The organism is Streptomyces sp. NPDC055140 (assembly GCF_053607285.1).
The window spans coordinates 111,722-166,663 of the sequence record NZ_JBSGTG010000009.1; the positions used below are offsets into that span (position 1 = coordinate 111,722).

Below are 54,942 nucleotides of genomic sequence, written 5' to 3' on the forward strand. Positions count from 1 at the left end.
CAGGGTGCTCCACTCGGCCCTCGGCCTCGGCCAGAAGCCGCCGACGCGACGCGCGTGAGCGCATCCCGTACATACGACCGGCGAAGGTGGCTACCAACGACATGAAGTCGTCCAGCAGCTCCTCCATCCCCTCAGCCGCACCCTTGGCATGCAACACCTCGACGGTGACGTGGTGATGGGCCAGAACCTGTGTCAACCAGCCCGTACCGAAACGGGCCAGCCGGTCGCCGTGCGTGACCCGCACATGGGTGAACTCACCCGCCGCGGCCCGCTTCAACAGCCGGTCAAGCCCCGGCCGCGACTCCCGCAGTCCCGAGGCCCGGTCTTTGAAGACCGCGACCACCACCCCTGAAGCCGAGACCCGCAGCTCGGCCTCCTGCGCGGCCAGCGAGGACTCCTGCCCGCTGGTGCCCGAGACCCGCACGTAAAGCGCCTCGCGCCGCCCAGGCGCATCCGGGGCGCCAGTCAGGGAATCCAACGCCGCACTGGAGAACCGCCGTTCACGACCCACCCACACCACCGGAACCTTGCCCTCGTTCGCCCACAACCGCAGCGTGCCCGGATGTACACCCACCCTCCGCGCAGCCACCGCCAACCGAAGAAGTTCCATGGCGAGAAACCTACGACCCCGCTCCCACCCACCTCCCCAAAACGGTACGAACATCACACCATCGCGGGAAGCGGAGCGGAATGACCTACAGATCCATACGCACTTTGGTAAGTAGCATCCATGAAGCTCCCTAAGCGAAACCCCCAACAGTTGAAGACCCTGCCGCTGAGGCGGGCCGGTGCGAGGAGCTGCGCTTGGTGACGGCGGACTCCGCGGATGCCCGCCCCGCGATCTGCGAGGCTCTGGTCCGGCGTCCGGTCGACAGGTAGGGGACACGTGCTGATTGAATCGGCGGGATCGGGTGAGGGGGAGCCGATGACGGCGAGTGTCGCCGATGAGCAGGAGCGGCTGCTGCGTGGGCCGAGGGGCGACCTCGAGCGGGCTCGGCGGGATCCGGAGACGTGGCATGCCCTGGCCTTCGCCGCGGACCGCACCCGCGACGGTCGCGTGATCGACCGTAACTACGCCGCCCGCTCCGGAGTGCTGTGGGCGCTCCAATACGACCACCGGCCCCAGGACCTGCCGCTCCTGCGCTTCCTCCTCCAGCAGCAGATCACCTTCTACCAGGAAGCCGTCCCCTGGGGTCTGGCGCCCGACCTGCTGCTCGCGGGGTTTCTGGTCGCCGAACAGCGGCAGGTGGAGGATCTGTGGCTGCACTGGACCGCCAAGAACATCAGCTTCGACACGGGCCTCGGCTACCGCATCCACCACCTGCTGACCGGTGGTGTCGCGGCGGCCGTCGAGGCGGTACGGGTCGGTGAACACCCCGATCGTGACCGCATCCTCGGCGATATCGCGCCGGACTCGGAATCGGGTCCAACCCGCTACACCGACAAGGCAGTTGACGAGTGGCTCGACGAGCAACGCGCCCGGTTCCCGGCCACCCCGGCCGACGAGAGCCTCAAGGGCTGGGCCCACCATGCCGCGCGCCTCGGGGAGCGCGAGGCGTCACGCCTCTTCATGACGGAGTGGGCCGCGGACGAGCCACGTACCGGGGACGTGCTGAACACCCTGCAGTTCCACCTCGCCCAACTCGGCTGTCTCGCCGAAGCAGTTGAGGTGCAGCGCGAGGCCGTCGGGATCAGTGACGCGTCATGGCCGGGGGAGAGGGCCGGCGAGCTGCTCACCCTTGCCCGGCTGCAACGGCGGGCCGACGACGCCCCGGGCGCATGGGGCACGCTCGAAGAGGCCGCCGGCCACCTTCCGCCCGACAAGCAGGGGATGCGGCAGGGGCTGTGGCGGCTCTTCGTCAAGGAGTGCTTCCTCCTTGTTCCGCTCGCGCCCGATGACGGCACAGCTCGACGGTGGCTCGCGGTCGGCGAACAGCACTTGGAGGGGATTCCGCGGCTGTGGATGGACGGAGTCCTCGACGCGGCGCGGGCGGCCGCCGAACAGGCCGGCGATCCGCAGGACCTCCACCGCTACCGCGTGCTGGGGCAGGCTGCGGATGCGGAGTACGAGAGGGAGACGGGCCGGCCCGCGCGGCGGACGTAACCCCTGGACCCCCTGGCCCAACACCCCCGGACCTGCGCTAAAAAGACGACAACGACTCATCAAGATTCCAGGGGCGAACGTGGCGGACCAGGGCATACCCGACGCATCTCTGGACGGTTACGTCCGCATCCTCGCCGCGGCCGCCGCCACCGGACGGCGTCCGACGCGCGACGAACTCGATTCCCGCCGCGCCGTCGGCGAGCGCGCCGCCGAGACGGGCCACGGTCTGCGCGCCCTGGTCGGCGCACACCTGGACGCGACGCGCTCGCACTGGCCGGCCACTGCAGTGTCGCCCGACAGCGTGCTCGCCGCCGTCGCGCAGGCTGTCGACGCGTTCGCCGAGGGGTACGAAAGGGCGCAGCGTCTCGCCGTACGCCAGGAGGAGGCCGCACGCCGGGAATTCATCGACGACCTGCTGTACGGGCGCAGTGACCTAGGCCTGCTCGCCCAGCGCGCCGAACACTTCGGGTTGCGCCTGTCGTTCGAGCACGCGGTCGCCGTCGCGCAGGGAACCGTCGCGTACGACGAAGGAGACGCGGTTCTCCGAGAGGTGGAGCGCGCGCTCATCGGCCGCTTCGGGGACCGCAGCATTCTGCTGACCACCAAGGACGGCCGTCTCGTCTGTGTCGCCCCGGGCGACCAGGACGAGGTCCTCGCGTTCTTCGCCAAGCAGGCCTACGCCGCCACCGACGGGTGCCAGGTGGCGATCGGGCGCCCGCAGCCGGGCGCCGGTGGCGTCGTCCAGTCGTACGAGGAGGCGCTCAACGCCCTGAACCTCGCCGAACGTCTGGAACTCGACGCGTCCGTCCTGCGGGCCGCCGACCTCCTCGTCTACCCGGTCCTGACCCGCGACCGCCAGGCGATGGCCGACCTCGTGCACAGCGTGCTGGGCCCGATGCGTGACGCCCGCGGGGGAGCGCAGCCCCTCCTCGACACACTCACCGCCTACTTCGACGCGGGCTGCGTCGGCGCCGAGGCGGCGCGCCGGCTGTCGCTGAGCGTGCGCGCCCTCACGTACCGGCTGGAACGTATCCACCACCTGACCGGCGCCGACCCGTCCGACCCGGTCCACCGCTACACGCTGCAGACCGCGGTGATCGGAGCGCGCCTCCTCGACTGGCCCTCCGTCGCCCTCTGAACCGGCCTTCGCGGGTTACGCGTCGACGGACGCCCGCAGCCGCGCCCTCGCCCGCGACAGGCGCGAGCGGACTGTGCCCGGTGCCACGCCCAGAATCTCGGCGGCGGCTTCGGAGTTGAGCTCCGACCAGCCGCACAGCAGGACGACATCGCGCTCGGCACGGTTCAGCCCGTCCAGCGCCGTGCGGGCGGCGGCGACCTGCTCGGCGTCCGCGATGCGGTCGACCACCTGGTCCGCGAAGTCCGGCAGGTGCTCGCAGGCGGGCATCCTGGCCAGGGCCGCACGGTGACGGCGGGCCGAGCGGGACTGGTTGCGCAGGACGTTGAGGCCGACGCCCAGGACGAAGGGCCGCAGCGGGGCGTCCTCGCGGCGCACCGTCTGCCGGATCCGCCATATCTCCAGGAAGGTGAGCGAGACGACGTCCTCGGCCTGCGCCCAGTCGCCCGTCGCCCGCAGGGCCATGCGGTGCACCTCGGGAGAGGTGTCGTCGAAGAGCTCCGCGAAAGCGTCGGCGTCGCCCGCCCTGATCCGGGCGCGCAGTGAGTCCTCCATGACCGCATGTCTCCGTTTCGCGGCAGCTGTTGCGTGAGCCACGCCATGGTGCCGGGCGCCGGCGCAACACCGAACCACGCGGAGGCGCCCTGATCGTGAACACCTGGTTGAGCGCTCAATAACGCTCGAAAAGAAGGGTGCGTGGCCGCAACACGAGGGGCCGACCGGACAGTCCCAGACGTGACCAGGACTCCATACGCCGGAAACCGCGCAAGAACGTACACCGGACAGACAGCGACCGATCCCGCCGCGCAGTCGACGGGGACGGTGGAGCAGAAGCCCGCGCCCGGTTCCGGGCGCACCTCACCCCCGCCCGGCGCGACATCCTCCGGCCCTGCGCAGCGCCCGGACATCCAAGGGCTCCGGGCCCTCGCCGTCACCCTGGTGGTCCTGGGCCACGCCGGGGTCACACGCTTCAGCGGCGGCTACGTCGGGGTCGACGTCTTCTTCGTGATCTCGGGCTTCCTCATCACGTCCTCGCTCCTGCGCGAACTGTCCTCCTCCGACCGCATATCGATCCGTGCGTTCTACGCCCGCAGGGCGCTGCGCCTGCTCCCCGCCTCGGCCCTCGTGGTCCTGGTGACCCTCGCCGGATCGTGGCTGTTCCTGTCGAAGATCCGCTTCGCCGAGTACATGAGCGACGCGTTCGCCAGCGCCCTGTACGCCGTCAACTTCCGCCTCGCGGCCACAGGCACCGACTACCTCGCGGAAGGCAGCCCTCCGTCCCCGTTCCAGCACTTCTGGTCGCTGGCCGTCGAGGAGCAGTTCTACCTGCTGTGGCCGCTGCTCCTGCTCCTGGGCCGGCGGCTGTCCCGGCGGCGCCGCGCACTCCTGGCGATACCCCTGGTGGCGCTGTGCGCGGTGTCGTTCGGGCTGAGCGTCTACGGGACAGGGCGGTCCGCGCCTTGGGCGTACTTCGGGTCGCACACCCGCGCCTGGGAGCTGGGCGCCGGAGCGCTGGTCGCGCTCGCCCTGCTCCGGCCTCCGCGCCTGCCGGCCGGCGTGGCCGTGGCGATGACGTGGGCCGGTCTCGCCTGCGTGATCGCCGCCGCGCTGCGCTTCGACGCCGACACGCCCTTCCCGGGAACGGCCGCGGCGGTACCGGTCATCGGCGCCGCCCTCGTCATCGTCGGAGGCACCTCGCCCGCGTGGCCGGGAGCGCGCCGGATGCTCACCGCACGGCCGGTGACCTGGCTCGGCGGCGTGTCGTACAGCTGGTACCTGTGGCACTGGCCGTTCCTGGTCATCGGGCCGAAGGCGCTGGACAGGCCCGCCGGCACACACCTGGAGCTCGCCCTCGGTGTGGCGGCGCTGCTCCCGGCCTGGCTGACCCTGCGCCTGGTCGAGAACCCGGTGCGCTTCCACCGGGCCCTGCGCGGCCGCCCTGGCCGAGGGCTGCGGCTCGGCCTCGCCCTGAGCGCCGTCACCGCCTCCACCGCGCTGGTCGCGGCCGCCTTCCCGCCGTCGATCAGCTCCGGTGAGCCCGCCCCCGTACTCAAGGACGCGCTCACCTCCGCCCCCGACCCCGGCGCGCGCCTCACGCAGGCCCTCGACACGACCGGTATCCGCCTGCCGGACAACCTCACGCCACCACTGACGGGGATCACGGACGTTCGGTCGGCCGTGTACCGGGACGGGTGCCACCAGAACTACGCCGGCACGAGTACACCCACGTGCGTGTACGGAGACCGGTCCTCGAAACACGTCGTCGTACTCTTCGGCGACTCCCATGCGGCCCAGTGGTTCCCGGCGCTCAACGTCCTTGCCGTACAGCGTCATTGGAAGCTGATATCGATGACCAAGGCATCCTGCAAGGCGGCGACGGTCACCACGCTCAACGCCCACCGTCCCTACGCGACATGTGACCGCTGGCGCGCCGACGCGCTCGCGCGGATCGAGAAGCTCCGTCCCTCCCTCGTGCTCGTGTCCTCCTCCGACGCGGGCACCCCGGCGACGACGATGCGCGACCCGCTCGCGGGATGGACCGACGGCTACGTCCGGACGTTCCGCCGGCTCGCGCGGTCCGACGCCCGGGTCGTCGCGCTCCTCGACACGCCATGGCCTCGCGAGGACGTGCTCGACTGCGCTGCCATCCACCCCCTCCACCTGCGGGACTGCTCGGTCCGCGTGCCCGTGGCACTGCACGACGTGACCCGCAGGAACGCCACCAAGGCAGCGGCACGTTCGACCGGCGTCGCCGTGATCGACCCGCAGCCCTGGCTGTGCAGCACGCACGGCGACTGTCCCGTCGCGGTGTACGACACCTTCGTCTACCGGGACGAAAGCCATATGGCAGAGGGCTACGCCGAAGCCCTGGCACCCGTCCTGGGAAGGGCGTTGGGGGTCAGGAGCGGGAACTGAGCACCTGTCCGCCCAGGACCGTGACATCGAGGCGGGCCAGGGCTGCCATGTCGGTGAACGGGTCGCCGTCGACCACGACGAGGTCGGCGTCGTAGCCGGTCCGGACGCGTCCTTTGCGGTCACCCAGACCGCAAGCCCTCGCGGCCACCGACGTCGCGGAGGCGAGGGCGTCGGCCGCGGCCATGCCGCCCGACACCAGGTCCATGACGGCCCGGGGCAGGCCGCCGTGCGGTGTGCCCGGGCCGATGCCTCCGTCCGTCCCGGAGACGATCGTGACGCCCGCCAGATGCGCGCGGACGACCCGCCGGCGCAACGCGTCATAGCCAAGGCCCGCCTCGCGTACGCGCTCCATGAGCTGCGGCGGAGGCACGGCATCCGGCGCACGGCCGAGCGTCGGGCACACCACGATGCCCTGGGCGGCCAGGGCCGCGATGGCCTCCTCGGGCACGTGCACGCTGTCGGCGGTGAGGAACGTGCAGTGCTCGATCCCGTCGACGCCGGCGGCGATCGCGTCCCGGATCGACACCAGTGCGTGCGCGTGAGCGGTTACGGGCAGTCCCACTGCATGCGCCTGCCTGACGACGAGCGCGAGCTCCTCGGCCGTGAACCGGCCCCGGTCGACAGGGGATCCCGGAGTCGGCTTGCCGCCCCCGGCGATGATCTTCACGACGTCGGCGCCGCGCTCGGCCCGCTCCCGGACGGCGGCGCGCAGTTCGTCACTTCCGTACGCCTCACCGCCCAGGTGCCGGCAGTGCCCGCCCCGGCTCGTGACGGGCGGCCCCGACGCCACCACGGTGGGCAGGCCGGTACGGGGACGACGCGCGCGCCAGTCCACGACCGACCACGCCATGTCCCCGAGGTCGCGCACCGTCGTGACACCGGCCGCCAACTGGGTCCGCAGGGACCGCTCGATCGTGCTGAACAGGTCGTCCTGGGACAGCTCGCCGAGCCGCTCCGACGCCCACGGTTCGCCGTCGCCGACGAGATGGACGTGCGCGTCGACAAGGCCGGGGAGGAGCGTGCCCGACGGCCGGTCGAGGACCTCGACGCCCGTCGGGATCCCGAACCCGGCCGCCTCGACCCCGGCGATCCGCCCACCGTCCACGAAGACGACCCCGGCGCCCTCGACGACAGCGCGGCCGTCGAAGACCCGTGCGATGCGAAGAGCCAGCATGGCGGTCCTCCGGCGCGGGCGTGTGAGCGGCGCGTGGGGTACGCCTACGCGCCGGCCACCCAGTAGTTGTGCACCTCGGAGGACTGCGGCATCGAGCCGCCGGTGATCCCGACCTCCGCCGCGAGCGGCATGACGATGCCCGAGAACTTCTGCATGGCCTCTTCGGACTCCCACAGGTCGAAGATCTGCACACCGGAGTTCGTGGGGACGGCGACGTGGGACAGACACCCCTCGAACGGATTGCCCGGAGCCGCCCGGAGCTTGGCGTTGAGGGCGTCGTACTGGTCGGTCGTCACGCCCGTCGGTTCGGCCTGCATGAACACTGCCATGGGGGATCCTCCATCGGATGGATCAGGTCCCCCGCCGCCGTGCCGGCGGCCTGTTCCGAGGCCAGCTCACCACGCCCGACCTCCGGCGGCACGCCGCCCGATGCCATACGAGGCATGCCCCGTCGCCCGTGAGGTGAGCTGACCGGGGACCTAGTGCGGCGACGTGACCGGGAACTCCGTACCGCAGGGGCCGCCCCCCTCCGCCTCGGCCAGGAAGACCTCCCGGCCCTCCAGCGTGAACGTGCGGTAGTGGCGGGCGATGCGGAGGGCCGAACGCGGGGCGTAGTGGCACACGAAGCTGCGGCGGAACCGGTCCGTGGTCGTGTTCGGCTCGGAGCCGTGGACCAGGCTGCCGTTGAAGAAGAGGACGTCGCCCGGCTCCATGTCGACGGGCACGCGGGCCAGGCCGGCCGGCGGCGGCACGTACTCCCTCGTGAAATACGTGTCAGGGTCGGCCTCCTCGGGACAGAAGAGGTCCATGAGATGGGTGCCCGGGACGACTTCGAGTCCTCCGTTGTCGCGGTCCACGTGGTCGAGCGCCACCCATGCCGCGACACAGGTGCCCGGCTCGACCCGCAGATAGAAGTTGTCCTGGTGCAACGCCTGCCCCCGCGCGCCGGGCGGCTTGAAGTACAGCATGCTCTGTGCTGCTATCGGCTCCTCGTCGATCAGCTCGGCGACGGTCGCGGTGATCCTCGGGTCGAGCAGGTAACGCATGGCGGTGTCGTCGATCAGGTGCGGGTGCATGATGCGCGGGTACTCGCGCAGCGGATCGTGCGGGCCGTCGGGATCCTGCGCCGACGGCTGGAAGTGCCCTGATACCGCGCCTCGTTGGGGATATTCCATGAAACCGGCGGTGAGCGCGGCCACCTCTTCGCGTGACAGGAGCTGGCGGGCGATCGCGTAGCCCGAGGTCCGGAAGGCCGGGATGTCGACTGTGTTCATGCGACGACCGTAGAACCGTCCTGATGTGCCAGGCTATGCGCGTGTCCGCCACAGACCTTCGTGAAACTGCTGCGCCGCCCCCGGGTGTCCTGATCGTAGGCCGCCACGACGGGCGGCCCGACTACGCGGTCCGCAGGACGGCCGGCGCCCCGAGCTGGCTCCTGCTGTGGACGGAGTCCGGTGCCGGTCACGTCCGCCAGGGCGGCGCCGAAACGACTGCGGGCCCCGGGAGCCTGGTGCTGCTCGCGCCGGGCGTACATCACACCTACCGGACAGCGCCGGACGTCGAGCAGTGGGGGCTGTGGTGGGCCCACTTCCTGCTGCACCCCGGCTGGGAGCAGCGCCTGCGCCCGTACGACCTCGGTAGCGGCTGCCACGTGATGCCCGACGTCCATCCCGGAGCGCGTACGGGCGTCGCCGCGGCGCTGCGGCAGGCGCACGCCGACAGCCGCTGGACCGGCACGGGCGCCCCGCCCCGCCCGGTGAGCGCCACGCGCCGTAACGCCCCGGCCTCGGTGGCGACGGGACCTGATGCCGCCGCGCTGGCCCTGGGCTCCGTCGAACGCGCCCTGCTGCTCGCCACTTCCCCGTCCGGCGGCACCGGCCCGGGCGACGCGCGCGTGCGCCGCGCCCAGGCCCTGATCGACGCCGACCCGGCAGCAGCGCACACCGTCGACTCCCTTGCCGCGGCGGTGGCCCTGTCACCCTCGCGGTTCGCCCACCTCTTCGCGGAAGAGACCGGCTCCACGCCGATGCGGGCCCTGCGGGAGGCGCGGCTGCGCCATGCGGCGTGCCTGCTGACGAGTACCGAACTCACCGTGGCCCAGGTGGCCGCGGCCTCGGGCTTCGCGGGGCCCTTCCACTTCAGCCACGCCTTCCGCGGCAGGTACGGAACCCCGCCGAGGGCGTACCGGTCCGCCGCCAGGTGAGTGAGGGCGGGCCCACGGCACGGACTCGGTGTCACGCTTTGGCGGACAACATGACTCGGCGGGCCACACTGCCTGCCCGGCGATGGCAGAGTCCTGCCCATGCTGACCTTGACGACGCCGCGGCGCAGACGCCGTGCCACGCTGGTAGTCCTGCTGAGTGCCGGCGCCGTCGCGCTGACCGGCTGCGGCGAGGAGCGCGCCACGGACACGGCGGCCGGACTGCCGACCTCACCCGCACCCTCGAGCCCGCCCCCGTCGTCTTCTCCCACCATGACGTCTCCCCCCACTTCCCCGTACGTGGAGCCCGGAGTCGTCGACGGTGCCCCGCACATCGGCGACAACCACGCCTACCGCCGCACCGGCGGCATGTCGCCCGCCGGTGAGAAGGCCGCGCGGCGGGAAGCCGCCCGCATCGAGCCCGTGCTCAAGCGGCTCTGGGGGCAGAAGGAGTGGGACCCCGAGAGCGTTCGCGCGGCGCTCCTCAAGCTCGGTTACGCGGGGGAGGGGAGCGGCGATACGGGCGAGCGGGCCGGCGGGACGCTCGGCGTACGGGGGATGGACTCGCGCTACGAGACCGACCACTACGTCACGCCCGAGGGCACACAGGTCGGCCTCCGCGTCCGTGCCGACGCGTGCGTCACCGCGTTCGTGCAGGAGACGAACTACGGGGTCAAGGTCAATGGCCCGTACATGGAGACCGGCTGCTTCGAGCCGCCCTACGGCCACTGAGCGCGGGACTGCTCTCCGGCGAGTGTCTGGGTGCCGATGACGCCGAGTAGCGCGAGGCGCTCGGCGTCCTGGGTGCCGGGCTCTGCCGTGTAGATGATGATGCGCAGGCCGGTGCCCGCGACGCTGAGGATGTCGCAGTCCAGCGTCAGGGCGCCCACCTCGGGATGATCGATGGTCTTGCGCGACGCCTCCGCCTGGCCGACGGCTCCGGAATCCCACAGCTCGGCGAAGCGCTCACTGCTCGCACGCAGCTCCGCGATCAGTCGCCGCAGCCGCTGGTCCTGCGGATAGCGGCTCGCCGCCGCACGCAGGTCGGAGACCTGCGCGGTCTCGAGCGCGCGCAGGGACTCCGGCGTGTGACGGACGCGGCCGGCCGGGCCGAGGAAGTTGCGCCACACCGCGTTGCGCTCGTCGCCGTGCCGCTCACCCATCAACGCCGTGTACAGGGGATTGGCCAGCAGCAGCGTCCATGTGGCGTCGGAGACCGCGACGGGCGTCCCGGTCAGCCGGTCCAGCATCCGCTGGACGCTCGGCGTGATGAAGGCGGGCACCGTGCCCTGCCCCGGCGGTACGAGCCCGGCCAGGTGGAACAGGTGCTCGCGCTCGCTCGCGGACACGCGCAGTGCCCGGCCCAGTGCCTCGACGACCTGTTCCGAAGGGTTGGTCGCGCGGCCCTGTTCGAGGCGGGTGACGTAGTCGACGGAGATACCGGCCAGCATGGCGAGCTCCTCGCGCCGCAGCCCGGGCGCGCGCCGGCCACCGCCGACGGGCAGCCCGGCCGACTCCGGCGAGACCCGGTCGCGCCAGCGCCGCACCGTGTGCCCGAACTCCGTGGTCGCCATGACTCCACTGTGCACCGCCCGGCGCGGATCCACCTGGTACTGGGAGTCCCACCCGGTGAGCGCGAACCCGCGTAGGTCAGGCGACGACCACAACCTGTTGAGGCCTTCGAAGGTCTACTCCGGTCAAGGCGGCCGAGCCGCGCTCCATGAACTCGCCCGCGCCGAACGCCTGTGAAGGGTGCCTGGCCCGTGTTCGTCTTTCTGGCACTGCCCGCTCTGCTCGCGATCCCCGTCTGGGTCGTCGCGGTGGTCGTCAAGTTCATCTCCGTCGCCCTTCCCGGCCGTCGGGCGGACTGGTCACGAGATCTGCTGCGGTGGTGTGCTGCGATGGCTGCGGCAGCGGCAGCCGGCCTGTACGTGCTCGGGCTCGGCGCGGTGCAGCTGTCCGCGCACGAGTCGGAGAGCGGGGCCTCCTCGTCTCCGGCGCCCGCGTGCCGCGACGCCGACGTCGACGACAGCACCGTCCAGCACCTGGTCGGGCACCGGACTTCCTACGTGCCGCTGCGCTTCGACTGCGTGCTGGACGACGGAACCACGTACCCCAGCAGCAGCGGCTACGCGTGGCTGAACGGCCTCACCGCCGCGTTCGGTGCAACCGCCGGCGTGCTGGTCGTGACGGTCGGAACGTCTTTTGTGACGCGGCGTGTTGCTCTGCGGGCAGCAGCGCCAGCGGCTCCCCTTGCGGCAGGAAGCGGCCTCCGTAGCGACTTGGATCAAATCTGCCGCCGGCCACCACCTTAGTGTTAACTCCGCTTCTTTCGGGGCGAGTTGCTACGTTCCGTACGCGAGGGTCGTGGCCTCGAAGAAGCGGCACGTTCATTCTCGTCGGGTGTCACGTCCGAGTTGCCGGGTCGGCACGGGAAATGACTAGCGGCCCCCGACACGTGTCGGGGGCCCCTGTCGTCTGCGCTCGATCTACCAGAGGATTGGCAGGCGCTCGGGGATGCGCTTCATGAAGCCTGTGCGCCACACGAGTTGCTCGATCGGGACGGCGAGATCGAGGTTCGGCATCCGGTCGAGGAGGGTCTCGATCGCGATCTGTGCGTGTCGCTTCCCGAGGGCGGTAGCGGGGCAGTAGTGGCCGCCGCCACCGAAGCTCAGGTGTGCGTTCGGGTTCGGCCGGTCCAGGCGCACGGTGTGGGGGTCGTCGAACTCGGCGGGGTCGTGGTTGGCGGCCTCGACGAGCACCAGGACGAGTTCGCCCTTCTGTACGGTGACGTCTCCGAGCTGCATCGTCTCCGTGGCGATGCGCGGGAGGCCATCGGCAATGGACAGGTTGATGCGCAGCAGCTCATCCACGGCGGCCGGGATCAGCTCGGGCTCGGCGACGAGCCGGGCCTTGAGGTCGGGGTTCTGGATCAGGGAGACGATCGCCATGGTGAGGAAGCCCATGACGCTGATGACGCCGGCGCCGAACATGGTGACGCCGACGGTGGCGAGCATCTCGTCTGTGAGGTGGTTATACGCGGGATCCTCGCGCAGGGCGGCGAGTTCGCCCATGAGGCCGCCGGTTTCGGGGTCGTTGAGGCGCATCACCATGTGGGCCATGTCGCGGTCCCAGTTCATGGCCGCCGCGGGGATCTCGCGGGGACTGTTCATGAACGCGACGTCGAGGGAGCCGTACAGCGCCGCGGAGTCGGCCTGTGGGATACCGAGGATGTAGCAGTGCAGGCCGGTCGAGTACGGGATGGTGAAGTCGTACCGCAGATCGGACGGTGCCCCGGCGGACACGAGCCGGTCGACGAGGTGCGCGGCGTGCTCGCGAAGCCAGTCCTCCAACCCCGGGGCTTTGGGGTTGAGGGCCTTCAACACTGCTTTGCGCAGTCCCGCGCCGGTGATGTTGCCCATGTTGTTGACGACCTCCGGGGGGATCGTCAGCGCGTACTGACGTGGCATCCCGGGCGCGGACGTGTCCTTGAGCGAATACCGGGCGTCGTCGAGGACTTGTCTGCACAGCGGATAGGAGGAGACGAGCCATGCCTCTGCGCCGGCGATTGTGCGGACTCTCTTGACCGGCTCACTGGTGATCAGGTGTGCGATCTCGTTGGGGAGCCGTGTGCCGTTGGCGTCGAACGGGAACCGGGGCAGCGGATCGGCGTCGTGGTTGACGGGGCAGCCGGTGATCGTGGCGGTGGTCATGCGGCGTGCTCCTGGTCGTCAGCGGTGGCGGGGGTGATCACGGCGTGTCCCTGGTTGCGGGAGGCGCGCAGACCGGATCCGCGGGCGTACAGCAGGTCGGCCAGCGGGAGGGCCTGGTGGTAGAGGTTCAGGCTGGAGGGGACGCCCAGGATGGCCGGGGTGTCGAGGAAGAGAGGTACTTCGGCGCACACGTAGCGGATGCATGCCTGGCGTTGTCGTTGGGTGGCGCCGAGGCCGCCGACCTTCGTTTCGAGGAACCGGGCGGCGAGTTGGTCACACACGTCGCGGAACTCTTTGTCGTCCTTGAGCATGACGTCCAGCTCATCGCGGATCTTGCGGTAGGCGGGGATCTGTACGAGGTCCGACATGGGGCGTCCGCGCAGTCGCTGACCCGATGGGTCCAGTGATCCGACGGCGGCTGTCACCTTGGCGCGTACGCCGCGCAGGTTCTTGACGGTCTTGCGCTGCGCTTCGACGGAGCCGTAGCCGAGGGCTTCGAACTGTTCGGCGACGTGCATGTCGGTCCAGATCAGATCGACTTGACGGAAGTTGTCCAGGCCCCATGCGGCCAGATCGAGGACCTTTTGATGGGAGAAGTATCCGTTGCCCGAGGAGATGCCGATGACGGCGTGTTCGCCTTCGTCGTGGATGACGCGGCAGTGGGGTGTGTAGGGCTGTACGGCGAAGGTTTCGGTGCGAAGTGCAGTCGTCAACTTCTTTGACGTCCCTCGGAGTTGCTAGTCGCGCAGGGCCTTGTGCCCCGGGTGTGGCAACTCGATCACGACGCTAGCCGAGGGATGCGCTGGGTATCCAGGGTTACCGGCCAGTCACAGGATGAACAGAAGGTTTCGGCATCTTCCGTGCGAGTGCACCAACTCGCCGACCAACACAGGGAGTTCATAGGTTGGCGGTTCGCTCCTGTGTTCTACTTCCGTGGCGCGACATATCCAACCGTCCAGTCCTGCCTCGGGGGTACACGCGGGCAGGGCCAGAAGGGGCATGTTTTGTCTGGTATATCCAGAAGAAGACGCATAGTTTCACGCATGGCCGTCGGCGTGGCCATGCTGATGCTCGCAAGCACCGGCGCCGCAGCAAGCGCCGCCGGCACAGCGGGTGCCAGGCAGCCGGACCCGAACGCCGCACCGTCCACCCGTCCGGCCGCCGGTCCCGAAGTGCGGTCGATCGCCGCGGCCGGTTCCCGCCCGGTATCCGGAAAGAACCCCGTCGCTGCGCCGTCGACGAAGAAGGACGCGGCCGGATTTCAGCGGGTCGTCTCACAGAAGAAGGTCCAGCTCAAGAACACCGTCACCGACGCCGACGGCGACAAGTCGACGCTGACGTTCGAGGTGTGGACGGCGGACGCGGCCGGTAAGCCGGTCACGAAGGTCAAGCTGAACGACACCACGTACGGCGTCATCGTCTCCCCCTACGTCGCCTCCGGGTCGCTCGTCACGGTGGACGTTCCCCCGGGGAAGCTGTCCCTGCACCAGAACTACGTGTTCCACACCTCGGCGTTCGACGGCTCCCTGTATGAGACGTCGTGGTCACCGTGGGCGCCGTTCCGGGTAGAGCCCCCGGTCGATCTCACGCTCCCCGCGCCCGACTACACGGCACCGGATCCCTCGGCACTCGACAACCCGCCGTCCGGACTCCAGACGAAGCCGCTCGGCGCCGGCGCAACGCTGGCCGCGAAGACGAAGCCCGCTGCCGAGCAGTGCAGCGCGAAGGACGACGACGGCCGTCAGGTGTGCTTCGGCAAGCAGCTCACGAAGGACGAGGCGCCCAAGAAGGTCGCCGCGAAGATGGCAGCCGCATCCGACGAGATCGCCGGAATCCCGTGGTGCAACACGGACTTCCCATCCATCCTGTCCACCCGGCAGGCGCAGTGTGACGTGCGATCGGTGCCGGTCGTCATCCGCACCGACGGTGTCCCTGACGCCATCGCGTACTTCATGTTCGTGCGGACCCTGCAACTCGACGGGGCGAACAGTTTCACCGAGCACCTCCTGATCGAGCCCGCGCAGCAGATCCCGCTGGACTTCGCCGAGATCGACCTGAACCTCGGGAAGCACTTCTGTCAGGGGTCGTGCAAGCCGATCCAGCCGGACGCCTCGGCGTGGAAGGGCAAGAACTGGTGGGTTCCCGGTGAGATGCACTCGGCGGAGATCACCACGCCGTACACCTGGGACGCCTCGGGCGTGAACACGCAGGAGCTGTTCAAGCCGGACGTGCAGATCGACGGTGCGATCCTGCCCTCGGACGGGAAGATCCGCCCATTCATGACCGGCTACCAGTGGTCATTGGACTACCGCGGGGACACGTCCGAGCTGGACCAGATCCGCTGTGACACCAAGGACGTCGACAAGGACGTCACCCCGGGCTGCGTGTTCGTCAACTCCGCACCCACGTACGAGTTCAACGCGAAGAAGTTCCCGCAGGCGGCGGCGCACGGCTGGCTGATCCAGACGTACAACCCGACACACCCCGGCTCCGAGGCTGAGCGCAAGCCGCTGTACTACATGGGCGACAAGGACCAGAACAATCGCAGCCGTGGCCGCATCTGCCCGACCGGGTGGGCCGCGGAGAACGGTGACGCTTCCGCCCTCACCGATGTCGCGGACGAACTGAACTGCGACGAGTTCGCGTTCGCCTCGTCGTACAACAGCGGCGGCATGTCGTCGACGGAAGGCGGCCTGAACCCGGCTCTGGTGCCGGGCAAGACCACGCCGACCGGTGACGCATGCCTGGGCACCTTCGCCAAGAAGGTCGGCACGACGATGCACCTGTTCAGCCTGGACGGTACGGATCCCACGTTCAAGGAGGTGTGTGGTCGGTCCGCGATCTCCGGCAAGGAGAACCAGGAGTCCATGGGCGGCCACTTCTCCGCCTTCATGAAGGACATGCGGCTTCGCGACAAGGATGCCTATTGGCTGGATACCCGGATGACGCCCGGGATCACCTGCCACAACGGCGGCGGCACGCCGGTCATCTGCAAGCTGACCGCGCAGTAACCCCGTAGAGCAAAGGACCGGCCCCACCCCCGCTGGCCGCGGGGTGGGGCCGGTCTCGTTGTGCCGGAGATTCAGACGGCGGGCAGCGCCACGTAGGGCAGAGTGCCGGTGGTGACGGCGGCGTGGTCGATGAGCACTCCGGTATAGGCGCCGACCGCGGCAAACACGGGGCCCGCGATGTTCACCAACCGGTCTTCGTACGCGGGGATGTCTGCGTCGTCCTCGGGCCGTGGCCCCAGGACAGCCCCGGCCGCCTGGAGCGCGGCGTCGAGGGCGGATCCCTGTCCGGTGTCGGTGGTGAACTCGGCCCGGTAGGCGTTCCCGTCGCCGGGCGCGTGCACGATCATCTGCGGGGGGCTGAATTCGTTGAGGGTGATGCAGATGATTTCCTCGTCCGGGTAGGGGCGCATCGACTTCACGCCGCCCGTGTAGCCCGTGTACCAGGTCGCCCGGCCCCAGTTCTCAAGGACGTACAGCCAGTCGCCGTGTGTCCCGTACATCGCCGGGTGATGGTCGGCGGGCAGCGGTCCCCGGTCCTGGTAGGGGGTGCGGGCGGCTAGCTCGTCGAGATCCGCACCGAGGCTGATGAGGAACTCGTCGTCGCTGTCGAAACCGCGGGCCAGGGTCAGGGAGATCCCGCTCAGCATCCCTCTGCCCGGCGCAGCCTGATCGCTGTTGGTGTGCTGCCCTATCCAGCCAATCGTGTCGGTCATGCGCTGCACGCTACTCGAAAGGACCGACATCACCGGCGGGAACGGCCTACGTCTGGTGCGCAGCACGGTTCATCGGGCACCGGCAGCTCAGACAGCCCTGGAAGCCGTTCAGCGTCCCTGTGCGCGGTCAGGAGCGGTGCGCTTCCCACTTCTCGCGCCGCTGTCAGCACGTCCACCATCCACGGCTCTGTCTCGCCTTCGGTGATCTCTTCCCACACGTTGACGGCGTGGCAGGCGCAAGGGGCCGTGTTCGACATCGTGTCCCTCGACGTCACCGCCGGTGACGATGTCGCCTACGCCCACGCCCTGCTGCACTGCGGAACCCCGGACGACCTGGCCGGGCAACCGGAGAACCGCCTGCGCCTGACGCTCGGGCTGCGCAAGGAAGAGGGACGCTGGACCGCGGCGCACGAGCACCACTCGTTCCCGGACGCCTCGGCCGGCGACGGGTAGGTCATGAGCCGTGGAGCGGGGGTTGGTTCACGCGGACTCCTGCCCCCTGATCAAGGCGGCGGGGAGTTTCCCGTGCAGCACCAGTTCCTTGGGGAGGGTGAGTTGGAACTGCTCCTCGACGACGGCGAGGGACTTGGCGTGCGCCACGTCCTGGCGGTCCTCGTCCGGGACGCCCCCGGCCTGGAGGGCGGCGCTCACCAGATCGGGACGTGAACCCGTGATCTCATGCGACCACGTGTGCATATGCATGTCGAAGCCGCACATGTAGTCCCCGTCGTGGAAGTACGTGAACTCGGGCGGCGGCAGCTTCGGGTTCTGGCTATCGTGGTACAGCCGGAAGACGTGAGCACCACCCTTGGACCCGGCGAGGAGGGGACCGGTGTTCATCTCGCCGGGCCAGTAGCCGTCACTTCACGATCGCCGCGCTCGCGTCCGCGCCCACGCGCTCAACTGGCAACAGAGCCAAACCACTTGGACATGTGGCCGAGCAGATCCTGCTGATCCTCACCGACCCACGCCACGTGACCATCCGGTCGCAGCAGCACCGGGGGAACGTCCAGTTGCTCGCCGACGTCGACGACGTGGTCGACCCGGTCCGCCCAGCCCTCCACCGAGAGCCTGCCTGTCGGGTCGAGGAGCAGCCCGCGTCCGTCGTGCATCAGCTCGTAGAGGCGCCCCTGCTTCAGCTCGACGTCCCGCATCCGACGGCCGAGCAGCTCGTGGCCCTCGCCGAAGTCGTAGCTGACCCCGACCGCGGTGATGATCCCGGTCACGTACCGGTTCACCTCCTCGAAGTCCATCAGCTTCGAGAACAGCTCCCGCAGTGCCGTCGCACCTGGATCGGTCCCCAACAGGGTGATCTGCGCACGGGTGTTGTCCAGCACGCGGGCGCCCACCGGGTGCCGTTCGGTGTGGTAGCTGTCCAACAGCCCTTCCGGCGCCCAGCCGTTGACCGCGGCCGCCAGTTTCCAGCCGAGGTTGAAGGCGTCCTGGACGCCGAGGTTGAGCCCCTGCCCGCCCGTCGGCGGGTGGATGTGCGCCGCGTCGCCGGCCAGGAACACCCGGCCGACCCGGTAGCGCTCGGCCTGCCGGGTGGCGTCGCCGAACCGGGACAGCCAGCGCGGCGAGTGCACGCCGAAGTCGGTGCCGGCCGTCGCAAGCAGTTGCTGCTTGAAATCGTCGAGGGTCGGCGGGGTCGCACGGTCCTCGGCCACGTCCGCGGAGGGCACGACGATGCGGTACATCCCTTCTCCCTGGGGGATGACGCCGAACCGCAGGTGGGTCTTGCGGGTTTTCTCGACGACGGCGGTAATCGTCGCCGGATCCTCGGTCGCCCCCATTTCGCCCAACAGCGTCTCGATCGTGGCGGGCTCACCGGGGAAGTCGACGCCGAGCTGTTTGCGCACCACGCTGCGGCCCCCGTCGCACCCCACGAGGTAGCGCGAGCGCAGCTGCGTGCCGTCGGCCAACTCGACGGTCACCCCGTCGTCGTCCTGGCTCACCCCGGCCACCTCGCACCCGCGCCGGATCTCGGTTCCGAGTTCGAGCGCACGCTCGTTGAGCAGCCGCTCGGTGACCGGCTGCGAGGCGGCGACACCGAACGGGTGAGCGGTGTCCAACCGGTCCGGCCACGGCTTCATGATTCCGCCGAAGAGACCACCGGCGCTGAACTTCTCGCTCACCGCGAGGAACCGGTCCAACAGCCCGCGCTGGTCCATCACCTCCACGCTGCGCGCGTGCAGGCCCTGTCCGCGGGACTCCTTGGTCGGTTCGGTCAGCTTCTCCAGCACGACCACGTTCACGCCGTGCAGCCGCAGCTCACCTGCCAGCATCAAGCCGGTCGGTCCGCTGCCCACAACGATGACGTCGATCATGAAATCCCCTACGTGACGAGTTGAATGACGGCCGGGCGGTCCGCGAAGTCCGACGACGCGCACACGATCACGCATGACCGTACGTCGACAGAGGTGCAAGCACTTTGCGAATCCCCGATTTCCGCAGGTCCTGGCCTCGGCCGGTCATTCTGCGCCAGGACCGGGGCCTTGCCGCAAGGCCCCCTGTGCGCTATATGTTGAAGAGGGCAAGGGAGTGGACACTCTCCTTGCCCTTTGTCGTCTGCTGGGCAGTCAAGGTCGGTCAGGCCTGTACGACGACCACGGCGGCAGTCCCCGCATCCACAACGTCAGTACAACGCAAGCCGGTTGACTTGGTCGGTGCGCCCCGGGCCGCCCGCGTGTAGCCGAGCAGTACTGAATTGCTTGCATCTGCTGAGATCGTCGGAGCGGACTGAATTTCGAGGACACGAATATGTCGACGCTGAAGAGTGAAGCGCGGTCCGTGAGATTGCGATCGACAGCAGTGCTATTGAATTCCCCTGTGAAAGGGAGATGCGCGAGGCCCGTACCGGACGTCTCCGGTACGGGCCATCGCTGGGCGGCGCGGGCTAGTTGACGGCCGCCAGGTCGGTGATCTTGCGGGTCTGGAGGTCCGACTGGACCTTGATCTTGGTGACCTCGGGGCTGGCGCCGTCGCTCCAGGTGAGCGTGACGAGCGAGGTCGCGTGGCCCGCGCCGGAGCCCGTGTAGTCGACCTTCCACTTCACGGGCACGTTCTGCGCGAACAGGATGCCGTCGGCGTGTTCCTTCGCCTCGAACGCGGCAACCTTCTTCTGCGCCGCCGTGGACAGGTAGAAGGAGCGCAGCGCCTTGGCGTTGACGCCGGCGGCCGGGTCCTCGTTGTCCCAGATCGAGTCGATGTACGCGCCGTAGAAATCGGCGACGCGGTTGGTGGTGCTGCGCGGGTCGCCCTGGGACGGCGCGGGGGCGGCGGCGACGGCCGTGGTGTGCGCGGACGTGCCGGCCAGGGCCGGGGTGATCGCGGTGAGGGAGAGTGTGGCTGCGATTGCGGCGGAGGCGAAGAGAGCGGTGCGGGTGCGAGTGCGCATGGTCGGTGGAACCTTCCCCGTCATTCGGTTCCGCAGTGAATCCTGCGGGCTTCTGGTCACCGGACAAGACTGCACTCGCGGCCCGCCAGTTCCACCATTCTTCGAATTCTTTTTGTGTGTGTCCGTGCGAATGGCATTCATGAAATGGTTGTGCGGCCGGATGTAAAAATGACGGCAAAATCGCTCCTGCGTGCAGGGGCCTGAGTATCCGTACTCAGGCCGGGATCCGGTCGGCGCGGAAACATGGCGGCATGCTGGCCTGGGTGGTCGATCTTGTCCTGGCGGTGGTGGTCACCGGCCTCGAGGTGGCGGCCCTGGCGTCGTTCTGGTTCCGGGAGAGCCTGAAGGCACGGGCGGCGCAAGGGCGTTCCGTACCCAGCGGGACACGTCGGCTCGTCGTGGTGCTCGGTGTCGGCTCAGCGCTGCCCGGCCTGGCCGCTGTCGGCTTCTTCGAGGTCGGCCTGAAGGCGGCAGCCGTCTCGCAGGCTCTGATGGCATCGGTGCTGGGATCGACACTCGCGCTGGGCCTCGCGACAGAGGTCGGCCGATGGTTCTCCCGGGGCCGCCGGAAACGAGGCGCGGAACACTAGTTGGTCCGCGCGAGGGGCATGGCGCAGGCCGGCGGGGAGGTTGTCCGTTCGGCCGGTGTCTCCATAGGTTGACCCGATGGGTCTCTTCGACAAACTGACCGGCACCAAGCATCCCGACGCCGGTGTCACACCGCGCCCGGCCGGAGAAGTCCGCTCCGCGCTGCTCGCGATCAACGGGTCCGACGTGCCCTACGTCGTACGCAACGGCACTCCTGCCGAGCGTGCCGACCTCGTCGCCGAGTGGCGGGTCCTGGAGCCGGCCTGGCGCACCTTCTTCTCGCGGAGTCAGCTGAACCGGACACTGAAGACGAGGATGCGCCTGGACGCGGAGAGCCACGAGGTGCGCGCACTCGACGAGCAGTGGGAGGTCGCGTGGGTCGGGGACACGCCAAGGCTGGCCCGGTCACGTGAGTACTCCCGGGGGCAGGTGACCACGGTGAGCCGGCAGTGGGAGGTCCAGCGGGGGCCGGACGGCCGTCTGCACAAGACGGAGGTGTTCCGCTTCGACCCCGCGGAGATGAAGGTCCCGTTGCAGGACGTGGTCCTCGGCGCGGGGTGGACGTGGCGTGGCGTGGTGTTCAAGCTGTGACCGGCCGGGCCGGCCCGCTGCTCCGGCGGCCTGCGATCCGATGGGGCATCAGATTGCGTGCGTGGGGAGGCCGTTGATCAGCGCGGCGAGCTCGGACAGTTCGTCCTGTGTCAGGTCGGTCAGGGGTGGGCGGACCGGGCCCGCGCTGTGGCCGACTGCCGTCATGCCCGCCTTCACGATGCTCACCGCGTAGCCGGGCCGCCGGTTGCGGATCTCGGTGTACGGCAGGACGAAGTCGTCGAGGAGCTTGATGACGGTGTCGTGCTTGCGCTCGCGGACGGCGCCGTAGAACTCGAGGGCGAACTCGGGCAGGAAATTGAAGATGGCCGACGAGTAGGTGGTGACGCCGAGTTCGAGGTAGGGGAGGGCGAACATCTCCGCGGTGGGCAGGCCACCGATGTAGGTGAGGCGCTCGCCGAGGCGGGTGTAGATCCGCGTCATGGCGTCGATGTCGCCGACGCCGTCCTTGTAGCCGATGAGGTTGGGGCAGCGCTCGGCGATCCGGGCGAGCGTGGGCGCGGTGTAGACGGCGTTGGCGCGGCTGTAGACGATGACGCCGAGCGACGTGGAGCGGCACACGGCCTCCACGTGGTCGGCCAGGCCCTCCTGTCCGGCCTCGGTGAGGTACGGCGGGAAGAGCAGGATGCCGTCGGCGCCCGCGCGTTCCGCGGCCTGCGCGTACTCGACGGCCGTGCGTGTGCCGTAACCGGCCGGGGCCAGGACGGGCGTTCCCTCGGGGACGCTCTGCACGGCCGCGGCGACGACGCGCTCGACCTCGGAGCCCGTCAGGGAGAAGAACTCGCCGGTGCCGCCCGCGGCGAACAGGCCGCCCACCTCGTACTCGGCCAGGCGCGTGATGCTGTCGCGGTAGGCGCTCTCGTCGAAGGAGAGTTCGTCGGCCGTGAAGTGGGTGACGGGGAAGGACAGCAGGCCGGATCCGATGCGCCGGCCGAGCTCTGACGGGGTGTAGGACGACGTCATCTGCGTTCTGCTCCTGGAGTCGAGGTGAGGCGTGGTGGGTGCCCCTGGTGACGACGCTACGAGCAACGACTCATGCCGGTCCAACACTGATTTCGCATCCGGTGATACCGGGTCGGTATTACGCGTGGAAGGTGCGGGCATGGCTCGTCCGCGCCCCCATGAGGAGGCGCGGACGGGAGAAGGTGTTGCGTGATGAGGCCTCAGTGGCGCTTGCCGGCCTCGTGGGTGGCCTGGGTCCAGGTGCGGGCCTGGTCGGTGAGGGTGATGCCGAGACCGGGGCGGGACGGGACGTGCATGCGGCCGCCGCCGATGGTGAGGCGCTCGTTGAACAGCGGCTCCAGCCAGTCGAAGTGCTCCACCCACGGCTCGATCGGGTAGGCGGCCGCGAGGTGGAGGTGGATCTCCATCGCGAAGTGCGGTGCGAGCTGGAGGTTGTGGTGCTCGGCGAGCGCGGCCAGCTTGAGGAACTGCGTGATGCCGCCGATGCGGGGCGCGTCGGGCTGGATGATGTCCGCCGCGTTGTGGCGGATCAGCTCGTAATGCTCGGCGACGCTGGCGAGCATCTCGCCGGTGGCGATCGGGGTGTCGAGCGACGCGGCGAGCGCCGCGTGACCCTGCGCGTCGTAGGCGTCGAGCGGCTCCTCGATCCAGACGAGGTCGAACTCCTCCATGGCCCGGCCCATCCGCTGGGCGGTCGGCCGGTCCCACTGCTGGTTCGCGTCGACCATCAGCGGGGCGTCGTCGCCGATGTGCTCGCGGACGGCGGTCAGCCGGCGCAGGTCCTGCTTGCGGTCGGGGTTGCCGACCTTGATCTTGATGCCGCCGATGCCGCTCGCCAGCGAGGCGGAGGCGTTGTCGAGCACCTGCTCGGTCGGGGTGTGCAGGAAGCCGCCGGAGGTGTTGTAGCAGCGTACGGAGTCGCGGTGGGCGCCGAGGAGTTTGGCCAGCGGCAGGCCCGCGCGCTTGGCCTTGAGGTCCCACAGGGCCACGTCGTACGCGGCGATGGCCTGCGTGGCCAGGCCGCTGCGGCCCACCGAGGCGCCGGACCACGCCAGCTTCGTCCAGATCTTGCCGATGTCGCTGGGGTCCTCGCCGAGCAGGTTGTCGGCTATCTCCCTGGCGTGGGCGAACTGGCCGGGGCCGCCGGCCCGCTTGGAGTAGCTGAAGCCGATACCCTCGTGCCCCTGCTCGGTCTCCAGTTCCACGAAGAGGAACGCCACTTCGGTCATGGGCTTCTGACGCCCGGTGAGGACCTTGGCGTCGCTGATCGGCGTGGCCAGTGGCAGGGTGATCGAGGAGAGCTTGATCCAGGAGATCCTGTCGAGCGTCGCCTCGCCTGCGACGTGCGCTGCGTTGGTGGTCGTGTGGGTCTTCGTCACCACTTCGTGTCCCTGGGGTGTGAGGCGGATGCGACCGGCCGGCATGCTGCGCGCGCCCGGCCGAGTCGGCGGTTGGGGCGGGCTGCTGTCGGCGCGGGCTGCTGTCGGCCGTGCGGCCGACGGAGGCGTTGACTCCCCTTGAAGCTAGAGTCGGCGATTGATCCACGTCCAAGACCAATTTTGCATGCGCTGATACCCGGAGAGAATCATTGTTCACGCTGGCACAGCTCGTGAGCTTCGTGGCGGTGGCCGAGGAACTGCACTTCACCCGCGCCGCGGAGCGCCTCCGGATGACGCAGCCCCCGCTGAGCCGGCAGATCCAACTCCTCGAGCACGACCTCGGCGTACAGCTCCTCGACCGCACCAACCGCTCCGTGCGGCTCACCCCGGCGGGCCGCACGTTCCTCAACGAGGCGCGCCACATCCTGCGCCAGTCCGAGCACGCGGCCCTCGCCGTGCGGCAGGTGTCGGCAGGCGAGGCCGGAGCCATCGCCATCGGTTTCACGGCGGCCAGCGCGAACTCGGCCCTCGGCACGCTGCTCGAAGTGGCCCGCTCGGCCATGCCCCGCGTGGAGGTGGTGCTGCGTGAACTGGTCACCCGCGACCAGCTGGAGGCCATCACCGAAGGATCCCTCGACCTGGGCATGATCCGCCCCGCGAACACAGGGCCCGACCTGGAGACCCGGCCCGCGGTCAGGGAGGGTCTGCTCGCCGCCCTGCCCACCGGCCATCCGCTCGCCGCGCGCGAGGGCGACCTGCGTGTGGAGGACTTCGACGGGGAGGAGGTGCTGATGTACTCGCCGGTCGAGGCCCGCTACTTCCACGAGCTGCTCGTCAGCATCTTCCGCGCCGCCCAGGTCACACCCGTCTTCACCCAGTACCTCAGCCAGGTGCACAGCATTCTGGCGATGGTGAACGCGGGCTGGGGCATCGCCCTGGTCCCGGAGGCCGCGGCGCAGATGAGGTTCGGCGGGATCACCTACAAGCCGCTGTCCCTGAGGGAACCCAAGCCGGTCGAGCTGAATCTGGTGTGGCGCAGGAACAACGACAATCCGGCGTTGGAGGCCCTGCTCCGCCACCTGTGACGAAGGACGGGGGCAACCAACCCGGTACGCCCCCGCTCGCACTCACCGCCAGTCGGGCGCCCCCGAGCGCGGTGAGAGCAACGCCTCGATCTTCGTCTGTACGTCCCGCATGACGGCGACGACGCGTTCCTGGCGCTCGCCGGTGAGACGGGCGACGGGAACCGAGCAGCTGATGGCGTCGACGGCCGGAGTGTCGTACCGCAGGGCGAAGCCGAAGCCCGCGATGCCGGTCACCGTCTCCTCGTGGTCGATGGAGTAGCCCCGTTCGCGGACGCCCGCCAGGTCGGCGAGCAAGGTGACTCGGTCGGTGTGGGTGTTCTCCGTCAGGGCGGCCAACGGGCCTTCGGGGAGCGGCAGTTCGCTGTCCGCACGCTCGGCGAGCAGCGCCTTTCCGAGGGCGCCGGCGTGTGCGGGGACCCGGCGGCCGACGCGGCTGATGGTGCGCAGGTACTCGTGGGACTCGCGGGTCGCGAGATAGACGACGTGCGGTCCGTCGAGCCGTGCCAGGTGGATCGTCTCGCCGAGCGCGTCCGACGCCTCGTCGAGATACGGGCGCACGGTACGCACACGTGGGTCGCTGTCGAGGTAGCTCGTACCGGTGAGCAGCGTGCGGATCCCGATCCCGTACAGCGAGCCGGTGGTGTCCGTACGCACCCAGCCGCAGTCGACGAGGGTCCGCAGCAGTTGGTACATGCTGCTGCGCGGCACGTCCAGCTCGTCGGCGAGTTCGTCCAGGCGCGCGGGCCGGTCGCCTCTCGCCGCGAGCAGTTCCAGCAGCGCGACCGTGCGCAGCGCCGACTTCACCCCACGGACCCCTGATGTCACGCGCGTTCCCCCTGCTTCCCGATGCCGGTCATCGTAAATCGGCAGCGCTTCACCCATTGACCCGACCAGTTCACCGACTTAGCCTCCATTCTCATACATGGACGCCATCTGCATATGGGGATCAGATCTATGAACGAGGTCGGCACGCAACCCGAGGATGTCGCGCAGAAGCTGCGTGACGGGATGGCGAGGGGGGTGCTGTCCTTCCCGCTCACGAGCCTTCACGACGACGGCAGCCTCGACCTGGACGCCTACCGGACCTACCTGACCGCCCAGTTGGCCAACGCGCCGGGCATGGTCTTCCCCGCCTGCGGAACGGGGGAGTTCTTCTCGCTGGACGAGGAGGAGTACCGGGCGGTCGTCAGGGTCACGGTCGAGGTCGCCGACGGGCGGCTGCCGGTGGTCGCCGGCATTGGCTACGGCTGGGCGCAGGCGCTGCGGTTCGCCCGGATCGCGCAGGAGGAAGGCGCGGACGCGCTGCTCGTGCTGCCGCACTACCTGGTCGGCGCTCCGCAGGACGGGCTGGTGGAGCAGTTGCGCCGGATCGCCGCGGGCACCCGGCTGCCGCTGATCGCGTACCAGCGCGACCAGGTCACTTTCGGCGCGGACGCCCTGCGCCGGATCGCCGGGATCCCCACCGTCGTCGGCTTGAAGGATGGGCACTCCGACCTGGACCGGCTCCAGCGCCTGACACTCGCCGCACCCGACGGCTTCCTCTTCTTCAACGGCGCCGCCACCGCCGAGATGCAGGCCCGCGCCTACGCCACCGTCGGCGTGCCCGCCTACTCCTCCGCGGTCCACGCGTTCGCGCCCGAAATCGCGAAAGCCTTCTTCAACGCGCTGCGGGCGGGTGACGACGAGGCGATGAACAAGCTCCTGCGCGACTTCTACGTTCCCTTGGTGGAACTGCGAGACCGCGTCCCGGGCTACGCCGTCTCCCTCGTCAAGGCCGCGGCCCGGCTGCGCGGCCTCCCGGTCGGCCCCGTGCGCGCCCCGCTCACCGACCCGTCGCCCGCCGACCTCGCGGATCTCGAGAAGGTGCTGGACGCCGGGCTGAACCTGGTCGGCGCCGTGCGGCGCGTGAACTGACTGCCGGACACGCGTAGTCGAAGCCCCAGTGCTTTGCCGCGCTCAGCTTCGTACCCGCCCGACCCGCGATCCACAGTTCGATCCACAGTTCAAAGGGGAACTGCCTTGCCTCTCGTCGTAGTGGGAATCAGCGTTCTGATTCTGCTCTTCCTCATGACCAGGCTGAGAATGAACGGGTTTGCCGCCCTCCTCCTCGTGGCGATCGGCGTCGCCCTGGTGCAGGGGATTCCGGCGGCGACGATCCCGGACGTCCTCTCGGAAGGCATCGGCGGCCAGATCGGCGACACGATGCTGACCATCGGCCTCGGCGCCATGGTCGGCCGCGTCATGGGGGACTCCGGAGCGGCGCAACGAATAGCCAACCGGCTCCTCGACGCCTTCGGGCCGCGCTGGGTGCAGGTGGCCATGGTGGTCACGTCCATGCTCATCGGCGTCACCATGTTCTACGAGGTCGCCTTCATCATCATCGTGCCCATCGCGTTCACCCTCGTGCGGGTCACCGGCGCGAAGCTGCTGTGGGTCGGACTGCCGATGTCGATCGCGCTGTCCACCATGCACAGCTTCCTCCCGCCGCACCCCGGCCCCACCGCCGTCGCCGCGACCTTCCACGCCTCCGTCGGGCACACCCTGTTCTACGGCCTCTTCATCGCCGTACCGGCCGGAGCGCTCATCGCCCTCGCGTGGCCGCGCCTGCCGTTCGTGAAGGCGATGAACCCGTCCATCCCCAAGGGCCTGGTCAGCGACCGCGAGTTCACCGACGAAGAGATGCCCGGCATGGGCTGGTCGCTGCTCGTGGCCCTCTTCCCGGTGGTCCTGATCGCGGGCGCCGCGGTGATCGACATGGTCACGTCCGGCGACAGCCCGTTCCTGCACACGGTCGCGTTCATCGGCTCGGCCCCGATCGCGCTCATGCTGACGCTGCTCCTGGCGATCTGGGCGTTCGGGCCGCGCATCGGCCGCAGCCTTACGGAGGTCAGCGCCTCCTGCACCTCGGCGGCCCAGGCGATGGCGATGATCCTCCTGGTCATCGGCGCCGGCGGCGCTTTCAAGAACGTCCTCGTCGAAGGTGGGATCTCCGACTACATCAAGGACGTCACGGACAGCTGGGCCATCTCGCCCCTCATCCTGGCCTGGCTCATCGCGGTCATCCTGCGCGTGGCCCTCGGCTCGGCGACGGTCGCCGTCGTCACGGCGTCCGGCGTGGTGCTTCCGCTCCTGGCGGGCAGCGGCATCCACCCCGAGATCATGGTTCTCGCCGTCTCCTGCGGGTCGATCGCGTTCTCCCATGTGAACGACCCGGGATTCTGGCTCTTCAAGGAGTACTTCAACCTCTCGGTCATCGAGGCGATCAAGGTCAGGACCACGTACACGACCGTGCTCGCGGTGCTGGGCCTGGGCGGCGTACTTGCCATGGAATGGGCGTTGGACTTCCTGAGCCTGTGACACACATCAACCCGCACGCCTTCCGACCACAGGAACCGCAATGACCTTGAGCAAGCAGCCGACCGTCACCGCGTTCGCCGTCTATCCGGTCGCCGGCCGGGACTGCATGGAACTGAATCTCTCCGGCGCGCACGGCCCCTACTTCACCCGCAACATCGTCGTCCTCCAGGACTCGGAAGGCCGCACGGGCCTGGGCGAGGTGCCGGGTGGCGAGAAGATCACCCAGACCCTGCGCGACGCCGAGTCCCTCGTGGTCGGTGCGAAGGTGGGCGACTACAAGCGCGTCCTGCGCGAGATCGGAGCCAGGTTCGCCGACCGCGACGCAGGCGGACGAGGCGCCCAGACCTTCGACCTGCGCACCACCGTCCACGCCGTCACCGCCGTCGAGTCGGCGATGCTCGACCTCCTGGGCCAGCACCTCGACGTCCCCGTCGCGGCACTCCTCGGCGACGGCCAACAGCGCGACTCCGTACGGGTGTTGGGCTACCTCTTCTACGTCGGTGACCCCGACCGCACCGACCTGGAATACGTCCGCGAACCCGACTCGGCCGTCGACTGGCACCGCGTCCGCCACGAAGAGGCCCTGACACCCGACGCGATCGTCCGCCAGGCCGAGGCCGCGTACGACCGGTACGGATTCCGCGACTTCAAGCTCAAGGGCGGCGTCCTCGAAGGCGCCGAGGAGGTCAGGGCCGTACAGGCGCTCAAGGACCGCTTCCCCGAGGCCAGGATCACCCTCGACCCGAACGGCGCGTGGTCGCTGCGCGAGGCGATCGAACTGTGCGCGCCCCTGTCCGGCACCCTCGCCTACGCCGAGGACCCCTGCGGTGCCGAAGGCGGCTACTCCGGCCGCGAGATCCTCGCCGAGTTCCGCCGCGCCACGGGCCTGCCCACCGCGACCAACATGATCGCCACGGACTGGCGCCAGCTCACCCACGCCCTGGCGCTCCAGTCGGTCTCCATCCCCCTGGCCGACCCGCACTTCTGGACCATGCAGGGCTCGGTCCGCGTGGCCCAGCTCTGCAACGCGATGGGCCTGACCTGGGGCTGCCACTCCAACAACCACTTCGACATCTCCCTCGCGATGGTGACCCACTGCGGAGCCGCCGCCCCCGGCGAGTACAACGCCCTGGACACGCACTGGATCTGGCAGGAAGGCCTGGAGCGCCTCACCACCGCCCCGCCCCGGATCGTCGACGGTGAGATCGCCGTGCCCGACGCCCCGGGCCTGGGTGTCCAGCTCGACATGGACCGACTGCTCGCGGCCCACGACCTCTACAGGACGAAGGCCCTGGGGGCACGGGACGACGCCATCGGGATGAGGTATCTCGTCCCGGACTGGCAGTTCGACAGCAAGCGCCCGTGCCTCGTCCGCTAGCGATCCGAGGGCACGTGGTCATGGGGACCGGCTGCGATGGCGTACGGTGGTGTCTACCGACGCGGGGTGGAGCAGCTCGGTAGCTCGCTGGGCTCATAACCCAGAGGTCGCAGGTTCAAATCCTGTCCCCGCTACTGATGGACAAGGCCCGGATCCTTCTGGATCCGGGCCTTGCTGTGTCTGCAGGGTGCGCCGCTCGACCGAGCCGGCGCGGGAACCTGGAACAACCCTTGGCCGTGGTCCTCGGCCGTGTTGGTAGTCGCGGACGGCCGTCGCGGCAGAGAAGGTGACAACTGCACCTCAACCGGGCCTTTCCGGCTGTCGGCCTCGGTGCGATCACCCGGCCCGGCGCCGCGAACCAAGGAGCACCATGGACGACGACAGCGCACCCCGCCACGCCGCAGCCGAGGCGCGCGCCTCCGCGCTCGTGCGTCGCCCGAAGCTGTGGCTGGTGCCCACCATCCTGACCGGGATGCTCGCACTGCTGCTGTCCCTGCTCTACATGGGCGGCATCGTGAACCCGAACCGCGACTTGCGGAACCTGCCCATCGCGCTCGTCAACTCTGACCGCGGCAACCCCCTGCCGGGGCAGAGCCAGAACCTGGGGACGCAGGTCGCGCAGGCCGCCCTCGCCGACACCTCCGGCGGCAAGGTCGACTGGCATCCCCTCACCCGCGGTCAGGCCCAGGACGCGCTGGAATCGGGCAAGGTCTACGGCGCCCTCGTCATCCCCCCGGACTTCACCGACACCATTGCCGCGCTCACCACCAGCAAGGCCACGCAACGACCGACGCTGACCGTACTGACCAACCCCGGCATGGGCAGCCTCGGCTCCTCCCTGGCGGCCAGGATCAGCACGACGGCGGCCGAACAGACCTCCCAGACCATCGGCAAGAAGTTGACGGCAGCCAACGCCGACCGGCAAGTCACCCCCACCGCAAGGCTGTTGCTCGCCGATCCGATCGCCGTCACCACGCAGGTGGGGCACCCCATCGGAGACCACAGCGGCCTTGGCCTGAGCGCCTTCTACTACACCCTGCTGCTCGTCCTGACCGGGTTCCTGGGCGCCAACCTCACGAGCATGGGCGTCGACACCGCTCTCGGCTACGCCGACAGTGAGATCGGCCCCTGGCACGCCCGCCGCCCCACCGTGCCGATCAGCCGCACCCAGACGCTGCTGCTGAAGATGGTCATGACCGCCGGCATCACACTGCTCACCACCACATTGATCATGCTGGCCACCGTCGGGATCCTCGGCATGGACGCCTCCCACCTGCCGCTGCTGTGGGTCTTCTCCTACTGCGCCACGCTGGCGGTCGGCCTGGGCGTCCAGGCCATCAACGCGGCCTTCGGCGGGATCGGGCAGCTCGTGTCCATGTTCGTGTTCATCGTCCTCGGCCTGCCGTCATCCGGAGCGACCATTCCGCTGGAGGCGGTCCCCGGCTTCTACCGCTTCCTCGGCATTTTCGAACCGATGAGACAGCTCAGCGGCGGAGTCCGCTCCATCCTCTTCTTCGACGCGCAAGCCGATGCGGGTCTCCTGCGCGGCTGGGTCATGATCGCGATCGGCGCCGCCATCTCCGTCGTCTTCGGGTTCGCGATGACCCAGTACTACGACCGGAAGGGGCTGCACCGCCTGACCCCGCAGCCGTCCGAGTGACGCCACGGGTGCGCGATCGGCAGGCGTAGGCCCGGGGCTTACGCGGCCTTCACGACCTCGCCACGTATCGCCGCGGACCACTCGATGACGAGAACTTCGTACTCCCGGCGCTGCTCCGCGCTCAACCGGCCACCGCTGCACAGCATCAGGCAGCGAATCTCTTCGTTCAGATCGTCGGCGGACCGCACGGAACCAGGGATCGGAGTGGTGGACATGTGAAGAAGCCTAGAGGGTCGGTGTGACAATCGGCGTCCCTGCGCCGCGCGGCGGAGGTGGGGAGTTGCTCTGCGGGCGGCTCTGACCTGGGAAGTTGGGTGCGGAGTCGACCACTCCGCACGAAACTGTGACCTTGGCCTCACGTAGTGTCGCGGCGCTCCGGGTCGCTTTGCGTCGCTCAGGAAGGTGAGTTGGTGCCCGCGTCGGTGTCGTCGTCTCCGGGTCCGGGGTTGCCGGGTTCGGGGCCGGTCGCCGCCGGCGTTCGGCGGGCCAGCATCACCGTCAGGGTGATGACGGCGGTCAGGGACACGGCGAGCCCGCCCAGGCTTGTGATCGCGCCGGAAATCCACCGCCACGCCTGCTTGCCCCAAGCGAAGCTGTCGCCGGGCGGGGCTGCCACCCTGACGTGGGTGGTCGCGGGCGGTTGCTCAAGGAGCACGGTGTCGCTGTCGCGGTAGTAGGCGGTCACCGTCACGGACAGGGTGACCGTCCCCGCCTTCTCGGCGCTCACATCCCACAGCCATGTCGCCGTGTCCTTCTTGGAGATGACGTTCTGACGTTCCGACGACAGTGGCGTGCACCGCACTTGGGCACCCGAGCAGTGCAGCTTCACGCCGATCTGGGCGCCCGCACTGGTCGGGGAGTGTGTCTCGCCGGGCCCGTCCGAGCGCCAACTACCGAGGATCTGGGCCCGGAAAGGGAGCGGATCGCCGCCGGCCACGAGATGCAGCGTCTCCGTGCTGGTGCGGACGAGTTCGCCTTTGAAGAGCTGCTGCCGTGCCTCGTCGATCTCGTCGACGTAGGTCTGCTGTTTGCTGCCCCCGGGTCGGCCGTTCCCGGGCTCACCGCCGAGATCGAGGAACAGGAACAGCCCGGAGACCAGGGCGATCAGAACCGCGAGGACCGTCCAGGGGAAGCATCCGGAGTCAAGGCCTGCCGCGGCCGATCCCGGTTGGTACGGCGGTTGCGGCCCTTCTCGTTCGGCCATGAATCCCCGCCCCCGTACGTCGATTGCTGCCGAGCCTGCCAGGTGCCGTCTCCGCAGGCACTCCATGGTCACTCAACTCCCGTGCCTGACACGTGCGTTCAGCCAGATCATTCGCGCCATCGTCATGGCTGGTCGACGTCACCGAAGATATGGACCTGGGGAGCGAAGGCTCGTATCGCCTGTTTGAGGCGTTCGGTGTCCACCTTGCACAGGGCCATGGAGCGGGTGGACTTCTTGGTTCCTTTGAAGGCTTCGACGAAGTCGGGATCCACGTGCGTCGACAGATACGCGTCGAACTCGCTCAGCGCCGGGGACGTGGCCGGTCCCCATCGCGGGGCAGGCCCCCTGCGGTGACGCACCTCGAGCTCGGGGTACCGGAAGCGTCCCGCTCCCCGAACGTCGGCGTAGAAGCTGACCGACGCGATCTCGGCCCAGGGGAGGAATTCCGGTCTACGGAAGAACAGCAGGCCGCCCAGGGTGATGCCGTGGGGGTCGATGCGTACAGCGGTCCGTCGGAGGGCGGCGGCCGGCATGACCAGGGCCACGTAGGGCGCGAGGATCAGCTCGACATGGTCGTTCCCCGGGGGTTCGGCGCCGGGGACGAATCCCACGCCGATCAGCAGGGCGAACGCCAGAGCCAGCCAGGCGGAGGCGGTCCACCCGTAGCGGATCTCGTAGGCAGTGCCCGGTTCGTCCATGGGTCGAATGGTCCCGTGCGCCCTGGTCCCGTTCAACAAGCTTGCGGTCAGGGCCTGTTCAGGACGGGGTAAGGATGCCGCGGGTATGAGGCGGTGTGGTGTGCGGGAGAGCGAGAGCGCTCCGGGCCGATGCTGCCAGGTGATCGACCGCCCCCACGCCCGGCGCCTCCGGCACGGCAGGTAAAATGGCCCCTGGACTGCGCCCGCCCCACCAGGACAGGCGCAAGGTCAGAACCACTGTTGATCACAGAGGTGTGCTCCGCGCAGCTACGACCGTTCCTTCTCCCGTCGTCCTGCCGGCCGAGAGCCGCCTGCCCCAGAAACCGTCACCGTGAGTACTGATTCCCTGCTGCGCCCGCAGCCGCAGCCCACTCCTGCCCCCGATTCACCCCGCCCGCCGCGCCGGGTCGGACGGGCGCCGGCCCGTCCCACCGCGGCGGCGGCCTTCCACAGCATCAGCGCGGTCACCGCGGTCCTGCTCGGACTCGTGGCGATCGGGGCGATGATCCATGAGCCGGTCCTGATACCGCCGCTGGCCGCGAGCGCCGCCCTCGTGCACAGCGCGCCCACCCTGCCCCTGGCCCAGCCCCGGAGCATCGTCATCGGCCACCTGCTCGGTGCAGGGTCCGGTTACGCGGTCCTCGCGCTGACGAACAGCAGCCCGTGGACGGCGGCACTGGCGGGAGGCATCACCCTCGCCGCGACGATGCTCGCCCGTACCCCGCACTCGGCGGCCTGCGCCACCGCGGTGATCGTCGTGCTCCAGACGCCGGCGCCCGGCCGCTTCGTGCCGCTGCTGTTCGGCTCCACCGTGCTGCTCTCCCTGACCGGCTTCGCGGCTTCTCGCGTACGGCGCGGCGCGCCGAAGTACCCGGCGTACTGGTGGTGACCTCCGGGACGGCGTGCCCAGCGCCGCACCGGCCGGAGAATTGATGCGGAAACGCGGAAGTCCAGGTCGGCCCGGTGCGGGCCGACCTGGACTTCGTGTTCATGCGTGATCAGGAGAGGTCGAACCGGTCCAGGTTCATGACCTTGTCCCACGCGGAGACGAAGTCCTTCACGAACTTCTCCTTCGCGTCATCGCTCGCGTAGACCTCCGAGACTGCGCGCAGCTCGGAGTTCGACCCGAAGACGAGGTCGGCACGGGTGCCCGTCCAGATGACCTTGCCCGAGGCGTCGCGGCCCTCGAAGGTGTTCGCGTCGCCGGCCGTCGAGCTCCACGTCGTGTCCAGGTCGAGCAGGTTCACGAAGAAGTCGTTGGTCAGCGACCCGGGGGTCGTGGTGAGGACGCCGTGCGCCGACTGCCCGTAGTTCGCGCCGAGGACGCGCAGGCCGCCGACGAGGACCGTCAGCTCGGGGGCGCTCAGGTCGAGCAGGTTCCCCTTGTCGACGAGCAGGTACTCGGCCGGAAGGCGGTTGCCCTTGCCGAGGTAGTTGCGGAACCCGTCCGCGGACGGCTCGAGCGCGGAGAACGACTCCACGTCCGTCTGCTCCTGCGTGGCGTCCGCACGCCCCGGAGTGAAGGGCACCTGGATGTCGAAGCCCGCGTCCTTCGCGGCCTTCTCGACGCCGGCGGCACCGGCGAGCACGATCACGTCGGCGAGCGAGATCTGCTTGCCGCCGGACTGGGCGCTGTTGAAGGTCTCCTTGACCCCCTCCAGCTTGCGCAGCACGACCGCCAGCTCGTCGGGCTGGTTGACCTCCCAGCCGCTCTGCGGCTGGAGGCGGATGCGCGCGCCGTTCGCGCCACCGCGCTTGTCGCTGTTACGGAAGGACGAGGCCGACGCCCATGCCGTGGACACGAGCTGAGACACCGTCAGGCCCGAGGCCAGGATCTGGCCCTTGAGCGCGGCGACGTCGGAGGCGTCGACGAGCGGGTGCGTCACCGCGGGGAGCGGGTCCTGCCACAGCAGCTCCTCGCTCGGGACCTCCGGGCCGAGGTAGCGCACGATCGGGCCCATGTCGCGGTGGGTCAGCTTGAACCACGCGCGGGCGAAGGCGTCCGCGAACTCGGCCGGGTTCTCGTGGAAGCGGCGCGAGATCGGCTCGTAGGTCGGGTCGAACCGGAGCGAGAGGTCCGTCGTGAGCATCGTGGGAGCGTGGCTCTTCGCCGCGTCGTGGGCGTCGGGTACGGACCCCACACCCGCGCTCTCCTTCGGCCGCCACTGGTTCGCGCCGGCGGGGCTCTGGAAGAGCTCCCACTCGTAGCCGAAGAGGATGTCGAAGAAGGTGTTGTCCCAGGTGGTCGGGGTGTTCGTCCAGATCCCCTCGAGACCACTGGTGATCGCGTCGTCACCCTTGCCGGTGCCGAAGCCGTTCTTCCAGCCGAGGCCCATCTCCTCGATCGGGGCGGCCTCGGGGGCCTCGCCGACCTCCTCCGCGGGGCCGGCGCCATGGGTCTTGCCGAAGGTGTGGCCGCCGGCGATCAGGGCGACCGTCTCCTCGTCGTTCATCGCCATCCGGTGGAACGTCTCGCGGATGTCGCGGGCCGCGGCGAGCGGGTCCGGGTTGCCGTTGGGGCCCTCCGGGTTGACGTAGATGAGGCCCATCTGGACCGCGGCGAGCGGGTTCTCCAGCTCACGGTCACCCGTGTAGCGCTCGTCGCCGAGCCAGGTGCTCTCGGGACCCCAGTAGACGTCGTCGTCGGGCTCCCAGGCGTCGACGCGTCCGCCGCCGAAGCCGAAGGTGTCGAAGCCCATCGTCTCCAGGGCGACGTTGCCCGTGAGGATCATGAGGTCGGCCCACGACAGGTTCTTGCCGTACTTCTTCTTGACGGGCCACAGCAGACGGCGGGCCTTGTCGAGGTTCCCGTTGTCCGGCCAGCTGTTGAGCGGGGCGAAGCGCTGCTGCCCGGTGTCGGCGCCACCGCGGCCGTCGCTGATCCGGTAGGTGCCGGCGCTGTGCCACGCCATGCGGATCATGAACGGGCCGTAGTGGCCGAAGTCGGCGGGCCACCAATCCTTCGAGGTGGTCAGCACCTCACCGATGTCCCGCTTGACCTCGGCAAGGTCGAGGGTCTTGAACGCCGCGGCGTAGTCGAACTCCTCGCCGAGCGGGTTGGCCACGGCGGGGTTCTTGGCAAGGATCTTCAGGTTGAGCCGCTGCGGCCACCACTGGCTGTTCGCGCCGTTGCCCTGCGTCGGGTGGGGGGCGCTGCCGTGCACGACCGGGCAGCCTCCTCCGTCCTGCGTTTTCGCGTCTGTGACGATCGCATCTTGGTTCTCAGACATTGGGAATCCTTCCGGACGGGGCGGATCACACTGCTCAGGAACTAACGGCGGTGGAACGGGTGGGGCGCGGGCCCCGTGGATGGGCTCAGCCTCGTCGATCCGGACGATCGCGGCGATCTGGGTGATCGGGGTGATCGTCTCGATCGGGCGGACCGTGTCGATCGCGAGGCCGTGTGCTTCCGGGACGGGTCGACACTACGGCTCAGAGTGAGGCGAAGCGGCACGAATCCGGCCGCGTCGGGCGCGCGGGGGTCCTCAGGCGGCATGAGGAGAGCAACGACCGACGCACGATCGCGCGCCCCTCGGAGGTGATCAACTTCTGTCTCCTGCCGCACTGGAGTCTTCCTGTCCCTTGGCTATCGCCATAACCGATCCTACGATGGACAGAATCCAAGTCAAGAAGTGCACCAATCGCATTTCCGATGGGACCGGGAGTGCGCCGGTCAACCTCGGGTGTCCCACCGAACCTGAAAAGGTGAACCGATATGAGTGGACTGCTCGAGCGACTGCGGGGGCGTGGCTGGCGGATGACGTCTCAGCGGCGCGTCGTGGCGGAGGTTCTCGACGGTGATCACGTGCATCTCACGGCCGACGAGGTGCACGCCCGCGCGGTGCAACGGCTGCCCGAGATCTCCAGAGCGACCGTGTACAACGCGCTGGGCGAGCTGGTCGCGCTGGGCGAGGTCATGGAGGTCTCCACGGACGGCCGTGCGAAGCGCTACGACCCGAACGCGCACCGGCCGCACCAGCACTTGGTGTGCTCCAGCTGCGGCATCATCCGCGACGTCCACCCGACCGGCGACCCGCTCTCCGGCCTCCCGGCGCAGGAGCGGTTCGGCTTCGAGGTGTCCAAGGTCGAGGTGACCTACCGAGGGCTGTGCCCGTCCTGCGCCTGAAGCCAGCTGAGTGAAGGTCCGGGCGCCCCTTCGGAGGCGGAGCCGGAGCCGGTGGCGATGAGGGCGGCCGGTCCGGTGGCCGGAACAGGGCCCACCTCGAAGGGGGCGCTGTAGCCGCGTACACCCGTGTCCCGGGTCGTGACCTCGACGGTGTAATCGGTGCCGTCCGGCACCGAGGGCACCGCCGCGACCAGTTCACTCGTCGGCTTGCTGCTCGCCTTCGAGGCCAGTTTGAACAGGCGCTGCGTCCCGCCCGAACCGTCGCCGTGCGCGAGCCAGACGTCGACCTCCTGCCCGGTGTCGTTGCGCCAGCCGACGAAGAGACTGCTGTCCACGGGGTGCACGGAGTCGGCGGCCGGAGACGTGACGGTGACCGTGGCGTCGGGCGGTTCGGAGACCGCTGGGGCCGCCGAACCGAGCCAGGCGAGCAGGGACGCGGCGGTGACGGACAGGAACCTGGTGCGGAGCATGTGACGGCCTCGTTCCGGTGGCGGGAGGTACGGCCATAGCCCTCCCACATGTCCTCGGCGGCGAACGGGCGGGCCCGCAAGCTTCACCCCATGGGGTGCCGCTCTGTGCCGCTCCGATCCACAATCCGCCGGTGCGCCGATGAGTTTCGGCGGACGATGAGTCCTATGAAGCAGCGGACGCACGCGGCGTCCTGCCGAGGAGAGGACGACGCCCCATGCTCACGCTCACGGACGTGCTGAAGGACAAGGTCGCGGTCATCTACGGCGGAGCCGGCTCCCTGGGAGCGGGCGTGGCACGGGCGTACACGGACGCGGGCGCGCGGGTGTTCCTGGCGGGGCGCACGGAGGACACCCTGCGGAAGGTCTCGGCCGAGGTGGGTGCGGAGTACGACGTCGTCGACGCCCTGGACGAAGCGGCCGTGGAGGCGCACGCGGGCGCGGTGGTCGAGCGGGCCGGCCGGATCGACATCTCCTTCAACCTCGTGCCGCGAGGCGATCTGCAGGGCATCCCGCTCACGGAGATGTCCGTCGACGACTACACGCGGCCGGTCGTACAGGGCATCTCCTGCCAGTTCATCACCGCGCGAGCAGCCGCCCGGCGCATGGTCGCCCAGGGCGGGGGAGTGATCCTCTCCCTCGACAGCGGCTCCAGGAACGGCACCCCGATGCTGGGCGGCACCGGCGCCGCAGACGGCGCGATGGACGCGCTGATCCGCCAGCTCGCGCAGGAGCTGGGCCCGTCCGGGGTGCGTGCCCTGGGCATCTGGACCGCCGGCGTCGCGGACACGCTGACACCGGAGAAGCTGGCCGGGGCCGGCGCACCGGCCATGGACGAGGCGGCGTTGCAGGGGGTGCTCGCGCATCTCGACAGCCTGCGCATGACGAAGCGTTCGCCGCGCATCGCGGACATCGCCGCGCTCGCGACGTTCCTCGCGTCCGACGCCGCCTCCTCGATCACGGGTACGTGGATCAACGCGACGGCGGGGATGTTCCCGAGCTGACGGTCTGCCCCTGCTGGTGCGACGGCGACGGCGACGGCGGCGTCGTGTCGCGGCCCGGGCAGGCGCAGTTCGCTGTGTTTCAGTGAGCGCCATGTCGGACGCACACGTCGAGAGGGACCAAGCGGGGAACGGCCACGCGGGGGAGCAGTAGACGGTGGCGCCGATCGAACTCGGCCGCAAGGGCAACGGCGCCGTCGGCCGGAACCTCGACAGCGACCAGGTCTCCAAGGTCTCCAAGGGACTGGACACCTTCACACCGCGTGCCATGAGCCCCTGCTGCACGCCGGCCACGTGCCGCCCGGTGAGGCAGAAGACCGCGTCCGGCACACCGTCCTCAGCGATCTGCGCAGCCAGCCCCACACCGCCCTCGACGCCCGCGCGCTCGGCCAGTGTGTACAGCCGGGGCGGCACTTCCCGCTCGGCGCGCCAGCTCAAGTAGGTCTGCTCGTGCTCGACGTTCCATGCGTTCGGGTCGGTGCCGCGCACCAGGGCGATGCTGCGCGCGCCGGCTCCCTCCAGATGGGAAAGGACCATGCGAGCGGAGGCGACGTCGTCCTCCGACGCCCAGTGCGGGAAGTCCGGCCCCCATGGTGGAGCGGCGCAGGCCGCGGGCGAGTGCGTCGGCCTCGTAGCCCATGTCGTCGGCGACGGCGCGGATGTGCTTGCCCCATTCGCCGCCGGCCGCGAAGCCCTGATGAGGCGCAGCGCCACGACCATCACCGGCGCGGTCACACGCCCTCAACGGCAAGGGCACTCTGAGTGCGGCCACCCGCGAGGCCGTGTTCGCGCCCGCGGGACGTCGGCCCGAGACGATGCAGACGGGTCGGACTCCGAGCACGCACGCAACAGCCGTCCGGCCATCTCGGCGGTCGAACTCAACCCGGTGGAGAGCGTGGGGGCCCTGCTGGACATCCTTCAGGCGCTGATCACCGGCGAGGAGGCGGTGTCGCCCCGGGTGACCGCGGCTCGTTTCCGGCCCAGGGGGTCGACGCGGAGGTAGTGGGACGTCCGCCCCCGACGGGGCACCCTGCTCCCTTGAGACGTCCCTGGCCACCCACTTCGGTCACGGTTATGGCATCACGAAGGCGGACGTCCATACCTGGGACGGCTCGACGTGGGTGACCCGGGCTGCCGACGCAGAGATCGCGTGGACGGGCAACACGGGAACCGTCGAGCGCGAGTCGCCACGACTCCCGAGCGCCGTTGCCACCGCAGGCATCCGCCTCGTGGTGAAGGCCGCCGACCACACCTGGGGCAACCTCTCCGTCAACGAGATCACCACCCGCTGACGGCATCCCGGGGGTCCGGCGCCACGCCCCCGATGGGTGCAATGAATCGCGCGCGACGGGTGATAGGGGTGTTATTGGTCCGGAAGTACCGTCATCTCACTTGAGGAGAAGAATGCGTATCCGGACCCTTATCGTCACTGCCGCCCTGGGTGCTGCCACCGTCCTCGCGGGTGCCGGCGTGGCCAGCGCCGACAACGAGGCGGACGGCGTCGCCGCCACCTCGCCCGGTTTCCTCTCCGGCAACGTCATCCAGGCACCGATCAGCATTCCGATCAACGCCTGCGGCGACTCCATCAGTGTCATCGGTCTGCTGAACCCCGCTCTCGGCAGCGGCTGCGTCAGCGACTGATCTGGCGCCGGAGCACCACAGCTGGGCCCGCCCGGGAGACTCTGGGCGGGCCCAGTCCCGTACCGGGCTGTTCGTAGGGCGGTGACCTGGCCGCCGACGCGTAAAATGGACCAGCAGGTCCACAGTGGCGGCGAGGGAATCCATGATCACCAATGGGACGACGACGGTGCGCCTGACCGTGAAAGGCGCCGCGACCCGGCTGCGCATCGTCGAGGGCGCGGCCGCAGAAATCAGGGAGCGGGGCGCCGCCACGACCACGCTCGACGACATCCGCGCCCGCACCGCGACCAGCAAGAGCCAGATCTTCCACTACTTCCCCGGCGGCAAGGACGAACTGCTCCTCGCCGTCGCCGCCCTGGAGGCGGAACGGGTCCTGGAGGACCAGCAGCCCCACTTGGACGACCTCGGCCGCCTTGACACCTGGCAGGCGTGGCGCGACTGGCGCGACGCTGTCGTCCGGCGCTACGAACGGCAGGGCGTCAACTGCCCCTTGGGCGTGCTCATGACCGAGCTCGGCCGCAGAACGCCCGCCTCGCAGCAGCTGACCGGGCAACTCCTCGCCCAGTGGCAGTCCGCGCTGAGGGACGGGGTGCGGTGCATGCAGGGCGGCGGGCGGATGGACCCCGCTCTGGACGCCGACCGTACGGCAGCCGCCCTGATCGCCGCGGTGCAGGGAGGGGTGACCGTCCTCATGGCCACCGGCAGCATCGCCCATCTGGAGGCGGCGCTGGATATGACGTTGGAGCTGCTGGGCCGCTTCGACGCGGAGTGACTCACTGGCCCCGTCGCCCCTGAGGGTGGGACTTAGGGCGCACGGCGTCGACGACGAGGTCGAGCAGCCGGCCGGTCTGCTCCGGCGTGTTGCTGTTGGCGGCTGTCGACAGGAATGCACCGAAGACGATGGCGGTGACGTCGTCCGGGTCGACGTCACCGCGGAGCGAACCCGCTTCGGCTCCCGCCGTCAGGATCGTCCCGATGGCCGCCGTGATGCGTTCGCGTGTGGTCGGGGTCGTGATCCGTCCCGAGGTCCAGCCGGCGCGCAGCGTGTCGATCATCCCGCGCTTCGTCGCCGTGAACTTCGCGTAGTTGTCCAGCCAGGCGCGGAGCGCGACATCGGGCGGGAACTCCTCGAGCAGTGCGGGAGCGCTCGTGGTGACGGCGTCGAGCTCGGCGGCGTAGACGGCCTCGACGAGCGCCTCGCGGGTGGGGAAGTGGCGGTAGAGCGTGCCGATCCCGACGCCTGCCTCGCGGGCGATGCCCTCCAGCGCGACGGTGTCGTCCGCGGCGGCGAAGGCGGCCCGCGCGACAGCGACGAGGTTCTCGCGATTGCGCTGCGCATCCGCGCGCAGAGGGCGTTCGGCGGGTGAGGGCGTGCCGGCGGGTGCGCCGGTGGGCGTCGGTTCCGGCGGAGTCAAAGCGGAGGTCCCTCCGGTAGTGGTACGGTCGATAGAGCGGAGGTTCCTCCGCTTACGCCAATCGTCCCACAGGAGCGACTTCCTATGACGACCACCGGCACATCCTCTTCCGACACCACGGCCACGGGCGCGGCACGCCCCGGAGGCCCCGGACAGCTCGCGGGCCGCACGGTCTCGCGCGTCGGCTTCGGTGCGATGCAGCTCGAGCGCCTGCGCGAGGACCGCCGCGGAGCCCTTGCCCTCCTGCGCCGCGCGGTCGAGCTCGGTGTCGACCACGTCGACACCGCCCATTTCTACGGCAACAGCTTCGTCAACGGGCTTCTGCGCGAGGCGCTCCGCCCCGAGGACGGCGTACTCGTCGTGAGCAAGGTCGGCGCCGACCCCGATCCGGGCGGTCGCATCCCCCTGCGTCCCGCGCAGCGGCCCGAGGAGCTCCGGGCGAGCGTCGAGGACAACCTCAAATCCCTGGGTGTCGACCAGGTCCCTGTGGTGAACCTGCGGCGGCTCGACTCCGGACCCGGGCTGCGGGCCGAGGGGGACCAGGCGGTCGACATCGACGACCAGCTCGCGGCCATGACCGCGATGCGCGACGAGGGCATGATCGGCGCGATCGGACTGAGCAGCGTGACGGCCGAAGGGCTGCGCCGGGCGATCCCGGCGGGCATCGTGTGCGTGCAGAACGCCTACAGCCTCGTGGCGCGCGACGACGAGGCCATGGTGGAGATGTGCGCCGCCGAGGGAATCGCCTGGGTACCGTACTTCCCGCTCGGCGGCGCATTCCCCGGCATTCCGAAGGTGACCGATGAGCCCGCGGTCCTGGCTGCCGCGCAGTCCCTCGGCAGCACGCCGTCGCAGGTCGGCCTCGCCTGGCTGCTCCAGCACTCCCCGAACACGCTGCTCATCCCAGGGACCGCGGACGCAGGCCATCTCGAGGCCAACATCGCCGCGGGCGCGATCACGCTCGACGAGGCGACGGTCGCCTCGCTCGACGCCGTTCCGTCGCGCTCGGCGGACGTACGAATCGGTTGATCGCCCGCGCCGGAGCCTGCGTGGTCAGGCCCCTCTGTGGTGTTCGTGCGGGGGCGGTGCGACGAACTGCTCGTGCAGGCACTGGAGGGGCGGACGATGGCACAGGTCGACAGCGGCTGGTCAGACGTGAGGTGGGAGGACTGGCAGGACGCCGACAACATCCGGCGGCGCCTCGATCAGGGGGCCGATCCCGAAGTGTGCGGCGGGGGACGGCCGTTGCACCGGGCGGCGGCCTTCGGCTCGCTGGAAGTCGTGGCGGAACTGGCGCGACGCGTACGGGATGTGGACGCGCTCGACGACGGGACGACCGCGCTGTGGGAGGCGGTCATGGGGAACCGGCCGGACAACGCACGGGCGTTGGCCGCCGCCGGGGCCGATCCCTGGCGACCCCGGTTCGGCGGGTGGTCGCCCGGCCGGCTGAGCCTGGCCGGACCGGCACCGGACCTGTTCCCGGTGCCCGAGGGCGAGCGCGCACTGACCGAGGCGGAGCGCACTGTGGCCAGGGAGGGCAGACGCCTTGTCGAGGCGCTGGGCACCTTCCACTACGAGGGCACGGGCCTCGCCTGCGTGGCCGGGATCGACGCCCAGGAAGCGATCCGCCGCCTGGAGGCGAATCCCGCGGACGGCGAGGACCTGGAAGAACTGTTGGACGACCCCTACGCGTACTCCGTGGTCACGAGTACGTCCAGGAGTCACGCCGAGGCAGTTCCACCCACCCGCCGGTGGGTCCAGGGCCGGGGCCGTCAGTCGAAGAGGTCCGGCTGCTCCTCGATGATCTGGTCCCACAGCGGCCGGAGCTGGAACCACCCCGACAACGGGCTGCCGATCTGCTCCCGTACCTGGAGCGCCGTGTCCCGGTCGATGGGGTACGGAGTGCCGGCCGCCATGGCCAGGAGCTGCGCCTGGCAGGACCGCTCCATCGTGATGAACCACCAGGCGGCCTCGGCCACACTCTGACCGACCGTCAGCAAGCCGTGGTTGGCGAGAATGACGGCCTTGTGCGGGCCGAGTGCCTCACCGATCCGCCGGCCCTCCTCGGTGTCGTTGACGACTCCGCGGAAGTCCTCGTAGAGCCCGTGGTCCTCGAAGAAGGCGCAGGAGTCCTGAGTGAGCGGGTCGAGCCGCCGGCGGAGCGTGGAGAACGCCTTGCCGTGCACGGAGTGGGCGTGGGCCGCGGCGACGGCGTCCTCGCGGGCCTTGTGCACTTCGGAGTGAATGCAGAAGGCGGCGCGGTTGACGGGGTGGCTGCCCTCGACGACGTTGCCGTCGTGGTCGACGAGGACGAGGTCGGAGACCTTGATCTGGGTGAAACTCATGCCGAAGGGGTTGACCCAGAACCACTGCGGGTTCTCCGGGTCCCGCGCCGTGATGTGTCCCGCCACGCCCTCCGAGAACCCGAACTTGCCGAACAGCCGGAAGGCCGCGGCCAGTTCCTGCTTGCGGTGCAGCCTCTCCTGCTCCACCGAATCGAAGGTGGGCGGGAGCATGGCCTTGAACCCCGGCGGTACCGGCCCGATGCCGGTGTGGGGCGGTGTTGTCGCAGCGAACGTTTCCATCGATTGCCTCCTCGTGAGCGCCGAACGGCAACAGGTGCGCGTGCAGCACTGGACCGGACAAGGGGTGGGGGCACCCGTATGCGATACAGCAACGTATCGGATACGGACTTGTATCCGATACAGTGCTGTATCGTGGGCCGGGTCACATCGGGGTGTCAACGGACAGGGAGGGACGCGTTGCCGAAGGGGCCCACCAAGCGTCGCCCGCAGACGACGGCGCGGCTGATGGAAGCGGCGCAGGAGACGTTCGCCGAGCGCGGCTTCTACGGAACCTCGATCGAGATGATCAGCGAGCGGGCCGGGCTCACGCGCGGGGCGTTCTACTCCAACTTCCGCAACAAGGAAGAGCTCTTCTTCGCCCTGTTCGACCTGCACGCCCAGAGCGTCGTCGACCGCCTGACGCAGGCTGTCGCGGAACTCGAGGACTCGGACGACCCCGTGCGGGCGGTACTCGCGAGAACGGGCACCGTCGACGCGGCCGAGCGCCGCTGGTACCTGCTGTCCACCGAGTTCACCCTGCACGCCATCAGGCACCCCGAGACGGCACGCCTCCTCGCGGAGCGGGACCGCGGACTGCGCGAGGAGATCGCCGGCATACTCGCCCGCCTCTTCGCCAGCATCGGCCGCAGCCCCACGGTCGACCTGGACTCCCTGGCCCGTCTCACGACAGCCGTCCATGAAGGGTCCCTGGCTCAAAGCCTCGTGGAACCAGACCAGTTGGCACCCGAGGAACTGGCCGTCACCTTCCTGCCACTGCTGATCGACGCGGTCTCGGAGCCTGCGCCGCCGGGGGCGGGCGCACCACACAAGCAGCCGGGCCGGAAGTAGCCGGGCCGGAAGTAGCCGGGCCGGAAGTAGCCGGGCCGGAAGTAGCCGGGCCCGAAATAGCCGGGCCCGAAACTGTCAGGCCGAGACGGCCAGGACCGAAATGGCCGCGCTCCTCACGGAACACGGCCAAGTGGGAATTGCCGGCGTCAGCGGATCTGTTGCGGCGTCACGGTCAGCCACTGCTTGTCCGCAGTCACCTTCTGGCCCAGCTCCTTCTGGCGTTTCGCGCCCGCGGCTTTCATGCCGTCGATCTCCTTCATGTAGCTGTCCTTGCGGTTGACCCACACGCGCACGCCGCCGTGCTCCACGTCCGTCGACCGCAGAAGCATCGGTCCGTCGCTCTTCGGGGTGTCGCCCGCGGCCAGGATGGGCTTCTGCCAGGCGTCGATGTACGTGCTGATCGCGGCGGGCTTGCCCTCGTACCAGGTGGCCGGAGCCCAGAGAGTGGGCGTCAGTTCGTGGTCGGCGAGCTTCGCCTGGTCGTAGTGTCCTGCCGCGATCTCCTTGCGAGAGCTGGTCACTTCACCCGTCTTGCGGTCCTTCAGGAGGGCGGAGACGCCGAGTACGTTCTCGGGCCGGACGTCGTAGCCGTACTTGGGGTCGGCGAGCACCATCCGTACGAGGTCCTCGCTCGCGGCGCTCACCACGTACACCTTGATGCCGTGTTTGCTCAGCGTGCGGTAGAGCTCCTGCATGCCCGTCGAGAACTGCGGCGGCTTCGCCCCGCCCGGCAGCGGCTTGTCGTAGGCCAGCAACTCGTCGATGTAGCCCTTGAGTTGCTTCAGCGTGAACCCGGAGAAGATCTGCGCGGCCCATGGGTACGAGACCTGGTCGTCGATGTCGCACAGGCGGGCGTAGTACTCGGTCAGCGTCTCCTTGTGCGTGGCCGTGTCCTTGAAAGGAATGATCTTCAAGGACGCGTCCATGGTGTCGCGCGTCAGGACGCCCTTCACTTCCAGGAAGGGGAGCAGGGACTCTTCCAGGTCGTTGCGGTATGTGGTGTTGTCCGCGTCGAAGACCGCGTACGCGCCCTGGTGGTCGTGCGCGGCGATGACCCTCGCCAGCTTCGCCGCCACGGGCGCCGGCCAGTGCTTGAGCTCCGCCGCTACGGCACGCTGCTGTGCGCCGTCCGCCGCCGCGGTGGCCTCGGTGTCCGGCCAAAGAGCGCCCGCGGCGACCACCGCGCCGGTGAGGGCGCCCGCCACGCCGAGGAGGACGAGCTTCTTGCGCATCGGGTGTCTGTTCACGGCGCGCAATGCTAGGGCGAAGCGCACGGATCACCCGTGATCGAAATCATGGAGTGGGGACGCGGGGTGCGGGTAGGCGCGATATCAACGCCTGTGACCGGGAGTTGGCGCGACGGCCGCCCACCCCGAAGTCACGCGGACGCCGGTGGGGTCTGGGGCGTGACGCTTCAGGCGGTCTCAGCTCACCGCTCGGCCGCGGCCATCAGGACTTCGGTGGCGGACGCCTTGATCTGACCGTGGTCGAACAATCGACCGCACCCGGATCTGGACGTCGATGCAGTCCTTGGCCGCCAGACCCGGCACCGAGGTGGAGCCCACGTGATCGATGTGCAACGGCACCCCACCCATGGCCGCCCCGCAACTGCCCGGCCAATTGCTCGAACTCCCGCACCGGACTCCGGGTGGTGAGGCCGCGGTGCTCACCCGGGCCGGATTCTCCGGTCCGCAGCGCCATGTCGTGCCCGGCGGACAGCTGCTGGAACGCACCGCGGACCATCTGGTCGCCGGGGTGTTCTCGACGTCGTTCTCGACGCCGCACCGCTTCGGCACGCGCGCCGCGACGCATTCGAGACGGACCTGCGTCAACTCCTGCGTGAGGCCTCCCCGTCAGGCCGGTTCTCCGGGCGTCAGCCGAGCGCGGAGATCTTCATCTGGCGCAACGACCCCCGCTGACCACGCGCTGTACGGGGAACGACTCCCGTATATCCGGTAACCGACGCGAATCGGCTCGCGCCATGGTGATGACTTAGAGGACCATCAGGAACAGGGGTGCCGAAAGCGCGCCGGTTGTCAGCCCGGCGTAATGGCTGGACATCTTGACCAGGGGCAGACGTTGCGATCCGGGAAACGGTCCAGGTGGACGCCGAGGACCTGTCTCGGTCCGGACCGGAACCCGGGGTCCGTGCACTTGCTCGCGAGGAGCACGCGCGCCTCCCTCCGTGGCTGCCTGCGTGATCGGAATCGGCAGGACAGTGCCTTCAACGCAGCCCGTGCGCAGGGTAGTTGGACGTCGGCCGCAGTCGGGGGGCAGCCGGCCTCACGCTGCTTTCAGGAGGTGGCCAGACCCCGCTTGACCTGCCGTGTGACGTCGTCGGCGAGGATTTCCGGGAGGCCGTCCGCCACGGCGTTGAGGGCCTGGGCTGCCACATCCGCGGGGTCGACCTTCTGGTCGGCGGGGACGCGGGCGGCCATGTCGGTGTCCATGTATGCCACGTGCAGGGCAGTGACCGTGATGCCGCGGGGTGCCAGCTCCTCGCGCACGGCGTTCGTCTGCGCCCACGTGGCGGCCTTCGTCGCCGCGTAGGACCCGAGAGCGGCCGGGTGCAGCCAGGACAGCGCGGAGAGCACGTTCAGCACCGCGCCTCCGCCGTTGGCTTCGATGACCGGGGCGAACGCCCGCGTCAGGGCGAGCGGGCCGAAGAAGTTCGTCTCCAGCTCCAGGCGTACCGCGTCCAGTTCGCCGGTGACGAGAGTCGTGTCGGTGGAGATTCCGGCGTTGTTCACGAGCAGTGTCGCGTCGGATGCAGCGCGGGCCGCGGCCCGGATCGACTCCGCGTCGGTCACATCAAGGCGGAGCGGGGTGACGCCCGCCAGGTCCACGGTCTCGGGGCGCCGCCCCGCCGCGTACACCTTCGCTCCGCGCTGTACGAGCTGGTCGGCCAGGTGGCGGCCCAGCCCTCGGTTTGCCCCGGTGACGACTGCGACCGCGCCCTTGAGTTCCATGTCCGCTCCCAGTGGTTGGGGAGGCCCGGTGATCGGGCCCCCGAAGTAGATTACGTATGTAATCTAAACAGCGTCTAGAATAGATGGCAACCGACATCCAATGAGGGGAACGGGGAGGTGGCCGATGGGCCGCGTATCGCAGGCGCAAGCGTTGGAGAACCGCAGGCGTGTCGTGGAGAACGCCTCCCGGCTGTTCCGGGAGCAGGGGACGCACGTCAGCGTCGCCGAGCTCATGAAGGCGTCCGGCCTTACCCATGGCGGTTTCTACAAGCAGTTCGCCTCCAAGGAGGCACTCGTCGACGAAGCCACCGCCCACGCGTTCGACGAGCTCACCCGGCGTCGCGCGGACGGTCTCGAGCAGAGCGACGGGCAGCGCGATGCCGCACAGCAGGCGCTGATCGACATCTATCTCTCCGTCGCGCACCGCGACAACTCGGCGGACGGCTGTCCCGCCGCCGCTCTCGCCTCCGACATGGCCCGCGGGTCGGGCGACCGTGAGGCCCGCCGCGTGTACAGCGAGGGGGTCGGTGACTTCGCCGACTGGCTCGCCACCGACGATCAGGACGGCATGGCCCGGCTGTGCACGATGGTCGGCGCGCTCGTCCTGGCCCGCGCCACCAGGGAATTCCCGCTCTCCGCGGAGATCCTCACCGCCGCGCGGGAAGCTCTGACGTCAAGCGATTGATGGGACTGCCGGGGCGTCGCGTGGCTACTGATTCGCTGGATCAGCCGCGACGAGACCGCGCCCGAAGGGCCGATGGGGGAGTACCACGGCTACTCCTTCACCCGCAGCCAGCCGCAGCCGTCTTCCACGTCGAGGCGGTGACCCACCGGAACGAGGCCATCCTGCCTGTCTGTGTGGCGGGTCTGCCTCCGGAGGAGAACCACACCATCTGGGCACGATGATCTCGGCCACGTCCCTCGATGTCCTGCGTTCCGCCGGTCTCTGCCGGTGTCCATGGCCTGGTGCTCGTACGAGGCCGCGACCTGCTGGATCGCCGTCTCGGTCGATACGCGGCGCCTGGCGGAGACAGGGATGGGGGAGAAGGAGCCGGCGGACGCCGTGGCAGGGGTTCTCTTCGGCTCGCACACGGGATGGCTGGATGGCGGGCCCGACGCCCTCGGGGGCGTTCAGCCCACGTGGACGTGGGGGCGGCGGGCCGGGTCGGGTTCGGCTTCGCGCAGGACCTCGCGGGTGACGGGGGCCACCTCGCCCTGGCCGAAGAGGAAGAAGCGCAGGAAGTTGGCGAGCGGATTGCCCTCGGTCCACTCGAAGTAGATGTGCGGAACCCGGCCGGTGGATTCGCGGATGTGCAGGAGCAGGGCGGCCAGGGCGTTGGGGATGGAGGAGCCCTCCAGGGCCAGGACCCGGTAGCGGGCGTGCAGCACCTCGCCGCGTACGTTCAGGTCGCCTTCGAACTCCGACGGGTCGAGCACCGTGACCTCTACGAAGACGAAGTCCTCCTGGGCCGGGATGTCGTTGTCGTGGCGGATCTGGTCGATTTTCGCTCGGTACTCGGTGATGTCGCGGTTGTCGGGCTCGTTCGCGATGAACCTGACCTTGCGGCTGGCGATATCGCGCACGAAGCGTTCGGCCATGTCGTCGAACGTGACGTGGGTGACGCGCAGTTCGAAGGCGCGGGCCAGCCGGGAGAGGAACGAGACGAGCATGATGCCGGCGATGAAGCAGGCACCGATCTTCACGCCGTCGGGGCGCTCGATGACGTTCACGACCGTGGTGTAGAGGAACACCGCCGAAATGACGGCGAAGCCGATGGTCCAGTTGCGCTGGCCGGCCTTGCGCGCGGCGATGGTGACGGCGATCGCGGCGGAGCAGATCAGGACGAGGACGCCGGTCGCGTAGGCGCCGCCCTGCGCGTCGACGTCGGCGTCGAAGATCCAGGTCACCAGGAACGCGATCAGGGTGAAGACGATCACCATCGGACGTACGGCGCGGGCCCAGTGCGGCGCCATGCCGTACCGCGGCAGGTAGCGGGGCATCAGGTTGAGCAGCCCTGCCATCGCGGAGGCGCCCGCGAACCACAGGATCGCGATGGTGGAGACGTCGTAGACCGTGCCGAAGGCGCTGCCCAGGTACTCGTGCGCCAGATACGCCAGCGCCCGGCCGTTGGCCTGGCCGCCGGACTCGAACTCCTTCTCCGGGATGAGCAGTGTGGTGATGAAGCTGGTGGACACGAGGAACACACTCATGATCACGGCGGCCGTGGTCAGCAGTTTCTTGGCGCCCCGGATGCGGCCCGTCGGCCGCTCCTCGGTGTCGGTGGGGTCGCCCTTCACGTGGGGCATGACCGCCACGCCGGTCTCGAAGCCGGAGAGGCCGAGCGCGAGCTTGGGGAAGACCAGCAGGGCGACCCCGATCATGGCGAACGCATTGCCGTGTTCGGCGGTGAGCGCCGTGGACCAGTCGGTGATCACATGTTCCTTCGTGATCACGTGCCAGAGGCCGGTCACCACCACCACGACGTTGAGCGAGAGATAGATGCCGACGAGGACGACGGCGACGCCGATCGCCTCCAGGAACCCCTTGAGGAACACCGCGCCGAGCAGGGCCACCAGCACGAGGGTGATGAGCATCTGTCTGTTGTGCAGGGTGTCCGTGAGATGGGGGTTCTCCACGAGGTGGGTGGAGGCGTCCGCCGCCGACAGGGTGATGGTGATGAGGAAGTCGGTCGCGGCGAAGCCGAGCAGGGTGAGAACGAACAGCTTGCCCTTCCAGAAGGACAGCAGCCGCTCCAGCATCGCGATCGAGCCCTCGCCGTGCGGGCTTTCCTCGGCGACCCGGCGGTACACCGGTAGTGCGCCCACGAGGGTGACGATCACCAGCACGATGGTCGCCACCGGCGACAGCAGGCCGGCCGCGAGAGCCGCGATGCCGGGCTGGTAGCCGAGGGTGGAGAAGTAGTCGACGCCGGTCAGACACATCACGCGCCACCAGGGTTGCCCTTTGTGGGACGGCTCCGGCTCGGCGGTCGCCCCCTGCGGGGTGGTCTTGGCCATGTCGGACAGGCCCTCGAGCATCCACGCGCGCAGGCGACTCTCACGGTGCCCGTGGGTGGTGGCCATCGGTGTACTCCTGACGTGCTGCCCAGCCCGGGGTCCCGGCCATCACACGGACAGCCGGGCCGCCGTCCACAGCTCGCGAGACCAGGCCCACGCCCGGCTCCGCGCTGAGAGGAACGGCGCCGCTCGTCCGTGCCGCCATTGTCACCACCGGCCGGAGGATCGGCACGGCGACGGAGCGCAACCGGCGGGGGTCCCGACCGGCCGATGGACGGTGTCCACGCCGCGCAGCACACTTGAAGAGGAAGGCAGGTCACGCGGCTGCCCCCGCGCTTCGCGGGGCGGGCGGAGCACCCCCGTGATACGTAGATCTGGGGGCGGTGCCCGAGATCTGGAGGCGACGCGTATGACCGGCAATCCGCTGACCGGCCACCCCGTGCGGGACCGGATCGCACTGGCCGCGGGCCTCGTCGCCCCGTTCCTCGTCGCACTCGTGCTGGTGCCCTTCCGCACGGACCTCTCGGCCACCAACGCCGCCCTGATCCTGGTCGTGGTGGTCGTCGCCGTGGCGGCCGTCGGCAGCCGTTCGGCGGGCGCTGTCGCGGCGCTCTCGGCGGCGGCCTGGTTCGACTTCTTCCTCACCCGCCCGTACCAGCGGTTCAGCATCACCGACTCCGATGACGTCGAGACGGCGGTGCTGCTCCTGGTCGTCGGGCTGATCGTGTCGCAGCTCGCGGCCCGCGCGCGCCGGCTGAAGGTGATCACGGTGACGGACGCGGAGTACCTGGCGCGCATCCACGCGACCGCCGACCTCGCCCAGTCCACCACCTCGGCGGACGCGGTCGTCGGCCATGTGCGCGAGCAGCTGACCGAACTGCTCGGACTGCGCGGCTGCCGATTCGAGTACGGCACCCTCCTGGGGCGGCCGCCGCGCCTGGAGCAGGACGGGACCGTGGTGGTCGGCCGCAGGCGCTGGGACGTCGACAGCGGGGGCTGGCCCGACGGCGAGATCGAACTGCGCGCGTACGGCAACGGCCAGTACCTCGGCCGCTACATGCTCACGCCCGGACCGGGCCCCGTCCCGTCACTCCAGGCCCGCCTCGTCGCCGTGACACTCGCCGATCAGACGGGTGCGGCGCTGGACATCACCCGCCCGGCGAAGGGCGCCTGAGGGTCGGGGCGGACGCCCGCCCGGTGCCGTGGAGCCGGCAGCGGCCAGTACGCCGTGACCGTCGTAGCGGCGGCCGGCGCGCATGGCCTCCTGCCGCGACGTAAGGAGCGCGTGAAGAGCGCTCCGGCGCGCGTATGGATCACGGCAAGACGGCTGGGCCCTTGCCGCACGGCATTCACGCTGGTCCTCGAATTGCTCACATCGGAGGACCGGCAACATGGCCATGCACACAGGCAGTGCGAACACGGCGGAAGACGGCGACGGAGCTCAGGAGCCGCCTGATACCGGGAGCGCCGGAGCCCTCCGGGCCGGTGACCGGCACAAGCTCACCGCGCTCCAGGGGCTCGCCGCGCTGTCGCTGGACGCGATGGCCTCGGTGGCGTACGGACCGGAGTCGATCGTTCTGGTGTTGGCCGTGGCCGGTGCCTACGGGATGGGGTTCACGCTTCCCGTCACGCTTGCGATCGCCGGGCTGCTCGCGGTGCTGGTGGCCTCGTACCGTCAGGTCATCGCCGCGTTCCCGGACGGCGGCGGCTCGTACGCCGTGGCCAAGCGGCACCTGGGGCGGCGTACCGGCCTGGTCGCCGCCGGCTCCCTGATCCTCGACTACGTGCTGAACGTCGCGGTCTCCGTCACCGCGGGTGTCGCCGCACTCACCTCGGCCTTCCCGCAGCTCTACGGCGAACGGACGTGGATCTGCCTCGGCGTCCTCGTCCTGGTCACGGCCATCAACCTGCGGGGCGTGGTCGACTCGGCCAAGGCGTTCCTGCTGCCGACCGCCCTGTTCGTCGGCTCGATCCTCGCGATGATCGTGGTCGGGCTCTTCCGTGACGGCCCGGTCAGCACCGCTTCGGCCGCCGGCCACACCTCCGCTCTCGGCAGCAGCGCCACCACCGTAGGGGCCTTGCTCCTGCTCAAGGCGTTCGCGGCCGGCTGCTCCGCCCTCACCGGAGTGGAGGCCGTGGCCAACGCGGTGCCGTCCTTCCGCGGCCCGGCCGCCCGCCGCGCCCAGCGCACCGAGGTGGCGCTCGGCGCTCTCCTCGGCGTGATGCTGATCGGCCTTTCCATCCTCATCGGCCGCTTCCATCTCCAGCCGGTCGAAGGCGTGACGGTCCTCGCTCAACTCGCGGACGCCTCGTTCGGACACAACGTGGCCTTCTACGTGGTGCAGTTCGCGACGATGGTGCTCCTCGCGCTCGCCGCCAACACGTCCTTCGGCGGACTGCCCGTACTGATGAGCCTGCTGGCCCGCGACAACCACCTCCCGCACGCGTTCGCCCTCAAGGCCGACCGGCAGGTGCACCGGCACGGGGTGCTCGCGCTGGCCCTGGTCTCCGCGCTCCTGCTGGTCTTCTCCGGCGGCGACACGAACACCCTCGTCCCGCTCTTCGCGATTGGCGTGTTCATCGGCTTCACCATCTGCCAGGTCGGTATGGTCCGGCACTGGTACGGCGACCGGGTCAAGGGCTGGCGGGCGAAAGCCGTACTGAACGGCTTCGGCGCCCTGCTGACCGGCGTCGCGGGAGTGGTCGTCACCGCCACCAAGTTCTCCGAGGGCGCCTGGCTCATCGTCCTCGCCCTGCCGCTGCTGGTCCTCGGCTTCGAGCGGGTGCATCGCGCGTACAGCCGTATCGGCGAGCTCCTCGAACTCGGCCGCATCCCCGAGCCGCCCGAGCGCGCCCACTCGCTGATCGTCGTACCCGTCTCGGGCCTGTCCAAGCTGACGTGCAAGGCGCTCACCGCGGCCCGTTCGCTGGGTGACGAAGTGCTGGCGATCACCGTCACCCATCCCGCCCCGGAGGACCGTCGCGAGGCCGAAGCCCTGCACCGGGACTGGGAGTTGTGGAACCCGGGCGTCGATCTCGTCGAGCTCAGCTCACCCACGCGCGCCCTCGGCCGACCCGTCTCGGCCTATGTACGCGAACTGTCCGCCAACCGCCCGGACTCCCAGATCACCGTACTGATCCCCGAAGCCGGGTCCGCGCGCCTCTGGCAGCGCCTCCTCCAGAACCAGCGCGGCTCAGTCGTCGCGCACGCGGTACGCCGCGACACCGACGCGGTGATCTGCCGCCTCCGCTTCCGCATCGACGCCGACGGGCGCTGAACGGCCCCCTCTGTCTCATCTCCGCCCCCGCTGTCTTACTGTCGTAGGACATTCAGCCTTGACACCCGGATCCAGGGTCAGCAAGCTGTCTTACTGTCGTAAGACAACGGGAGAAGTAGTGATCGAGTTCGTACTTGACGGCCGTTCACGGGTGGCCACCTACATGCAACTTGTGCTCCAGGTGCGCCAGGCTCTGCGGGTCGGTCTCGCCGAGCCCGGGGACCAGCTGCCCAAGGTGCGACAGGTGGCCCAGTCGCTGGCGATCAATCCGAACACGGTGCTGAAGGCGTACCGCGAGCTCGAACTCGAAGGACTGGCGGAGGGGCGCCC

54 protein-coding genes, 1 tRNA gene and 3 pseudogenes (2 of these 58 only partly in view) are annotated in these 54,942 nt (G+C 69.5%); 32 read left to right on the forward strand and 26 right to left on the reverse strand.

All coding sequences use genetic code 11. The annotated features are described in order from the left end of the window. Positions 1-610, reverse strand: partial view of an IS607 family transposase gene (locus tag ACWFR4_RS19180; RefSeq protein WP_453653471.1) — the 5' portion only. 56 nt of this gene lie to the left of the window's left edge; only the first 610 of its 666 coding nucleotides appear in the window; it begins with the start codon at positions 608-610; its stop codon lies off the left edge, out of view. Between the two features lie 315 nt (positions 611-925). Between ACWFR4_RS19180 and ACWFR4_RS19185 the strand changes: the two genes are divergently transcribed. Further along, positions 926-2,104 (forward strand): hypothetical protein, encoded by a 1,179-nt coding sequence (locus tag ACWFR4_RS19185; protein ID WP_453653473.1) that lies wholly within the window; start codon positions 926-928, stop codon positions 2,102-2,104. 79 nt (positions 2,105-2,183) lie between these two features. Next, entirely contained in the window at positions 2,184-3,242 is a 1,059-nt protein-coding gene (locus ACWFR4_RS19190) for a PucR family transcriptional regulator (RefSeq protein WP_453653475.1), read from the forward strand. Positions 3,243-3,257: 15 nt separating this feature from the next. Here the strand turns inward: ACWFR4_RS19190 and ACWFR4_RS19195 are convergent, their stop codons facing one another. Further along, on the reverse strand, positions 3,258-3,794 hold the full coding sequence (locus ACWFR4_RS19195; RefSeq protein WP_453469682.1) for an RNA polymerase sigma factor: 537 nt from the start codon (positions 3,792-3,794) through the stop codon (positions 3,258-3,260). A gap of 180 nt (positions 3,795-3,974) precedes the next feature. Between ACWFR4_RS19195 and ACWFR4_RS19200 the strand changes: the two genes are divergently transcribed. Further along, entirely contained in the window at positions 3,975-6,155 is a 2,181-nt protein-coding gene (locus ACWFR4_RS19200) for an acyltransferase family protein (RefSeq protein WP_453653477.1), read from the forward strand. Here ACWFR4_RS19200 and ACWFR4_RS19205 read toward each other — a convergent pair. The 3 genes from ACWFR4_RS19205 to ACWFR4_RS19215 form a co-directional block, all read right to left on the reverse strand. Further along, complete coding sequence (locus ACWFR4_RS19205; RefSeq protein ID WP_453653479.1) at positions 6,139-7,329, reverse strand: amidohydrolase family protein; 1,191 nt, start codon at positions 7,327-7,329, stop codon at positions 6,139-6,141. The two genes, ACWFR4_RS19200 and ACWFR4_RS19205, sit on opposite strands and share 17 nt — an antisense overlap. 44 nt (positions 7,330-7,373) lie before the next feature. After that, positions 7,374-7,658, reverse strand: a complete 285-nt coding sequence (locus ACWFR4_RS19210) for a hypothetical protein (protein WP_453469791.1) — start codon at positions 7,656-7,658, stop codon at positions 7,374-7,376. Between the two features lie 150 nt (positions 7,659-7,808). Next, complete coding sequence (locus ACWFR4_RS19215) at positions 7,809-8,603, reverse strand: phytanoyl-CoA dioxygenase family protein (protein WP_453653481.1); 795 nt, start codon at positions 8,601-8,603, stop codon at positions 7,809-7,811. 35 nt (positions 8,604-8,638) lie between these two features. Here ACWFR4_RS19215 and ACWFR4_RS19220 point away from each other — a divergent pair, with 35 nt between their 5' ends. Both ACWFR4_RS19220 and ACWFR4_RS19225 read left to right on the forward strand, forming a co-directional pair. Further along, positions 8,639-9,532, forward strand: coding sequence for a helix-turn-helix domain-containing protein (locus ACWFR4_RS19220; RefSeq protein ID WP_453653483.1), 894 nt, complete (start codon positions 8,639-8,641; stop codon positions 9,530-9,532). A 99-nt stretch (positions 9,533-9,631) separates the two neighbouring features. After that, positions 9,632-10,261 carry a hypothetical protein gene (locus ACWFR4_RS19225; RefSeq protein WP_453653485.1) on the forward strand — a complete coding sequence of 210 codons (630 nt, stop codon included), beginning with the start codon at positions 9,632-9,634 and terminating at the stop codon, positions 10,259-10,261. Here ACWFR4_RS19225 and ACWFR4_RS19230 read toward each other — a convergent pair. Then, on the reverse strand, positions 10,249-11,103 hold the full coding sequence (locus ACWFR4_RS19230) for a helix-turn-helix transcriptional regulator (RefSeq protein WP_453653487.1): 855 nt from the start codon (positions 11,101-11,103) through the stop codon (positions 10,249-10,251). The two genes, ACWFR4_RS19225 and ACWFR4_RS19230, sit on opposite strands and share 13 nt — an antisense overlap. On the opposite strand from ACWFR4_RS19230, the gene ACWFR4_RS19235 reads away from it, so the two are divergent. Beyond that, a complete protein-coding gene (locus ACWFR4_RS19235) occupies positions 11,102-11,278 on the forward strand; it encodes a hypothetical protein (RefSeq protein WP_453469369.1) in 177 nt (58 codons plus the stop codon). The two genes, ACWFR4_RS19230 and ACWFR4_RS19235, sit on opposite strands and share 2 nt — an antisense overlap. A 14-nt stretch (positions 11,279-11,292) precedes the next feature. Beyond that, positions 11,293-11,844, forward strand: a complete 552-nt coding sequence (locus tag ACWFR4_RS19240; protein WP_453469368.1) for a hypothetical protein — start codon at positions 11,293-11,295, stop codon at positions 11,842-11,844. A 174-nt stretch (positions 11,845-12,018) separates the two neighbouring features. Here the strand turns inward: ACWFR4_RS19240 and ACWFR4_RS19245 are convergent, their stop codons facing one another. Beyond that, a complete protein-coding gene (locus ACWFR4_RS19245; protein WP_453653489.1) occupies positions 12,019-13,242 on the reverse strand; it encodes a cytochrome P450 in 1,224 nt (407 codons plus the stop codon). Beyond that, a complete protein-coding gene (locus ACWFR4_RS19250) occupies positions 13,239-13,955 on the reverse strand; it encodes a tRNA-dependent cyclodipeptide synthase (RefSeq protein ID WP_453653491.1) in 717 nt (238 codons plus the stop codon). The genes ACWFR4_RS19245 and ACWFR4_RS19250 overlap by 4 nt, the downstream gene beginning before the upstream one ends. A gap of 330 nt (positions 13,956-14,285) precedes the next feature. Here ACWFR4_RS19250 and ACWFR4_RS19255 point away from each other — a divergent pair, with 330 nt between their 5' ends. Next, positions 14,286-16,253: a hypothetical protein gene (locus tag ACWFR4_RS19255; protein ID WP_453653493.1), complete on the forward strand. Its 1,968-nt coding sequence runs from the start codon at positions 14,286-14,288 to the stop codon at positions 16,251-16,253. Between the two features lie 71 nt (positions 16,254-16,324). Here the strand turns inward: ACWFR4_RS19255 and ACWFR4_RS19260 are convergent, their stop codons facing one another. Next, positions 16,325-16,966 carry a hypothetical protein gene (locus ACWFR4_RS19260; protein WP_453653495.1) on the reverse strand — a complete coding sequence of 214 codons (642 nt, stop codon included), beginning with the start codon at positions 16,964-16,966 and terminating at the stop codon, positions 16,325-16,327. A 225-nt stretch (positions 16,967-17,191) separates the two neighbouring features. Here ACWFR4_RS19260 and ACWFR4_RS19265 point away from each other — a divergent pair. Beyond that, a pseudogene (locus tag ACWFR4_RS19265) lies at positions 17,192-17,419 on the forward strand (nuclear transport factor 2 family protein); the annotation flags it as partial. A 27-nt stretch (positions 17,420-17,446) separates the two neighbouring features. On the opposite strand, the gene ACWFR4_RS19270 reads toward ACWFR4_RS19265, so the two are convergent. From ACWFR4_RS19270 to ACWFR4_RS19280, 3 genes are all read right to left on the reverse strand, one after another. Then, positions 17,447-17,806 carry a hypothetical protein gene (locus ACWFR4_RS19270; RefSeq protein ID WP_453653497.1) on the reverse strand — a complete coding sequence of 120 codons (360 nt, stop codon included), beginning with the start codon at positions 17,804-17,806 and terminating at the stop codon, positions 17,447-17,449. Positions 17,807-17,865: 59 nt separating this feature from the next. Next, positions 17,866-19,293, reverse strand: a complete 1,428-nt coding sequence (gene rox, locus ACWFR4_RS19275; protein ID WP_453653499.1) for a rifampin monooxygenase — start codon at positions 19,291-19,293, stop codon at positions 17,866-17,868. Between the two features lie 569 nt (positions 19,294-19,862). Beyond that, complete coding sequence (locus ACWFR4_RS19280) at positions 19,863-20,363, reverse strand: hypothetical protein (protein ID WP_453653501.1); 501 nt, start codon at positions 20,361-20,363, stop codon at positions 19,863-19,865. Positions 20,364-20,614: 251 nt separating this feature from the next. Between ACWFR4_RS19280 and ACWFR4_RS19285 the strand changes: the two genes are divergently transcribed. Further along, complete coding sequence (locus ACWFR4_RS19285; RefSeq protein WP_453653503.1) at positions 20,615-20,953, forward strand: hypothetical protein; 339 nt, start codon at positions 20,615-20,617, stop codon at positions 20,951-20,953. A 76-nt stretch (positions 20,954-21,029) separates the two neighbouring features. After that, positions 21,030-21,542, forward strand: coding sequence for a hypothetical protein (locus ACWFR4_RS19290; RefSeq protein ID WP_453469433.1), 513 nt, complete (start codon positions 21,030-21,032; stop codon positions 21,540-21,542). A gap of 48 nt (positions 21,543-21,590) precedes the next feature. Here the strand turns inward: ACWFR4_RS19290 and kdgD are convergent, their stop codons facing one another. Together kdgD and ACWFR4_RS19300 are read right to left on the reverse strand one after the other, a co-directional pair. After that, positions 21,591-22,523: a 5-dehydro-4-deoxyglucarate dehydratase gene (gene kdgD / locus ACWFR4_RS19295; RefSeq protein WP_453653505.1), complete on the reverse strand. Its 933-nt coding sequence runs from the start codon at positions 22,521-22,523 to the stop codon at positions 21,591-21,593. Positions 22,524-22,723: 200 nt separating this feature from the next. Beyond that, the gene (locus tag ACWFR4_RS19300; RefSeq protein WP_453653507.1) at positions 22,724-23,905 is read right to left on the reverse strand and encodes an L-talarate/galactarate dehydratase; all 1,182 of its coding nucleotides are present in this window, start codon (positions 23,903-23,905) and stop codon (positions 22,724-22,726) included. Between the two features lie 206 nt (positions 23,906-24,111). Between ACWFR4_RS19300 and ACWFR4_RS19305 the strand changes: the two genes are divergently transcribed. Continuing rightward, positions 24,112-24,987 (forward strand): LysR substrate-binding domain-containing protein, encoded by an 876-nt coding sequence (locus tag ACWFR4_RS19305; protein ID WP_326708751.1) that lies wholly within the window; start codon positions 24,112-24,114, stop codon positions 24,985-24,987. Between the two features lie 42 nt (positions 24,988-25,029). On the opposite strand, the gene ACWFR4_RS19310 is transcribed toward ACWFR4_RS19305, so the two are convergent. Then, positions 25,030-25,791, reverse strand: a complete 762-nt coding sequence (locus ACWFR4_RS19310; protein WP_453469509.1) for an IclR family transcriptional regulator — start codon at positions 25,789-25,791, stop codon at positions 25,030-25,032. Positions 25,792-25,941: 150 nt separating this feature from the next. Here ACWFR4_RS19310 and ACWFR4_RS19315 point away from each other — a divergent pair, with 150 nt between their 5' ends. The 5 genes from ACWFR4_RS19315 (at position 25,942) to ACWFR4_RS19335 (ending at position 31,382) form a co-directional block, all read left to right on the forward strand. Further along, entirely contained in the window at positions 25,942-26,901 is a 960-nt protein-coding gene (locus ACWFR4_RS19315; protein WP_453653509.1) for a 5-dehydro-4-deoxyglucarate dehydratase, read from the forward strand. Between the two features lie 105 nt (positions 26,902-27,006). Next, positions 27,007-28,344, forward strand: a complete 1,338-nt coding sequence (locus ACWFR4_RS19320) for a gluconate:H+ symporter (RefSeq protein ID WP_453653511.1) — start codon at positions 27,007-27,009, stop codon at positions 28,342-28,344. 40 nt (positions 28,345-28,384) lie between these two features. Further along, on the forward strand, positions 28,385-29,722 hold the full coding sequence (locus ACWFR4_RS19325; protein WP_453653513.1) for an enolase C-terminal domain-like protein: 1,338 nt from the start codon (positions 28,385-28,387) through the stop codon (positions 29,720-29,722). A 60-nt stretch (positions 29,723-29,782) separates the two neighbouring features. Next, positions 29,783-29,856 (forward strand) — tRNA-Met (locus ACWFR4_RS19330). Between the two features lie 236 nt (positions 29,857-30,092). Beyond that, entirely contained in the window at positions 30,093-31,382 is a 1,290-nt protein-coding gene (locus ACWFR4_RS19335) for a YhgE/Pip domain-containing protein (protein WP_453469687.1), read from the forward strand. 38 nt (positions 31,383-31,420) lie between these two features. On the opposite strand, the gene ACWFR4_RS19340 is transcribed toward ACWFR4_RS19335, so the two are convergent. The 3 genes from ACWFR4_RS19340 to ACWFR4_RS19350 form a co-directional block, all read right to left on the reverse strand. Beyond that, complete coding sequence (locus ACWFR4_RS19340) at positions 31,421-31,597, reverse strand: hypothetical protein (protein ID WP_165914507.1); 177 nt, start codon at positions 31,595-31,597, stop codon at positions 31,421-31,423. A 179-nt stretch (positions 31,598-31,776) separates the two neighbouring features. Beyond that, positions 31,777-32,586, reverse strand: coding sequence for a hypothetical protein (locus ACWFR4_RS19345; protein WP_453653515.1), 810 nt, complete (start codon positions 32,584-32,586; stop codon positions 31,777-31,779). Positions 32,587-32,708: 122 nt separating this feature from the next. Next, positions 32,709-33,284 (reverse strand): hypothetical protein, encoded by a 576-nt coding sequence (locus tag ACWFR4_RS19350; RefSeq protein WP_453653517.1) that lies wholly within the window; start codon positions 33,282-33,284, stop codon positions 32,709-32,711. 331 nt (positions 33,285-33,615) lie between these two features. Between ACWFR4_RS19350 and ACWFR4_RS19355 the strand changes: the two genes are divergently transcribed. After that, entirely contained in the window at positions 33,616-34,173 is a 558-nt protein-coding gene (locus ACWFR4_RS19355) for an HPP family protein (protein ID WP_453653519.1), read from the forward strand. 109 nt (positions 34,174-34,282) lie between these two features. Here the strand turns inward: ACWFR4_RS19355 and katG are convergent, their stop codons facing one another. Next, positions 34,283-36,514, reverse strand: a complete 2,232-nt coding sequence (katG, locus tag ACWFR4_RS19360) for a catalase/peroxidase HPI (protein WP_453653521.1) — start codon at positions 36,512-36,514, stop codon at positions 34,283-34,285. Positions 36,515-36,999: 485 nt separating this feature from the next. On the opposite strand from katG, the gene ACWFR4_RS19365 reads away from it, so the two are divergent. Next, complete coding sequence (locus ACWFR4_RS19365; protein WP_453469144.1) at positions 37,000-37,410, forward strand: Fur family transcriptional regulator; 411 nt, start codon at positions 37,000-37,002, stop codon at positions 37,408-37,410. On the opposite strand, the gene ACWFR4_RS19370 is transcribed toward ACWFR4_RS19365, so the two are convergent. Next, the gene (locus ACWFR4_RS19370) at positions 37,380-37,880 is read right to left on the reverse strand and encodes a Ser-Thr-rich GPI-anchored membrane family protein (protein ID WP_453469143.1); all 501 of its coding nucleotides are present in this window, start codon (positions 37,878-37,880) and stop codon (positions 37,380-37,382) included. The two genes, ACWFR4_RS19365 and ACWFR4_RS19370, sit on opposite strands and share 31 nt — an antisense overlap. 215 nt (positions 37,881-38,095) lie before the next feature. On the opposite strand from ACWFR4_RS19370, the gene ACWFR4_RS19375 reads away from it, so the two are divergent. The 5 genes from ACWFR4_RS19375 to ACWFR4_RS19395 all read left to right on the forward strand — a co-directional run bounded on the left by ACWFR4_RS19375 (position 38,096) and on the right by ACWFR4_RS19395 (position 41,291). Continuing rightward, a complete protein-coding gene (locus ACWFR4_RS19375; RefSeq protein ID WP_453469142.1) occupies positions 38,096-38,881 on the forward strand; it encodes an SDR family NAD(P)-dependent oxidoreductase in 786 nt (261 codons plus the stop codon). Positions 38,882-39,035: 154 nt separating this feature from the next. Further along, on the forward strand, positions 39,036-39,320 hold the full coding sequence (locus ACWFR4_RS19380) for a hypothetical protein (protein ID WP_453653523.1): 285 nt from the start codon (positions 39,036-39,038) through the stop codon (positions 39,318-39,320). A 679-nt stretch (positions 39,321-39,999) separates the two neighbouring features. Further along, positions 40,000-40,170 (forward strand): hypothetical protein, encoded by a 171-nt coding sequence (locus tag ACWFR4_RS19385; RefSeq protein WP_453653525.1) that lies wholly within the window; start codon positions 40,000-40,002, stop codon positions 40,168-40,170. 112 nt (positions 40,171-40,282) lie between these two features. Beyond that, positions 40,283-40,519, forward strand: coding sequence for a chaplin (locus tag ACWFR4_RS19390; protein WP_453653526.1), 237 nt, complete (start codon positions 40,283-40,285; stop codon positions 40,517-40,519). Between the two features lie 142 nt (positions 40,520-40,661). Next, the gene (locus tag ACWFR4_RS19395; protein ID WP_453653528.1) at positions 40,662-41,291 is read left to right on the forward strand and encodes a TetR/AcrR family transcriptional regulator; all 630 of its coding nucleotides are present in this window, start codon (positions 40,662-40,664) and stop codon (positions 41,289-41,291) included. A gap of 1 nt (position 41,292) precedes the next feature. Here the strand turns inward: ACWFR4_RS19395 and ACWFR4_RS19400 are convergent, their stop codons facing one another. Continuing rightward, complete coding sequence (locus ACWFR4_RS19400) at positions 41,293-41,934, reverse strand: TetR/AcrR family transcriptional regulator (protein ID WP_453469806.1); 642 nt, start codon at positions 41,932-41,934, stop codon at positions 41,293-41,295. An 84-nt stretch (positions 41,935-42,018) separates the two neighbouring features. Between ACWFR4_RS19400 and ACWFR4_RS19405 the strand changes: the two genes are divergently transcribed. Then, positions 42,019-42,963: an aldo/keto reductase gene (locus tag ACWFR4_RS19405; RefSeq protein WP_453653530.1), complete on the forward strand. Its 945-nt coding sequence runs from the start codon at positions 42,019-42,021 to the stop codon at positions 42,961-42,963. 96 nt (positions 42,964-43,059) lie between these two features. Then, positions 43,060-43,635 (forward strand): annotated as a pseudogene (locus ACWFR4_RS19410) (ankyrin repeat domain-containing protein); the annotation flags it as partial. 71 nt (positions 43,636-43,706) lie between these two features. Here ACWFR4_RS19410 and ACWFR4_RS19415 read toward each other — a convergent pair. Continuing rightward, positions 43,707-44,519, reverse strand: coding sequence for a class II aldolase/adducin family protein (locus ACWFR4_RS19415; protein ID WP_453653532.1), 813 nt, complete (start codon positions 44,517-44,519; stop codon positions 43,707-43,709). Positions 44,520-44,696: 177 nt separating this feature from the next. Between ACWFR4_RS19415 and ACWFR4_RS19420 the strand changes: the two genes are divergently transcribed. Next, a complete protein-coding gene (locus ACWFR4_RS19420) occupies positions 44,697-45,347 on the forward strand; it encodes a TetR/AcrR family transcriptional regulator (protein ID WP_453653534.1) in 651 nt (216 codons plus the stop codon). 146 nt (positions 45,348-45,493) lie between these two features. Here the strand turns inward: ACWFR4_RS19420 and ACWFR4_RS19425 are convergent, their stop codons facing one another. Together ACWFR4_RS19425 and ACWFR4_RS19430 are read right to left on the reverse strand one after the other, a co-directional pair. Further along, positions 45,494-46,594, reverse strand: coding sequence for a haloacid dehalogenase-like hydrolase (locus ACWFR4_RS19425; RefSeq protein ID WP_453653536.1), 1,101 nt, complete (start codon positions 46,592-46,594; stop codon positions 45,494-45,496). Between the two features lie 177 nt (positions 46,595-46,771). Beyond that, positions 46,772-46,942 (reverse strand): GrpB family protein, encoded by a 171-nt coding sequence (locus tag ACWFR4_RS19430; RefSeq protein WP_453653538.1) that lies wholly within the window; start codon positions 46,940-46,942, stop codon positions 46,772-46,774. 34 nt (positions 46,943-46,976) lie between these two features. On the opposite strand from ACWFR4_RS19430, the pseudogene ACWFR4_RS19435 reads away from it, so the two are divergent. Beyond that, positions 46,977-47,266, forward strand: a pseudogene (locus ACWFR4_RS19435) (SAM-dependent methyltransferase); the annotation flags it as partial. A 375-nt stretch (positions 47,267-47,641) separates the two neighbouring features. Here the strand turns inward: ACWFR4_RS19435 and ACWFR4_RS19440 are convergent. Then, positions 47,642-48,316 (reverse strand): SDR family oxidoreductase, encoded by a 675-nt coding sequence (locus ACWFR4_RS19440; RefSeq protein ID WP_453653540.1) that lies wholly within the window; start codon positions 48,314-48,316, stop codon positions 47,642-47,644. A gap of 124 nt (positions 48,317-48,440) precedes the next feature. Between ACWFR4_RS19440 and ACWFR4_RS19445 the strand changes: the two genes are divergently transcribed. Further along, entirely contained in the window at positions 48,441-49,001 is a 561-nt protein-coding gene (locus tag ACWFR4_RS19445; protein ID WP_453653542.1) for a TetR/AcrR family transcriptional regulator, read from the forward strand. 446 nt (positions 49,002-49,447) lie between these two features. Here ACWFR4_RS19445 and ACWFR4_RS19450 read toward each other — a convergent pair whose 3' ends face one another. Then, positions 49,448-51,400 carry an amino acid transporter gene (locus tag ACWFR4_RS19450; protein ID WP_453653544.1) on the reverse strand — a complete coding sequence of 651 codons (1,953 nt, stop codon included), beginning with the start codon at positions 51,398-51,400 and terminating at the stop codon, positions 49,448-49,450. 343 nt (positions 51,401-51,743) lie between these two features. Here ACWFR4_RS19450 and ACWFR4_RS19455 point away from each other — a divergent pair, with 343 nt between their 5' ends. The 3 genes from ACWFR4_RS19455 to ACWFR4_RS19465 form a co-directional block, all read left to right on the forward strand. Continuing rightward, positions 51,744-52,508, forward strand: a complete 765-nt coding sequence (locus ACWFR4_RS19455; RefSeq protein WP_453653546.1) for a DUF4118 domain-containing protein — start codon at positions 51,744-51,746, stop codon at positions 52,506-52,508. Positions 52,509-52,725: 217 nt separating this feature from the next. Then, positions 52,726-54,612, forward strand: a complete 1,887-nt coding sequence (locus ACWFR4_RS19460; RefSeq protein ID WP_453653548.1) for an APC family permease — start codon at positions 52,726-52,728, stop codon at positions 54,610-54,612. 118 nt (positions 54,613-54,730) lie between these two features. Next, positions 54,731-54,942 carry the 5' portion of a GntR family transcriptional regulator gene (locus ACWFR4_RS19465; RefSeq protein WP_453468741.1) on the forward strand. It continues 193 nt past the right edge of the window, so 212 of the gene's 405 nt are visible here — the first part of the coding sequence; it begins with the start codon at positions 54,731-54,733; its stop codon lies off the right edge, out of view.

Bases quoted from the DNA above. Each gene is read 5' to 3' on its own strand.
- rox (WP_453653499.1), bottom strand. From the start codon at position 19,293: ATGATCGACGTCATCGTTGTGGGCAGCGGACCGACCGGCTTGATGCTG.
- ACWFR4_RS19390 (WP_453653526.1), top strand. From the start codon at position 40,283: ATGCGTATCCGGACCCTTATCGTCACTGCCGCCCTGGGTGCTGCCACC.
- ACWFR4_RS19365 (WP_453469144.1), top strand. From the start codon at position 37,000: ATGAGTGGACTGCTCGAGCGACTGCGGGGGCGTGGCTGGCGGATGACG.
- ACWFR4_RS19455 (WP_453653546.1), top strand. From the start codon at position 51,744: ATGACCGGCAATCCGCTGACCGGCCACCCCGTGCGGGACCGGATCGCA.
- ACWFR4_RS19415 (WP_453653532.1), bottom strand. From the start codon at position 44,519: ATGGAAACGTTCGCTGCGACAACACCGCCCCACACCGGCATCGGGCCG.
- ACWFR4_RS19375 (WP_453469142.1), top strand. From the start codon at position 38,096: ATGCTCACGCTCACGGACGTGCTGAAGGACAAGGTCGCGGTCATCTAC.
- ACWFR4_RS19395 (WP_453653528.1), top strand. From the start codon at position 40,662: ATGATCACCAATGGGACGACGACGGTGCGCCTGACCGTGAAAGGCGCC.
- ACWFR4_RS19285 (WP_453653503.1), top strand. From the start codon at position 20,615: ATGCTGGCCTGGGTGGTCGATCTTGTCCTGGCGGTGGTGGTCACCGGC.
- ACWFR4_RS19405 (WP_453653530.1), top strand. From the start codon at position 42,019: ATGACGACCACCGGCACATCCTCTTCCGACACCACGGCCACGGGCGCG.
- ACWFR4_RS19430 (WP_453653538.1), bottom strand. From the start codon at position 46,942: ATGGGTGGGGTGCCGTTGCACATCGATCACGTGGGCTCCACCTCGGTG.
- ACWFR4_RS19230 (WP_453653487.1), bottom strand. From the start codon at position 11,103: ATGGCGACCACGGAGTTCGGGCACACGGTGCGGCGCTGGCGCGACCGG.
- ACWFR4_RS19445 (WP_453653542.1), top strand. From the start codon at position 48,441: ATGGGCCGCGTATCGCAGGCGCAAGCGTTGGAGAACCGCAGGCGTGTC.
- ACWFR4_RS19290 (WP_453469433.1), top strand. From the start codon at position 21,030: ATGGGTCTCTTCGACAAACTGACCGGCACCAAGCATCCCGACGCCGGT.
- ACWFR4_RS19345 (WP_453653515.1), bottom strand. From the start codon at position 32,586: ATGGCCGAACGAGAAGGGCCGCAACCGCCGTACCAACCGGGATCGGCC.
- ACWFR4_RS19260 (WP_453653495.1), bottom strand. From the start codon at position 16,966: ATGACCGACACGATTGGCTGGATAGGGCAGCACACCAACAGCGATCAG.
- ACWFR4_RS19335 (WP_453469687.1), top strand. From the start codon at position 30,093: ATGGACGACGACAGCGCACCCCGCCACGCCGCAGCCGAGGCGCGCGCC.
- ACWFR4_RS19255 (WP_453653493.1), top strand. From the start codon at position 14,286: ATGGCCGTCGGCGTGGCCATGCTGATGCTCGCAAGCACCGGCGCCGCA.
- ACWFR4_RS19370 (WP_453469143.1), bottom strand. From the start codon at position 37,880: ATGCTCCGCACCAGGTTCCTGTCCGTCACCGCCGCGTCCCTGCTCGCC.
- ACWFR4_RS19195 (WP_453469682.1), bottom strand. From the start codon at position 3,794: ATGGAGGACTCACTGCGCGCCCGGATCAGGGCGGGCGACGCCGACGCT.
- ACWFR4_RS19315 (WP_453653509.1), top strand. From the start codon at position 25,942: ATGAACGAGGTCGGCACGCAACCCGAGGATGTCGCGCAGAAGCTGCGT.
- ACWFR4_RS19245 (WP_453653489.1), bottom strand. From the start codon at position 13,242: ATGACCACCGCCACGATCACCGGCTGCCCCGTCAACCACGACGCCGAT.
- ACWFR4_RS19205 (WP_453653479.1), bottom strand. From the start codon at position 7,329: ATGCTGGCTCTTCGCATCGCACGGGTCTTCGACGGCCGCGCTGTCGTC.
- ACWFR4_RS19440 (WP_453653540.1), bottom strand. From the start codon at position 48,316: ATGGAACTCAAGGGCGCGGTCGCAGTCGTCACCGGGGCAAACCGAGGG.
- ACWFR4_RS19215 (WP_453653481.1), bottom strand. From the start codon at position 8,603: ATGAACACAGTCGACATCCCGGCCTTCCGGACCTCGGGCTACGCGATC.
- ACWFR4_RS19450 (WP_453653544.1), bottom strand. From the start codon at position 51,400: ATGGCCACCACCCACGGGCACCGTGAGAGTCGCCTGCGCGCGTGGATG.
- ACWFR4_RS19210 (WP_453469791.1), bottom strand. From the start codon at position 7,658: ATGGCAGTGTTCATGCAGGCCGAACCGACGGGCGTGACGACCGACCAG.
- ACWFR4_RS19220 (WP_453653483.1), top strand. From the start codon at position 8,639: ATGCGCGTGTCCGCCACAGACCTTCGTGAAACTGCTGCGCCGCCCCCG.
- katG (WP_453653521.1), bottom strand. From the start codon at position 36,514: ATGTCTGAGAACCAAGATGCGATCGTCACAGACGCGAAAACGCAGGAC.
- kdgD (WP_453653505.1), bottom strand. From the start codon at position 22,523: ATGACGTCGTCCTACACCCCGTCAGAGCTCGGCCGGCGCATCGGATCC.
- ACWFR4_RS19325 (WP_453653513.1), top strand. From the start codon at position 28,385: ATGACCTTGAGCAAGCAGCCGACCGTCACCGCGTTCGCCGTCTATCCG.
- ACWFR4_RS19340 (WP_165914507.1), bottom strand. From the start codon at position 31,597: ATGTCCACCACTCCGATCCCTGGTTCCGTGCGGTCCGCCGACGATCTG.
- ACWFR4_RS19460 (WP_453653548.1), top strand. From the start codon at position 52,726: ATGGCCATGCACACAGGCAGTGCGAACACGGCGGAAGACGGCGACGGA.
- ACWFR4_RS19235 (WP_453469369.1), top strand. From the start codon at position 11,102: ATGACTCCACTGTGCACCGCCCGGCGCGGATCCACCTGGTACTGGGAG.
- ACWFR4_RS19225 (WP_453653485.1), top strand. From the start codon at position 9,632: ATGCTGACCTTGACGACGCCGCGGCGCAGACGCCGTGCCACGCTGGTA.
- ACWFR4_RS19280 (WP_453653501.1), bottom strand. From the start codon at position 20,363: ATGCGCACTCGCACCCGCACCGCTCTCTTCGCCTCCGCCGCAATCGCA.
- ACWFR4_RS19350 (WP_453653517.1), bottom strand. From the start codon at position 33,284: ATGGACGAACCGGGCACTGCCTACGAGATCCGCTACGGGTGGACCGCC.
- ACWFR4_RS19185 (WP_453653473.1), top strand. From the start codon at position 926: ATGACGGCGAGTGTCGCCGATGAGCAGGAGCGGCTGCTGCGTGGGCCG.
- ACWFR4_RS19270 (WP_453653497.1), bottom strand. From the start codon at position 17,806: ATGAACACCGGTCCCCTCCTCGCCGGGTCCAAGGGTGGTGCTCACGTC.